This is a genomic window from Nocardioides sp., assembly GCF_036493135.1.
Classification (GTDB): Bacteria; Actinomycetota; Actinomycetes; order Propionibacteriales; family Nocardioidaceae; genus Nocardioides.
Genome location: NZ_DASXQG010000047.1, coordinates 56,857 through 108,084 on the forward strand (window position 1 = coordinate 56,857; position 51,228 = coordinate 108,084).

Below are 51,228 nucleotides of genomic sequence, written 5' to 3' on the forward strand. Positions count from 1 at the left end.
CCTCGTCCCGCTCGCCATCTACCTCGTCTCCCGTGCGGTGGACGCAGTGCTGCTGCTCCTGACCGGCCGCGCGCAGTTCGACCCCTCCGGCCTGCCCGTCGCCTCGGGCCGCCCGCCGCTCGAGACCGGGCGGTCGTACGGCGATCTCGTCACCAACTGGGACGGCCAGTGGTACCGCTTCATCGTCGAGCACGGATACCCGTCGCACCTACCCACCGTCGACGGCGTCGTGCAGGTCAACCAGTGGGCGTTCTACCCGCTCTACCCCACCCTGGTGAAGCTTGTGTCCTGGACCGGGCTGCCGTTCGGCACGGCCGCGTCCTTGGTGAGCATGGCGTTCGGCGCCGCGGCCATGTGCCTGGTGTACCGGATGCTCTCGCCCACGCTGGGCGGCTTCGGTACCGCTCTCAGTGTGCTCGCGCTCTGCGTCGGTCCGGCGGCGCTCGTCTGGCAGATCGCGTACACCGAGAGCCTCGCGCTCTTCCTCGTCGTGGGCGCGCTCTGGGCTCTACGGTCCCGTCGCTACGGCTTGTTCCTCCTGGCGGCGGTCGCGCTGGCGTTCGCGCGTCCGATCGTCCTGCCGTTGGCGGCGGTCGCAGCAATTCACTGGTACGCGCGCTGGCGCGTCCGTCGCTCGGTCGACTTCCCCCGTCGGGACAGGATCGCGTCCGGGGTTGTGATCGTGGTGACGGCGGCGACGTTCCTGGCCTGGCCGCTCGTCGCCGCGGTGGTCACGGGGCGTCGTGACGCCTACTTCGTGACCCAGAACGCGTGGTACCGACATGACTCCGGTGGCTGGCAGACCTGGCTCGGGGCCATGGTGCACGGCTCCACCCCGGCACTGCGGGTCGTGATCCCGATGTTCGTGCTGGCCCTGCTCGCCGCGCTTCTCAGGCCCGCTGCCGCACGCTGGGGGAGCGAGCTCCGCTGCTGGTCGTTCCTCTACGTCCTGTTCCTGCTCGGCTCGACGCGCCCCACGACCAGCATCTTCCGGTACGGCGTCCTCAGCGTGATCCCGTGGTGGCCGTTCCCCGAGGTCGGGGATCGTGTCACCTCGCGTCGGGGCAGGTTGACCTTGTTCGCACTGGTCTTCGTCATTGGTGTTCTCGTCCAGGCGGTGTGGATGCGCTGGTACTTCGTGATCGGGCCAGCAGCGAAAGACCACCCCTGATCCCGGATTCTTGAGACGTGCGACGCGGTTTCCATCACGATTTGCTCTCATGAGCTCGCCTCCGGGTTTCCGTCTGGGGCGCCGTCCCGAGCTCGACGGCCTGCGCGGGGTGGCCATCATCCTCGTGCTCACCTCACACGTGGTCGCCTACGAGACGGGCGCCCGCCTCGACGCCCTCGGTGCCGCGGGCGTGGAGGTCTTCTTCGCCCTGTCCGGCTTCCTGATCACGGCGCTGCTGCTCGAGGAGCGCGCCGAGGGTCGCGTGCGGTTGTCCCGCTTCTATGAACGTCGCGCCCGCCGCCTGCTGCCCGCGCTCGCCCTGATCCTCGGTGCTCTCCTGGCGCTGCGCGCCGTCATGGCGACGAACATCACCCCTACGATCCAGCCGACGCTTTTCTACTACGCGAACTGGTCGATGATCTCCGGCCGAGACCTTGGATCGCTGGATCCGACCTGGTCGCTCGCTGTCGAGGAACAGTTCTACCTCGTCTGGCCCCTCGTGCTCCTGCTCGCTCTGCGATGGCGACGCGGCCCCGTCGTGGTCGCCTCAGTGGTGATCATCGCCTCGACCGCGCTCCGCTTCGCACTCGCCGATCCGGTCCGAGTGCACGCCGGTTCGGACACCCAGGCCGGACCTCTGGTCATCGGTGCCCTGCTCGCGATCCTCGCGCCGTGTCTCCGGCCTCTGCGGCTCCCGCGCCCGGACTTGTCCTCGTGTCCCTGTTCGTCTGGGCCGCGACGCCCTCTGACTACCTCGCCTTCCGCGTGGTGCCGACCGTCGTGCCACTGCTGACCGTGGTGGCGATCTGGTGCGCGTGCTCCCAAAGAGGGGGAGCGCTGGCCTGGTCCCCGTTGCGCTACGTGGGTCGCCGCTCCTATGCGCTCTACCTGTGGCACACACCCCTGCTCTGGCTCGTGGCCCTGGCGAGTGGCAAGAGCGTCACCTCTGCCGCGTGCGCCCTGGTGCTCACCTTCGCCGTCGCCGAGGCCTCCTGGCGGCTCGTCGAGCGCCGGTTCCAGGCTCGTGGGGGTCGGCGAGTGACGAGCCAGACCCATCCCGAGCCGGTGTCTGTGCCCACCGTCGCGCGGGACTAGCCTTCCGGCCGTGACGTTCCCGCACCTGGAGCTGGCCGCAGATCCGCACGACCGGGTGGGGGAGCGACGTACCGACGAGGCGTGGCTGGCCGAGGCCTGGGCCGCACCCGAGACGCGGGTGCTCGTGGTGGCGGGCAGCCGGGTGAGGCCGGTCGACGACACCGTCCCGTGGGTGCCCAGCACGCAGGCGCCCGGCGAGGGCACCCGGGTGCTGCTCGGGCAGCGCGACGGACGGGTGTGGTTCGCCCAGGTCGTCGACGCGTCGTACGCCGAGGGGGAGGGCTGGGTCGGCATCCGCGACCTGCTGCCGCACCTGTCCGGTGCCGGGGTCGAGCAGGCGCCTCTGGTGTTCCACGCGATCGGGCTGGCCGAGTGGCTGTTCGCCACGCGCTTCTGCCCCCGCTGCGGAGGCCGGCTGGAGCCGCGTCTGGCCGGGCACGAGCAGCAGTGCGTCGAGTGCCACCGGCGGCAGTTCCCGCGCACGGACCCGGCCGTGATCATGGCGATCACACACGGCGAGCCCGGCTCACCGGAAGAGGCGCTGCTGCTCGGCCGCCAGGACATCTGGCCGTCGGGTCGCTACTCGACCCTGGCCGGCTTCGTGGAGCCGGGCGAGTCGCTCGAGGACGCCGTACGACGTGAGGTCGCCGAGGAGACGGGCGTCGTCGTCGGAGAGGTGACCTACTTCGGCAACCAGCCGTGGCCGCTGCCGTCGAGCCTGATGCTCGGCTTCCGCGGCCGCGCGGCCTCACCCGACATCACCGTCGACGGCGTGGAGATGCAGGACGCCCGGTGGTTCACCCGGGCGGCGATGCGTGAGCAGACCGCGGCCGGGGAGCTGGTCCTGCCTGGCGGGGTCTCGATCAGCCGGTCGCTGGTCGAGGACTGGTACGGCGGTCCGCTGCCAGGGTCGTGGTGAGCGGCTCGCGCGCGAGCGTCGCTCAGTCCTCGCTCAGGCCCAGCTTCTCCTTGACCTGCATCAGCGACGGGTTCGTCTGCGCGGTGCCATCGGCGTACACCACCGTCGGCACGGTCTGGTTGCCGTGGTTGACCTTCTCGACGAGCGCGGCCGCCTCGGGGTGCTCCTCGATGTCGACGATGTCGTAGGCGATCCCCTCGCGGTCCATCTGACCCTTCAGACGGTGGCAGTAACCGCACCACGGCGTCGTGTACATGGTCACGGCATTGGTCACGGCATTCGTCACTGCGCTGGTCACCGAACTGGCCACCGACTCGGTCATCCGAGGACTGTCCCTTCTCACGTCTACTGTTGTGCCATCTTCAACCATCCCCGCTCAGGAGTTGTTCCCGCGTGAGCCCAGCACCACACCTCAGCGCCGACCTGCTGGGGGCGCTCGACCCGGAGCAGCGCGAGGTGGCCGAGGCGCTGCGGGGGCCGGTGCGGGTCCTGGCGGGTGCGGGCACCGGCAAGACGCGGGCGATCACCCACCGCATCGCCCATGGTGTGGCCGAGGGCATCTACGCCCCGACCGAGGTCCTCGCGGTCACGTTCACGACGCGGGCGGCCGGCGAGATGCGCGGCCGACTCCACCGGCTCGGCGCGCCGGGCGTTCAGGCCCGCACGTTCCACAGCGCCGCGCTCCGGCAGCTGCGGTGGTTCTGGCCCACGACGTACGGCGGCGACCTGCCGACCCTGACCGAGTCCAAGATCCCGCTCCTGGCCGGTGCCGCCCGGCGACTTCGGGTGCCGACCGACCAGGCACTGCTGCGCGACCTCGCGTCCGAGGTCGAGTGGGCCAAGGTCAGCAACGTCGGCCCGGACGACTACGCCCGCATCGCCGGCCGCCACGACCGCGCGGTCGCGAACCTCGACCACGAGACGGTCGGCCGGTTGTTCGCCGGCTACGAGGAGGTCAAACGTTCGCAGGCGCGGATGGACATGGAGGACGTCCTCCTCCTCACCGCCGGGATGCTCGCCGAGGAGGAGCGCGTGGCCGCGCAGGTCCGTGCGCAGTACAAATGGTTCGTCGTCGACGAGTTCCAGGACGTCTCGCCGATCCAGTCCGCGCTGCTCGACCTGTGGCTCGGCGGACGCGACGAGATCTGCGTGGTGGGCGACCCGGCCCAGACCATCTACTCCTTCGCCGGCGCCGACGCGTCGTACCTCCGCGACTTCCCGCGCAAGTTCCCCGGCACGACGTGTGTGGAGCTCTCCCGCAACTACCGCTCCTCGCCCGAGGTGGTGGAGACGGCCAACGCCGTCCTGGCCGGCTCCGCCTCGACCTCGGTGCGGCTGCGCGCCCAGCGTTCGAGCGGTCCCGCGGTGCGCTACCAGCCGGCCCCCGACGAGGTCGCCGAGGCAGACGCGGTCGCCGACGCCGTGGGCGCGCTGGTGCGTGACGGGGTGCCGGCGTCGCAGATCGCGGTGCTGTTCCGCATCAACGCCCAGTCCGAGGCGTTCGAGGAGGCGTTCGCCTCCCGCGGCCTGCCGTACGTCGTGCGTGGCGCCGCCCGGTTCTTCGACCGTGCCGAGGTGCGTCAGGCGGTGACCCTGCTACGCGGCGCCGTGCGCAACGACGACGGTGACTCGTCGGTGCTCGACCTGGTCCGGGGCGCGCTCGCCGGCATGGGATGGACGGCCGAGGCACCCACCACGCGCGGCCAGACCCGCGACCGCTGGGAGTCGCTCCAGGCGCTGATGACCATGGCCGAGGAGGCGGGGGAGACCTCCGCGAGCGACTTCGTGGCCGATCTCGACCGACGCGCGGCCGAGCAGCACGCGCCGGCGGCCGGCGGTGTCACCCTCGCGACGCTGCACGCGGCCAAGGGCCTCGAGTGGGACGCGGTGTTCCTCGCCGGGATGCACGACGGCGCGATGCCGCTGACCCACGCGACGTCCGAGGCGGAGATCGAGGAGGAGCGTCGCCTGCTCTACGTCGGGATGACCCGTGCCCGCGAGCACCTGGTCCTGTCCTGGGCGGCGGCCCGCACGCCGGGTGGCCGGGGCAACCGCCAGCCCTCCCGATTCCTCGACGGGCTGCTGCCGGCCTCGGCGCGCGCCCGGAGCGCGAAGCCCAAGGCTCGGCGCGCGGTGCACTGCCGTGAGTGCGGTCGGCCGCTGTCGACCGCAGCGGAGAAGAAGCGCGCACGCTGCGCCGACTGCCCCGCGTCGTACGACGAGGAGCTGTTCGAGAAGCTGCGCGTCTGGCGCAAGGAGCGCGCCGACGAAGAGAGCGTGCCGGCGTTCGTGGTGTTCACCGACGCCACGCTGCAGCTGATCGCCGAGCTGCGACCGACGTCTTCCGCGGACCTGCTGCGCATCAGTGGCGTGGGCCCGGCCAAGCTCGAGCGATACGGAGCGGCCCTGCTCGCGGTCGTCGGTTGAACTTCTTCAAACTTTTTCGCGAAATGCCCACTAAATCGTTTGCCGCTTACCACGCCCCCCCGGTAGCGTTCTGCAGGCAACGAAACCAACAGCGCATCACGACCTGTGGCAAGGTCGGCGCCCGACACTCGAAGGAGGTGGCCCGGATGATCAAGATCAACCGCACGATCACGGCTCAGAGCCCGGCGTTCGGCGTGTCCGCGTATGGCCAGACCTCCCTCGAGGCTGCGGCCATTTCGCCGTTCGGCGACGTTCAGGTGTCGACGTGCGCCCGCGTTCGCCACATCGGTGACATGGGCCTCGCCACCACCACCGGCTTCCCGGGTACCTCCGCCTGGAGACCACCATCCTGTTGACCAGTCAGCAGCGATCGGCAGCCTCCAGGCCGCGGAACCCGAACCGGGATCCGCGGCCTTTCTGATTTTCAAACGAAGACTTCCCACTCGAAGCGATCAGGTCACACAAGGAGGTGAAAGACATGACCATCACTGTTCTCGACCGCCGGTACGGGGTCGCCGATGCGCTGCTGCCTGCGACGCTCGGTGAGCTCCACGACACGGCCGACACGGTGCCCGACGAGCTGCTGCCCTGCCGAGTCAATGACTCGGACCTGTGGTTCGCCGAGTCGCCGGCCGACGTCGAGTTCGCCAAGGCGTTGTGCCAGGACTGCCCGGTGCGGGATCTCTGCCTCACCGGAGCCCTGGAGCGGCGTGAGCCCTGGGGCGTCTGGGGCGGAGAGCTGTTCCTCCAAGGAGTAGTGATCCCCCGCAAGCGTCCGCGAGGGCGTCCACGCAAGAACGAGCAGGCCGCCTGACCTCAACAGTCACGTGACCGGCCTCGCATGACGGCCCTGTCTATTCATCCATCCATCACTGGAAAGCACTTCCTTGAACCACACAAACCAGAACGGAAACAAGCCCATGATGAACAACTTGATGCACGAAGACCTCGCGCGCGCGCAGATGTCCGCGCGCCTGGGAGAGGCGCAGCAGCTCCGTCGTGGCCGCCAGCAGGCGGCGGCACGGCGGCTGAGCCGCAAGGCCGAGCAGGCCGCGCGGCAGGCGCGTCTGGCCCTGGCCCGCGCCAACTGAGGAACACCGCCTCGACCTGATCGCGAGTGTTCCGGGAGCCCGGTACGACACAGTCGTACCGGGCTCCCGCGCGTCTGTTGGAGGGTGTCGCGCACGTCCGGTTCCGGCCCGGAGGTCTACGTCGCTGGCGGTCGCGTCGGCCGCGTGGTGCAGTTCTCGGTCGCCCGACCACGGCGGCCGCCGCGCATACGCACGCTCCCACGACCTCCGGCCGGCTCCGGCCGCGCGGGGCGGGGTTAGGTTGATCAACGTGAAGACCTGCGACATGTGCGGGAAGCAGGCCGGCGGGGCCGAGACTCTGACCTGGGTGACCTCGGTCGAGAACGGCCGCAAGAAGACCTACTGCGACACCTGTTCGCGCGAACACCTGCGGGCCATCGAGAGCAAGCTCGACAGCGAGTGGTGGTGAGCCCGCAGAGGTTCCCTAGCCCCAGGCGCAGCCGCAGTGCGGGTGGCGCAGCCAGTCACGTCGCGTGACCTCGAGGTCGTCGGTCACGGTGAGTGTCGCCGACCGGAGGGCGGGGTCGCGGCCGTCGAGCCGGCGTACGACGTCGCGCGCGGCCCAGGCGATCCCGATCTGCACCAGGCACGGATCCGGATCTCTCGTCGGTGCGGTCGGCAGCTCCTCGAGCTGATGCAGCACCGTTGCCCGACGCGGGTCCAGGTCGCCGAGGTGTGCGTCGATGCAGCGGAGGCAGGCGGTCCGGCCGGGCTCGACGAACGGGCCGATCCGCACGGAGCGGGCGAGCACGGTCAGCCAGAGGTGGCAGACGTCGTCGCGGACCAAAGCGTCCGAGACCCGGCGCCGTGGTTCGCCGACGGTGACCACCAGGCGGGTGCTCGCGTCCGGTGAGTTCACGAGTCCCGCGGCGGCGCAGGTGCGGACCACTCGGTCCTCGAGCGTGGCGTCGACCGCCAAGGTCACCGGCGCGGGTGAGCGCGCGGCTCGGCGGGACGCAGCGTCGACGATCCAACCGCCGGCCACGAGCTCGTCGACGAGACCGCGCATCGCCTCGGGCGGGCGGCGGTCGAGATGGGTGAGCGCGTCGTGCAGGCCCGGCCGGTCGGGCAGGACCAGCCGGTGTGGCGGGTCGAGCCCGACCTGAAGATGCCGGTCGTCACGGCGTACGACATGGAGCCCGTCGCGCAGCACGGGCCGGGAGAGATCCGTCCACGACGCCATGCCCCGACGCTGGCACAAGCCGCGATCCGAGGTCCGCGCTCATCCACAGCCGCCGTGCGGAGACGGCCCGTGCGGACAGACGGACGGCGCCACCCGGAGGTGGCGCCGTCCGTTGAGGTCTGTGCGGTGTCTCAGGCCTTGCCGAGAATCCGGTTGAGGTTCGTGCCGCACACGGGGCAGACGGCCTTCGCCATGCGAGTGCCCTTGTCGTTGACACGGACCTCGCCGCTTGCCTCGCGCTTGGCCTTGCACTTCACGCAGTAGAACTCGCCGCTCCAGGTCTCCGCCATGACGGCCTCCTTGCTTGTTCTCATTACGGTCGTCGCGACGGGGGAGTCAGGGGAAGCCCGCCGGGACCGGGCCACGCGGGCACCCGGTCGTCGCCGACCCTACGGCACCGGAGCCACCGCGTGCAGTCGGCGCACCGGTGAGCGTGGAAGAGCCTGGTTTCACGCTCAGGGCCCGCGATCGCCCGCCGACGACCTCCAGGAGGACCTCAGCGCCTGCACGAGGGCGGCGCGAACCGAGGTTCACGGGGCGCTGAGGCCCTCCTGTCGGGGGTCCGTGGGGACGTGCCCGGCTCGGCCCGAGAGGCCCGAGAGGTGGCTAGACGGAGGCCCGGGACCGAACGTCGCTTGCCTTCCCCTTGCGAACGCCGTCCGGAGTCCCGGGACCCCGTCTGCGGGCCACGCTAGGAGTGCGCCGAGGACAGGGTCAACGCATCGGGCAGGGTTCGCGCGGTTGCCTGTGGACAAGCCTGTGGACAACGCCGGTGCAGCCTGTGGAGAACCCCCTTGTGGGGTGGGGACCGGCTGGGGAGGGCCTGTGGAACCCCGCCGACCGGGGTGCGCTTCGCGGCGGCTGACCAGCAAGAATGTCGCGCACCGGGTGTGGAGGGAAAATCCCTTGCCTGGGGACAGCGGCGCTGACCACGAGCGGCACCGGCGCAAGACAGCGGAAAGGAGCCCGATGAGCACGGACGGGGAGACGGCGCCGGACCACCCCTACGAGCAGGGACCGGTGGCTGCGCTGCGACGCGTCGCGTTCTTGATGGAGCGGGGGCGCGAGGAGACCCGCCGGGTGCAGGCGTTCCGCAACGCCGCCGCCACCATCTTGCCGTTGCCCGCAGACGAGGTCGCCGAGCGCGTCGAGGCGGGCACGCTCACCGAGCTCCCAGGGATCGGCCCCAGCACCGCATCGGTCATCGAGGCCGCCGTCCGCGGGGAGCAGCCGGAGCGGCTCGCCAGGCTCGAGGCGGCGTACGCCGGGCCGCTCACCCAGGGCGGACGGACGCTCCGGGCCGCGCTGCGCGGCGACCTGCACTCCCACTCCGACTGGTCCGACGGCGGATCGCCGATCGAGGAGATGGCCTTCACCGCGATCGAGCTCGGCCACGAGTACCTCGTGCTCACCGACCACTCGCCCCGCCTGACCGTCGCCAACGGTCTCAGCGTCGCCCGCCTGACCAAGCAGCTCGGCGTCGTCGACGCGGTCAACGAGCACCTCGCCGGCGCGGGCTTCACGCTGCTGAAGGGGATCGAGGTCGACATCCTCGACGACGGCGGGCTCGACCAGACCGACGAGATGCTGGCGAAGCTGGACCTCCGGGTCGCCAGCGTCCACTCCAAGCTGCGTCAGGACGCCGCCGGCATGACGGCGCGGATGATGGGCGCGATCCGCAACCCCCGCACCAACGTGCTCGGGCACTGCACGGGCCGGATGGTGATGGGCAACCGCGGCACCCGGCCCAGCAGCGAGTTCGATGCGAAGGCGGTGTTCGGGGCCTGCGCCGAGCACGACGTCGCGGTGGAGATCAACTCCCGCCCCGAGCGCCGCGACCCCCCGACGAAGCTGATCGAGCTCGCCCGCGACCTCGGCTGCCTGTTCTCGATCGACTCCGACAGCCATGCGCCCGGTCAGCTGGACTTCCTCGACTACGGCTGCGAGCGCGCCGAGGCGGCCGGCATCGAGCCAGAACGAATCGTCAACACCTGGCCGCGCGACCGCCTCCTGGCCTGGGCCGCGAAGGACCGATAGCTCGCAGTTCGTGACACCCCGCGCAGGCCCGATGAGGTGCCAGAGGCTGCGAGGTATCCGTCCGGTGCGGCTCCCGTCGGGTGACGGGGGAGACCGTTACCGTTTCCGCCATGACGAACGGCAGTGGGGAGCCGCAGACCCAGGTGGAGGTACGCCGTTCGAAGCGGCGCCGCCGGACCGTGTCGGCGTACCGCGAGGGCGACCGGATCGTCGTGCTGATCCCGGCCTCCCTGACCCGCCGCCAGGAAGCCGAGTGGGTCGAGACGATGGTGGCGCGGGTCGAGAAGGCCGAGGCCCGGCGCCGGCCCAGCGACGACGAGCTGTTGCGGCGGGCCACCGGGCTCAGCCAGACCTGGCTTCGCGGGCGTGCCCTGCCGGCCACGGTCCGCTGGGTCGACAACCAGCGCAGTCGCTGGGGCTCGTGCACGCCGGTCGACCGCTCGATCCGGCTCTCCCGTCGGCTGCAGGACATGCCCGACTGGGTCGTCGACTACGTGCTGGTCCACGAGCTGGCCCACCTGATCGAGGCCGGTCACAACGACCGCTTCTGGGCGTGGGTGGACCGCTATCCCCACGCGGAGCGCGCGAAGGCCTGGCTCGACGGCTACTCCGCGGGTGCCAGGCTCGCGGGCGGCGGCGACTGAAGCCGGGTTCTCGCGAGCCGGATCAGCTCGTGCATCTCCGGCTCGAGGTCCGGCAGCCCCGCCAGCGGCCACCAGCGCACCTCGAGCGACTCGTCGCCGGCCCGTGCGTCGACACCGGGCGGCGCGACCGCGGCATACCGGACGTCCAGATGGTCGGCGCGCCCGTGCCCCCGGCAGAACTCCACCTCGTGCACGTCGAGGTGGACCGGCTCCGGATGGACGCGCAGCCCCGCGAGGCCGGACTCCTCGGGCGCCTCGCGGGCCGCGGTGGCGACGAGCGAGCCGTCGTCGGGCTCGCAGTGGCCACCGAAGTGGAACCACCGTCGAGCCTTACCGTGCAGGTTCAGCAGTACGGCGTCCAGCCCGGGGGACAGGACGAGCGTGCCAGCCGTCACGTGGCCCGGTGAGCACGTACGCCGCAGCCCGTCGGGATGCTCCTCGAGGTGGGCGACGAACCGGTCACGAAGCGTGGCCTGGGCCGGCGAGGGCGGGGTCCACGAGCGGAGCGCGGCGAGCGCTGCTGCGTGGGCGCTCACTCCTCGCGCGGACCCTCGGACGTGCCGTCCGCCCCGCCCATGCCGCGGTCGAGGAGGTTGCGCAGCTCGGCGTCGAAGTCGTCCTCGCTGAGCTGCTCGGGCACGTCGGAGCCCTCGCGGAAGCCGAGCGGGTCGTCGAGGTCCGCGTCGGTCGGCAGCAGGTGGGGACTCATCCAGACACCGTCTCGGGCCTCGGCACCCTGACGCGTGCGCAGCGATCCCCACAGCGTCGAGGCGTCGCGGAGCCGCCGCGGTCGCAGCTCCAGCCCGACCAGCGAGGCGAACGTCTCCTCGGCCGGACCCCCGGCGGCGCGGCGACGGCGTACGGCCTCCTGGAGCTTGGTGGCGGTGGGCATCCGCTCGGCCGTCGCCTCGCCGACCACCTCGTCGACCCAGCCCTCGACCAGCGCCAGCGCGATCTCGAGCCGCTTCAGCGCGGCGTCCTGCCGGGGTGAGCGGGGGATGTCGAACAGCCCGCCCTCCATCAGTTCCTGCATCTTCTCCATGTTGCTCGGGTCGACGCCGCGCAGGCGCTCCTCCATGGTCTCCTGGATGCGGTCGGTGTTGATCTCGATGCCCTGGGCGTAGTCGGTGACGGCGCCGATCACGTGGTCGCGCAGCCACGGCACCGCGGCGAAGAGCCGCTGGTGGGCCGCCTCGCGGAGGGCGAGGTAGAGCAGCACGTCGCTCTCGGGTACGTCGAGCCCCTCGGCGAAGCGTGCGATGTTGGCCGGCACGAGTGCCGCCTTGCCGGGAGCTCCCAACGGGACCCCGATGTCGGATGCGGAGACCACCTCGCCGGCCATCGCGCCCAGACCCGAGCCCACCTGGGTCGCGAGCATGGCGCCGACGGCCTTGCCGAGCATCGCCAGGATCGGACCGCCCATGCTCGCCGCCTCGGCCGGGAGGGCGTTGCCGAGGGCGCCGACCGACGACGCGGCGATCGGCTCGACGAGGATCTTCCAGACATCGGTCGTGCCGACGACCCACTCCGCCCGGCTCCAGGCGGCGGTCGAGGTGACGCCCGAGGGGAAGTTCGTGGTCTCGTCGAGCCAGTGGTCGGCCAGCCGGACGGCGTCGGCGATCTCGTCGCGCTGTTTCTGCGACGGGGTCGGGTCGGGCTGCTGGGCGACGGACTTGCGGGCGGTGTCGGTCGCGAGCTCCCAGTTCAGCGGCCCGTCGTAGGGCTGCATCATCGACTGGAGCTGGCTGAAGAGCTGGCCGATGTCGGGCGTTCCGCCGGCGAAGAACTGCTCGAACGGCGTGCCCCGGAACGGGTTCTGGTCGTCGGGCGGCGGTTGCTCGGTCATGCTCCAACGGTACGCCGTTGACGGTGAGGGTCACCCCGCTGACGACCGGTGGCTAGGGTCACCATGTGCCCACCCCCGATCCCAACGTCATGCGTCTCGTCGACCTGCGCGAGACACCGCTGGACGTCGCCGAGGTGGTCGCGGCACTCGACGACCTGGCCTCGGGCGGGCTCACGCTCTTCGTCGGCCGGGTCCGCGACCACGACCACGGGCTCGACGTACGCGGGCTGGAGTACGCCGCACACCCGACCGCGCTCGACGCGCTCCGTCGGGTCTGCGCCGACGTCGCCGAGCAGTACGACGTGCGCGCGGTCGCCGCGGTCCATCGGGTCGGCCGGCTCTCGATCGGCGACATCGCGGTGATCGTCGCGACCGCGTCGGCCCACCGCGGCACGGCGTTCGACGCCTCGCGGGCGCTGATCGACACGCTCAAGTCCGAGGTGCCGATCTGGAAGCACCAACAGTTCGGCGACGGCACCGAGGAGTGGGTCGGCACGCCCTAGGGGCCGCGGGTCGGGCGCGCCTCGCGTGCGGGTGCATGCCCGGTGCCTACCCTGGAGCGCGTGGAGATCCTGTGGTGGCTCGCCCCGCCGGTGGTAGCGACGGTGCTGGCGATGCTCTGGGTCTCGTGGCTGAGTCGTGAAGGTCGCGGCGAGGTGGACCGGGAAGTCGCCGTACGCCGCCTCGGCGACGCGATGGCCAGGCCGACCAGGGTCTCATCGCGTCCCACCCCGCCCCGTGCGCCCGTTCCCGGTGAGCGCAGCACCGGCGTCGCCGTCCGACCGTCACGCCGCTCCGCGGGTCCCACCCGTCACGCCTCCTGACTTCCGTCGGGTGAGAGGCTTTCCCGCATGACGCAGCGCACCCTGGCCGCTCTGCTGGCCGTGCCGCTGTTCGTAGCGCTCGGGATCTACACCGCCGTCACCCCCCTTCCGTTCGTCACCTACTCACCCGGCCCGACCATCAACGTCCTCGGCGACAACGACGGGAAACCGATCATCGAGGTCCAGGGACACCCCACCTACCGCGACGACGGCGAGCTGCGGATGACCACGGTCTCGGTGACGCAGCGCAACGCCAGGCTCGACCTCCTCACGCTCCTCCGCACGTGGTTCTCCCGGGACAGGGCGATCTACCCCTACGCGATCCAGTACGGCGGAGGCGGGTCGCAGCAGCAGGACACCCAGGAGGGGCAGGTCGAGATGATCGGCTCCCAGGACTCCGCGATCGCGGCCGCGTTGCGGCAGCTCGGCTATCAGGTGAACCCGGTGCTCGAGATCCTCAGCGTCACGCCCACGATGCCCGCCGACGGCAAGCTCGAGGTACGCGACGTCATCAAACGGTTCAACGGCACCAAGGTGACCGCCGCGACCGACCTGGGCAAGCTGATCCACGACGTCCCGGCCGGGGACACGGTCCCGATGACGGTGGAGCGCAAGGGCAAGCCGGTCACGGTGCGGATCACGCCGACCACCAAGGACGGAACCCGGCTGATCGGGGTCACCCTCGGCATCGGCTACACGTTCCCGTTCAAGGTCTCGGTGCACATCAGCGACTCGATCGGCGGTCCGAGCGCCGGCCTGATGTTCGCGCTCTCGATCTACGACACCCTCACGCCGGGATCCCTGACGTCCGGGGGAGCGGTCGCGGGCACCGGCACGATCAGTGCCGCCGGTGGCCGGGTGGGCGAGATCGGCGGCATCCAGCAGAAGATCGTCGGAGCCAGGCAGGACGGCGCGCAGCTCTTCCTGGTGCCTCCGGCCAACTGCCCCGACGCCCTCACCAGCGACCACGGGTCGATGCGCCTGGCCAAGGCGGCCACCCTCAAGGACGCGATCGCCGAGGTGACCGCGTGGGGCAAGAACCACGATGCAGCGCTGCCCCAGTGCACCGCGTCCGACAAGGCGAAGCATTGAGCCCCGACACGAGCCCCGACACGAGCCCGGACCCGAGCCCGGATGAGGGCCTCGCGCATGCCGTGCTCGAGATCGAGCGGCACGCGGCGGAGGCCGGCTGGGACCAGCCGGCTCGGCTCTTCGCCCTGGTCGAGACCGCGGGGCTGGTAGCACGCGAACCGCACCTGGCCGACAACCTCGGCGACGCCCCGCTCACGCCGATCGAGCAGGAGGGACTCGCCCCCGAGCGCCCTCTCGAGGAGCAGCTGACCGCCATCACCTGGCCTGAGACGGTCCACGGCTGCGCCGCCCTGGTCGAGCGGGTGGTGCTGCCGCCCGACGTCGAGGCGCAGGTGCCCGATCAATCCGGCCTGGCTGCGGCGTACGCCTCGGAGCACCCGGATCGGCAGGAGGTGCGGATCGTGGCCGCCGCGACGCGCACAGGCGCGTCGTACTGTGCCCTTCGGCTGCGCGCGCACGATGAGGACGAGTCGGTGCTGACCGGACCCGACCTTGTGCCGGGCCTGTTGACTCTGGTGCAAGCCACCCTGGACGACCACCCCGACAACCGCCCCGTCCGCCCCGACCGCCCCGAGGAGCCCCAGCGATGAGTGACGCCTTGGAGGAGGAGTTCGACGACTTCCCTCCGCGACGGTCGCGCCGGGCGCGGATCCTGTTGTTCTCGCTGCTCGGCCTGATCATCGCGTTCTTCCTGGTCACGCTGTTCGCCTCGATCTACACCGACCGGCTCTGGTACGGCTCGGTGGGCTACGCCAACGTCTACGACAAGATGCTGTGGACCCGGATCGGGCTGTTCTTCGGGTTCGGGCTCCTGATGGCGCTCAGCGTCGCGGCGAACATGGTCATCGCCTACCGGGCGCGACCGTTCCACCGCCCCGACTCCCCGGAGCAGACCGGGCTCGATCGCTATCGCGACGCCGTCGCCCCGATCCGCACCCTGCTCCTGGTCTCGGTGGCCGGCGTGATCGGGCTGTTCGGAGGGGTCGCGGCCAACGGCAAGTGGCGCGGGTTCCTGCTCTGGGCCAACCGCGAGTCGTTCCACACCGCCGACCCCTACTTCCACAAGGACGTCGGCTTCTACGTCTTCACGCTGCCCTGGCTGCACTTCGTGGTCGGGTTCGTGATCGCGGTGCTGGTGCTGTCGGCGCTCACCGCGATCGTCGTCCACTACCTGTACGGCGGCATCCGGCTCCAGGCCACCAACGACCGGATGTCGACCACGGCGACGATCCAGCTGTCGATCCTCGGGGGGCTGGCGTTGCTGGCCAAAGCCGTCGGCTACTACCTCGACCGCTTCGATCTGGTGACCGGGTCGGGATCGGTGGCGACCGGCATGGGCTACACCGACCAGCACACCCTGCTGCCGGCGCGGAACATCCTGATCGGGGTGGCGCTGATCTGCGCCCTGCTGTTCTTCGTGACCGCCTGGCGGCGCATCTGGCTGCTGCCCGGGGTCGGCATCTCCCTGCTCGTGGTGACCTCGATCCTGCTCGGGCTGATCTGGCCGGCGTTCGTCCAGCACTTCCAGGTCGATCCCAACCGGCAGGACAAGGAGGCGTCGTACATCAGCTCGAACATCGACGCGACGCGCAGGGCCTACGACCTGAGCTCGATCAAGCAGGTCAAGCAGAAGGCCGCACCGGCGACCCCGGCCAGCGTGCAGACCCTGATCGACCAGACGACATCGGTGCCGGTGGTCGACCCGTCGTTGATCGCCGGTGCGTTCCAGCAGACCCAGGCGGTCTACGGCTACTACGGCGTGGGGCCGGTGCTCGATGTCGATCACTACCCGATCGACAACGTCGACCGTGCCGTGGTGATCGGCGCCCGCGAGCTCGACCAGGGTGGCATCAACAGCACCGACCAGAACTGGTCCAACCTGCACACCATCTACACCCACGGCAGCGGGGTCATCGCGGCGTTCGGCAACCAACGACCGCCGGACAACTCCGCGGAGAGCCAGCAGATCCAGTGGGCGCAGGGGCAGGACCCCGGACAGGACTCGCTGGAGAAGGCGACCGGCCCCTTCGAGAACGGGATCTACTTCGGCGAAGGCAGCCCCAGCTACTCGATCGTCGGCAAGGCCCCCGGTGCGCAGGACAGCGAGATCGACCTCAACTCGAACGGCGCGCAGGACCGCACGACGTACGACGGTGGGGGCGGGGTGGGCGTCGGCGGCTTCTTCCACAAGCTGATGTACGCGATCAAGTTCGGCGACGCGAACTTCCTGCTGTCGTCGCGGGTCGGGCCCGACAGCCGGGTGCTGTACTACCGCAACCCGACCCAGCGGGTCGAGAAGGTCGCGCCGTGGCTGACCCTGGACGGCGACGTCTACCCGGTGGTGGAGGGCGGGCACATCCTGTGGGTGCTCGACGGCTACACGACCACCGACCAGTACCCGCAGTCCGAGCGCGACTCGTTCTCGGACATGACCAGCGACGTGGTCAACAGGTCGCCCGGCGTTCGGACTCTGCCGACCGACCAGATCAACTACATCCGTAACGCCGTCAAGGCGACCGTCGACGCCTACACCGGCAAGGTCACGCTCTACGCCTGGGACGACACCGACCCGATCCTGCAGGCGTGGCGGAGCGCGTTCCCCGGCACGGTGCTCGACCGGGACCAGATCCCGAGCGACCTGCTGCCGCACCTTCGCTACCCCGAGGACATGTTCAAGGTGCAGCGCTTCCAGTACGCCCGCTACCACGTGACCGATGCCAACGACTTCTTCAACGCCAACCTCCAATGGCAGGTCTCGCCCGACGCCGTCGCCAAGGAACAGAACCAGGCGCCGATCCGGATGTTCACGCCCGACCCGGCGACCGGGGACGAGACCTGGTCCCTGACGTCGAGCTACGTGCCGAACAACAAGACCAACCTGGCCGGTTTCGTCACCGCCGCCTCCGACCCGACGACGGCGGACTACGGGACGATCACCGTCGAGGAGCCGCTCAGCGACAACCTGCCGGGCCCCGCTCAGGCCTACAGCCAGCTGGTCTCCGACCCTCAGATCACCCGCAAGACCCAGTCGTTCCGGCTGGGCGACGCGACGCCGCAGTACGGCAACGTGGTGTCGGTGCCGCTCGGGTCCGGCCTGATGTACGTCGTACCGGTGTACGCGACCCGGCAACAGACCTCGTCGTCGTCGTACCTCACGCTGCGGTACGTGATGGTGTCCTACGGCACGAGGGTCGGGATCGGGGACACCCTCGTCGACGCCATCACCGACATGACCGGCACCACCCCACCGCCCGACACCGGCAACGGCAACGGCAACAACGGTGGCCCCCACCATCAGGTCAAGGGCGCGATGGCCAAGGCCCACGCGCTCCTCGAGAGGGCGCAGGCCGACTTCGCCGCCGCCGACCAGGCGCTCGCCGAGGGCAAGGGTGCCGAGTGGGTGCGCCTCAGCCACCGGGCACGCGTCGAGGTCGCCAAGGCCCTGAACCTGCTGAAGTAATGACTCCCGCCCCGATTTGAACGGCCCCATCGCCCTCCCGTAGAGTGCGAGTCGACGACGCGGGGTGGAGCAGTTCGGTAGCTCGCTGGGCTCATAACCCAGAGGTCGCGGGTTCAAATCCCGCCCCCGCTACCAGTGAAGGTGCAGGTCAAAGCACAGTTCTCGGGTTACCACGGGCCCGGTTCTGGCTCGTTGTCAGCAGAATGTCTGCCGACATCGCGCCGCAGGCCTGCCTTCGAGGAGACGCCTTGGCCCCGTGATTGAGCGGTCGATGCCGGCCCGGTGACCTCTTTGTCATCGACCCAGAGGTCACAGCAGCCGCTCGTGCCTCTCGAGCCATTCTGCAGTTGGGGAACCTTCACGGTGGGTAGCAGCCGAGAGCCAGTGGCAAAGCGCTGCACCTTGCCCGTGCTGGCGGCGATTCGTAACCCCTGAGATCCAAGCGTGTTCATGCACACTCCCGCGGTTGGTCCTCCAGCAGGACTCCGCGGCGACGCTATCGCCGCTACGACGACGTTCACTACAAATGGATGGTCCCGCGGAGCGGGCCAGTGGCGGATGGGGTTGCGGTATGCGCGTCAGACCGGCGAGACGGGGCGGCCTCCAGAGGTGGGAGTGCCTGGCGACGTCTCCGGCTATACCCCTGTGGGGTATATTTGAGCCATGGCCAGCCACGCCCGCGAACAGCACACACAGGCCACGCGCACGGTGAAGGACCCGGTGTGCGGGATGGACGTCGACCCAGCCACTACCGAACACTTGACCGTCCGCGAGGGCCAGGCGCTCTACTTCTGCTCCGCCGGGTGTCGGTCCACCTTCGAGTCCGAGCCCGACCGCTACGCCGCGAGTGCGGACAGCGACCACGCCTCGCAGGGTCACCAGCCCGTCGGCGGCCAGGCTGTCCCGGACGGCGAGGTCGCTGAGTGGACGTGCCCGATGCACCCCGAGATCCGGCGGGCCGGGCCCGGCACCTGCCCCATCTGCGGGATGGCCCTTGAACCCGTCATGGTCACAGCCGACACCGGCCCGTCCGAAGAGCTGCGGGACATGACAGCCCGCTTCTGGGTCAGCGTCGCCCTTTCCATCCCCGTCGTCATCCTCAGCATGGGCCGCGACCTCATCGCACCCCTGCACGACGCCGTGTCCGAGTCAGCATCGACCTGGCTCCAGCTCGCACTGGCGACCCCGGTGGTCTTGTGGGCCGGCTGGCCGTTCTTCGTCCGCGGCTGGACGTCGGTGAAAACCCGCAACCTCAACATGTTCACGCTTATCGCGATGGGCACCGGGGTCGCCTGGCTGTTCAGCGTCATCGCCACCGTCGCGCCCGGCATCTTCCCCGAAGCGTTCCGCATGGACGGCGTCGTCGACGTGTACTTCGAAGCCGCCGCCGTCATCACCACCCTCGTGCTCCTCGGTCAGGTCCTCGAGCTCCGTGCCCGCGAACAGACCTCAGGCGCCCTCAAGGCGCTCCTCGACCTATCCCCGAAGACCGCCCGCCGAGTCCGTCCGGACGGGACCGACGAAGAAGTGGCCCTCGACCAGATCCAGATCGACGACCTGCTGCGCGTACGACCCGGCGAGAAGGTCCCCGTCGACGGCACCGTGGAAGAAGGCAGATCGTCCGTCGATGAGTCCCTGGTCACAGGTGAATCGATGCCCGTCACGAAGAATCCGGGCGATGCCGCCATCGGGGGCACCATCAACATCACCGGTGGGTTCGTCATGCGTGCCGAACGAGTCGGCCGCGACACGACGCTGGCCCGCATCGTCGCCATGGTTGCCCAAGCGCAACGCTCCCGCGCCCCCATCCAGCGCACCGTCGATCGGGTCGCTGCCGTGTTCGTGCCCGCCGTCATCGGTATCGCCGCGCTCGCGTTCATCATCTGGGCCCTCGTCGGCCCCGACCCGCGGCTCGCACACGCCCTTGTCGTGGCCGTCAGCGTCCTCATCATCGCCTGCCCGTGTGCCCTGGGCCTCGCCACACCAATGTCCATCATGGTCGGCGTCGGACGCGGAGCCCAGATGGGGGTCCTCATCAAGAACGCCGCCGTCCTGGAGCAAATGGAAAGGGTCGACACCGTCGTCCTCGACAAGACCGGCACCCTCACCGAAGGCAAGCCAGCCATCACCGCCATCGTCGCCGCCGAAGGCACCAACCTTGACGAGCACGACATCCTGCGGTTCGCAGCCGGCGTCGAACGCGCCTCCGAACACCCCCTGGCTCACGCCATCGTGACCGCTGCCCAAGACCGCGACATCCCCATCCCCGACGTCACCGACTTCGACTCACCCGTCGGCCGCGGCGTCCAAGGCGTCGTCGAGGGCCACACCGTCCTCCTCGGCAACTCCGACTTCCTCACCAGCAACAACATCGACACCACCGCCCTCACCGGCCAAGCAGACCGGCTCCGCGCAGACGGCGCGACCGTCATTCTCATGGCCGTCGACGCACAAGCCGCCGGCCTCCTCGCCATCGCCGACCCCGTCAAGGACACCACCCCCGCCGCACTCCAGCAGCTACGCGACGAAGGCATCACCGTCGTCATGCTCACCGGCGACAACCGGCTCACCGCCGAAGCCGTGGGCCGCGACCTCGGCATCGACCACGTCGAAGCCGAGGTGCTCCCCGACCACAAGGCCGACGTCGTCACCCGCCTGCGAAACGAGGGACGCGTCGTGGCGATGGTCGGCGACGGTGTCAACGACGCGCCAGCGCTGGCCGCCGCGGATGTCGGCATCGCCATGGGCACCGGCACCGACGTCGCCATGGAGTCCGCCGGCGTCACCCTCCTTCGCGGCGACCTCAACGGCATCGCCGACGCCCGTGGTCTCTCCCGCGCGGTCATGGCCAACACCCGACGAGGGCTCTGGCTCGCCTTCGGGTACAACACAGCCGGCATCCCCCTCGCAGCCGGCGTCCTCTACCCCGCCCTCGGTTGGCTCCTGTCGCCCATGGTCGCCGCCGCAGCCATGGCCCTGTCGTCGGTCAGCGTCATCGCCAACGCGCTGCAACTGCGGTCGAAGAAACTCTGACAAACCTGCGGGAACCCCACCAGGGTCTGCTGCACGGATAGGTGACACCTGATCCGCGTCGATGTGTGTCGGCGTTGCGAGGATGTGCACCGTGCCGAAACCGTTCCCCAGGAGTTCCGTGAGGACGTGATCCGGGTCTACCGGGACTCAGACGTCTCGATGGCTCAGGTCGCGAAGGACTTCGGGATATCTGCGTCGTGTCTGAAGCGTTGGCTGACCATCGACGAACGCAACTCGTCACGGGCTTCGAGCGGGTTCCGGCCCAGCAGCGAGTCCGACGCGCTGCGTGAGGCGAACAAGCGGATCAAGCTGCTCGAGCAGGAGAACGAGGTCCTGCCCCGCGCGGCCGCCTACCTGTCGCAGGCGCATCTGCCGGGAAAATGAGGTACCCGCTCGTCCGCGAGCTGGCCGCCGACGGGATCCCCGTCACGGTGACGTGTCGGGTGCTGAAAGATCGCCCGCCAGCCCTACTACCGCTGGCTCGCGGAACCCGTCACCGACCCCGAGCTGACCGCGGCCTACCGCGCCAACGCGCTGTTCGTCGCCCACCGCGACGACCCCGAGTTCGGCTACCGGTTCCTGGTCGACGAGGCCCGGATCGCGGGTGAGCCGATGGCCGAGCGGACCGCCTGGAAGCTCTGCTCGCAGCTGGGCTGGTCGGCGTTCGGGAAGAGGCGCGGCCGGGAAGGCAAACTGCCCGGGCCGCCGGTCCACGACGACCTGGTCGAAGACGACTTCACCGCCGATGCCCCGAACCGGCTGTGGCTGGCCGACATCACCGAGCACCGGACGAGTGAGGGGAAGCTCTACTTCTGCGATCAAGGACGTCTACTCCAACCGCATCGTCGGCTACTCCATCGACTCACGGATGAAGTCACGCCTGGCCGTGGCTGCGCTCGGCAACGCGGCCGTTCGGCGTCACGCCGATGGTGCCGAGGTCGCCGGCTGCGTGCTGCACAGCGACCGCGGGTCGCAGTTCGGGTCCAGGAAGTTCGTCCACGCCCTCAACCGCCACACCATGGTCGGATCGATGGGCAAGGTCGGCGCCGCGGGTGACAACGCAGCCATGGAGTCGTTCTTCTCGTTGCTGCAGAAGAACGTCCTCGACCGACGTACCTGGGCCACTCGCGAGGAGCTGCGGATCGCGATCGTGACCTGGATCAAACGGATCTACCACCGACGCCGACGGCAGGCCGCTCTCGGACACTTGACCCCGGTCGAATACGAGTTGGTCATGAGCCCGACCGCCGCCCAGGCGGCGTAACCCGAACTGTCACCCGTTCGTGCAGCAGACCCATGACCGGATGGCCGCAGCGCGCACGCTATCTGCGGCAGATGCGCGTGCCTGGAGGATGACCTGAGCCGAAAGGCCTGCCGACTCTCGGTTCAGTCCGGTTCGCAGACGTAGAGTTGGAGCGCCGCATCTGCGGTGAGTGGCCCACGGGACCAGTCGCCGAAGCCTTCACCAACCCCCAGACCTCCGAGCGAGAGCAGCACCGGCAACTCCTGGGGGAAGATGCTCCTGGTCTCAAGCGGCGCGACAACGAAGTCGGCCTCGGAATCGGTCGAGAAATACCACCTCCCGCGAGTCACTTGCGCGGCCGCGTCGTAGGTCTCCGCGACATCGACGTGCACTACGCCACGATGGGGATCCACGAACGACAACGCGCCGCGCCTGCTTCGAACGCCGTCGGCCTGGGCAAGCGTGCGCACGCTCGGGTTGAACACGTCGAAGATGAGCCGTGCTCCGGGCGCCAGGTGCCTTCGCACCGACCGGAAGCAGTCCACCAAGTCCTCAGCCTCATGCAGATGGAGCAATGTGGCCGCGATGAACACGAAAGTCGAATGTTCGGCCCAGGTCGAACTCGCGCATGTCGCCCTGCACCCACTCCACCTCCACGCCGCGCTCGTCCGCCTTGCGCTGAGCCTCGGCAAGTATGTCCGGCGAGAGCTCCAGGCCCATGCACGGATGCCGGTCGGACGCGATCGGGATCAGCTTGTGTCCGGTGCCACACCCGAGTTCCAAGACACACCCGCCTTGCCGATCGGCCTCGGCCCTGTAGAAGTCGACGGCCTGCTCGCCTCCGGGGAACAACCGGTCGTACAACCTCGCATCCGAGTAGAACTGCTCGCTCATGAGGCGCACCCTCCTTGCGGGATCCTCGGCAACCTGCCTAGTTGGCCGACAAGCGCATGAGCCATTGTCGCGATGAGGCCGAGATCACTCCACTGCGTTATCGACGCGACCGCACATCGGCAGATCCGCGCACGACCAGGCGCCATGAGGAGACGGCCGCAACGGGGCGCCGATGGTGCTGAGTGGTGTAAAGCGGACGCCGCTTGGCTGGCATGGTGCAGTGCTAGCGGCGTCGCCGGCGCATCCGCCGTCGACGAGGTCCCGGTTCCCAAGTGCCGAGGGCAGCTTGACTTCATAGGGGACCTGATTGTTTCCCTGACATGTCGCGGATGACGGTTCGCCGGGACTCACGGTGAACGTGATGACGATCTCGTCGTCCCTGACTTCGATGGTGGGGGCGTTGACACCGCCAGTCACACCGCCGTTGCAGCCGAGGCGGGTCACATGGGCGGTGAAGTTGGTGGTGTCAGCGTTGAGGCCCTGGCCGGTTGCCAGATCCCAGGTGGCGGCAGCATCGCGGTTGGACGCACCGCAGCCGCTGGCGAGGACGGCTGTCACGAGGACAGTCGTGCAGATCGCCACCGCCGCGGACGACGGAAACCTGTGCACGGGTCTCGGACGGCGCGGGCGGGGACGACGTTCCATACCCACCCTGACTCAACTCGATCGCCGCTGGGGTGCAGACGCCAAGCCGCTCATCGGCAGAGTCGCGCACGCTGTCAGCGGCATGAGCGGAACGCAATGCCGCCAGTGCCGGACAGCGGCACGAGAGTGCGTTTCCCTTCGGGTGTGCGCGGGGGCCAGGAAATGCGTGACCAATCGACCGGGCGCTCCGCCGATCAATTGAGCATCACCCCAAACCTGGGTGTGAGCGTTACACCCGGAAGGGGATGAATCCCTGCTCCCCGATCTGGGGGACGAAACCCCGGGCGTTCGGGCGAATCGTGGGTCGGGAGAGACCCGGGTTGACCGGGCCATTAGGGCCTCATTGAGAGGAACCGAGAGGTAGTCCCATGAACACACGTGTGCGTCTTCTCGCCCTGGTACTGGCGCTGACTGCAGCGTTGCTGAGCGTCCCGTCCGCCGTCGCGACAGGAGGCCACGACACCGGTAGAGCAGCGGGGCACCAGCGGTTCCTGGCCTTGAGCAACAACGCAGTCAAGCCCGGTGGCCCGGTGCTGGGATTCGGCCCGATCCACGCCAAGGGCACCGACAAGGAGATCAACGGCCACACCGACCGGTTCGTCTTCCCCAAGGGATCGGTGAAGATCCGGCACAAGCGGGTGGCCGGCACCCACCACTTCGACAAGCGCACCTGCTACGGCACCTTCGCCGAGCAAGGCACCTGGACGGCAGTCGGTGGTACCGGCAGGTACAGCCAGGTGTCCGGCAGCGGCAAGTACCGGCTGCACGCAGAATTCATCGGGTGCAACCAGAACAAGCCGCCCAAGGTGTTCCAGCTCCAGATCCACGCGGGCGGACACCTGTCGTACTAGGCGAGGTCCGTCCCGAGCCGGACGTTTCCGGGGATGGACAACGCCCGCCGGTTCTGCACCGGCGGGCGTTGCGTCGTTTCCGTCCCCTAAGCCGTCGAGTGACGTGGACATGACGATGCCCCGGCTCTCGGCCCGCCGGGGCATCGCCTCATCGAAGGCCCCGCACTGGCCCCCCGTTTGTCCGGTCAAGGCCGCCAGGCGGGCTGTTCGCACCGCCGCTCCCCCAGTGCGACGGTACAAAGTTCGTACCCGGCAGCTCGCCCGCCATTCCAAAGCTCAGGGCACGTCCAGCCAGGGGCCGGCAACTTGGGGGAGGTTGCTTCGCGCGGGCCTCGACGGGACGGCCCACCCGTTGCGTGTGAACGCTTGGGCACTGACGACGCTAGGAAGTGCTTAAGGCGACGTTCGGTCTGGTGAGCACGTAGACACCCAGGCCCAGGCTTATGAGCAGCATCATGTCAACTCCGGTGGCCTCACCGCCCCCGATCGATGTCACGACTGGTGCAACCATGACGCTGGGTTGCTTCAGCAACGGCGTGGATATCTCCTCAGGAACTGGTCTGGTGGCCCGTGGTGGTTGCACGGCTACCGAGCGCGCGCCGGCTGCCGGCTTAACCGGCGAGGCGCCCGAAGGTGCTGCGGTGGAAGACCAGTGGCTGGCCGACGGAGTGCTGCACGGCGTGCAGCTGGAGCAGCACGATCACGTGGTCGCCGGCCTCGACCTCGCGGTAGATCGTGCAGTCGAACCGCGCCAGACCCTCGTCGAGGGTGAGGGCCCCGTCGTCCGAGGCCGTAACACCGAGATGGTCGAACCGTTCGTCGACCGGCCCGGCGAGCTGGCGGCACACCTCGCCGTGGTGCTCGGCCAGGATCGTCACCCCGAGATGGGGGCTGCGACGCAGGTCGGGCCACGTCTTCGACGACCGGGCCACCGAGATCGAGACCAGCGGCGGGTCGAGGCTCACCGATGTGAACGACGAGGCGGCCAGGCCGATCGGTCGGCCGTCGACGTTCGCCGCCAGCGCGACCACGCCGCTGGGGAAGATGCCGAAGGCGTCCCGCAGCCGTCGGGGATCGAGGTCCTGGTTGGTCTCCAGCCCGGTCTGGATCGACGTCACGCCACGGCCCCCTCGCGCGCCTCGAGCAGGCTGCGGACGACGGGCCGCGTCGCGGCCAGCCACCCGTCGTACGCCGCGGGGTCCTGGAAGCGGTTGTCGACGACGTACAGACCACGACCCGGCACGGTCCCGCCGATCTCGGTGAGCACCGGTCGCAGGGTGAGCTCCGGTGCCAGAGAGTGCGCGGGGCTCGCGCCGAGCATCAGCGGTACGGCGATCCCGCGCAGCCCGCGGCCGGCCTCGAAGCGGTCGAGGAAGAGCTTGAGCAGGCCGGTGTAGGCGCCCTTGTACGTCGGCGACCCGAACACCACGAGGTCGGTGTGGCCCACCCGGGCGACCAGGCCGGCGACCTCGGGCGACGACCAGTCGAGCAACTCGGCGCCCAGGGTCGCGAGGTCGACCACCAGCTCGGGATCGTGCCCGGAGAGCTCCCGGGTGAGGTGGATCGTCGCGGCGAGGGTGCGGCTGTTCGGCTTCGGGTTGCCGACAACGACCGCCGTCCTGGTGGGCTTCATGTGGTCTGCCTCTCGTTGGTTTCTCAGCGTGGTTCCTTGAGTCTCCATGAAAGTCTAGTAACTTGAGTGACTAAATCCAGTTGCGACACGAGAGGCACAGAACACATGGGCCGTCAGCTCCGACTCAACGCCTTCCTGCACGACACCGGCCACCACGAGGCGTCGTGGCGTCACCCCCAGTCATCGGTCGAGCAGATCGGCGAGGTCACCTGGTGGCAGAACGTCACCCGCAAGGCCGAGGACGCCAAGCTCGACGCGGTCTTCCTCGCCGACGGACCGGCCTGGTGGGGCACCGGCCATCGTCCCAGCAACCAGTTCGAGCCGATCACGCTCCTGACCGCGCTGGCCACGGCCACGAAGCGGATCGGCCTGATCGCCACCGCGTCGACGACGTTCTACGAGCCGTACAACCTGGCCCGTCTCTTCGCCTCGCTCGACCAGATCTCCGGCGGCCGCGCAGGCTGGAACATCGTCACGACGTTCAGCACCGACGCCGCCCACAACTTCGGCCTGTCCGACGTGCCGGAAAATGAGGAGCGGTACGCGCGGGCGCAGGAGTTCGTCGACGTCGTCGACAGGCTCTGGGACAGCTGGGAGGACGACGCGGTGATCGCGGACCGGACGTCCGGAGTCCACACGATCGAGGATAAGGTCCACCGGATCGACCACCACGGGCGGTTCCTCCAGGTGCGCGGTCCGTTCAGCGCGCCGCGGTCACCGCAGGGGCGTCCGCTGCACATCCAGGCCGGGTCCTCCGACCACGGCCGCGCTTTCGCCGCGCGCAACGCCGAGGCGATCTTCACCGCTCACCAGATGCTCGAGGACGCCCAGGCGTTCTACGCTGACATCAAGTCCCAGTCCCGCGGCTTCGGGCGCAACCCCGACGAGGTGCTGATCCTCCCGGGCATCAGCCCGTTCATCGGCGACACCGACGCCGAGGCCGAGGAGAAGTTCCACTACTTCAACTCCCTCACCGTCCCCGAGTACGGCCTCAACCAGCTCGAGAAGTTCGCCGGCGTCTCGCTGCGTCACCTCGAGCTCGACGAGCGGGTGCCGACCGAGATCTTCGGTGGCGCGGGCAGCGTGCTCGACAACGACCGCAGCCGCAAGCAGGTGGTCGCGAACATCGTCGAGCGCGACCACCCGACCCTGCGTCAGCTCCTGCACCGGCTCGCCGGCGGACGCGGCCACCACGTCGTCCACGGCACCCCGGTACAGATCGCAGACACCATGCAGCGCTGGTTCGAGAACGGCGCGGCGGACGGCTTCAACGTGATGCCGCCTCTCTACCCGCAGCTCCTCGACGACTTCACCGCCAAGGTCGTGCCGATCCTCCAGGAGCGCGGACTCTTCCGGCATGAGTACGCGGGCACCACGCTCCGCGACCACTACGGCCTGTCCCGCCCCGAGAGCCAGTACGTCGCGGAGCAGCCGGCCGCGGTCGCCTCTGCCTGACCCACCTACCGCCAGTCCAAACGACACATCGGGAGCCACTCATGCACGTCCTCCTCACCCCTGCCCGGCATCGGTTGACCGCCGGGCTCGTCGCGGTGCTCGCCGTCGGCGTACTCGCGGCCTGCGGGTCGGCGTCCGCCCGCGAGAACTCCGCTGGCGAGGTCACCACGATCCGCTACCAGACCTACGCCGGCAACGTCGACCCGCTCCAGCTCGCCGACGCCCTCGGTTACCTCGACGGCCTGACCCTGAAGAAGGTCGGCGACGTCACCGGCGGTCCGCAGAGCGTCCAGGCGCTGACCAGCCACCAGATCGACATCAGCTCGTCGTGCTTCTTCGGGTCGATCGCGCAGCTGGTCGCCACCGGCGCGCCGATCAAGGCCGTGGCGTCGACATACGGCTCGAACGACACGATCAGCTCGGGGATCGTGACGCTCGCGGGGTCGTCGATCAAGGACGCGGCCGACCTGGTCGGCAAGAAGGTCGCGGTGAACACGCTCGGCGCCAACGCAGAGGCCGTGATCGACACCTGGCTGCAGAAGAGCGGCCTGTCCGACGACGAGATCAAGCAGGTCACGCTCGTCCCGCTGCCGCCGCTGAACACGGTGCAGGCGCTGGAGAAGCACCAGGTCGACGCGGCGGACATCGGCAGCGGTCAGATCAAGGCGACCGAGTCGACCGGCGTGAAGCTGCAGACCCTCGTCAGGGACACCGACGTCGTCGGTCCCTACAACGGCGGCGGCGTGGTGATGACCGACGACTTCCTGAAGCAGAACCCGCAGACCTCCGAGCAGCTCGTCACCGGCGTGGCCAAGGCGGTGCGCTACATCGAGTCGCACGGCCGCGACCAGGTCCTGAAGATCTATGACGCGTGGCTGGAGGACAACGGCTACTCCGACGACGTGGAGGCCGTCGACCAGAACTGGGGCGGCAGCACCGGCGTTGCCTCGGCGAAGACCGCCGCGATCTCTGACAGCGACATCTCGCTGTGGCTGGACTGGCTGGCCGGTCGCGGCGACGTCGACCTGTCGAAGATCTCGCCGAGCGACGTCTACACCAACGACTACAACGACCTCGCGAAGAAGGGCTGACCGATGAGTGCACGGATCGATCTCGAGGACGTCGGCCAGGTGTTCCAGGTGAGGGACGACGCCGACAGGAGCCGGCGCGAGTTCGTCGCTCTCGAGAGCGTCGACCTGGCCATCGAGGCCGGGGAGTTCGTCACCCTGGTCGGGCCGTCGGGCTGCGGCAAGTCGACGATCCTCGACTTGGTCAGCGGCCTCGCGGAGCCGACGTACGGCACGGTGAGCATCAACGGTCGCCGGATCACCGGGCCGGGCCACGACCGGAGCATCGTCTTCCAGCAGTACACGCTGCTGCCGTGGCGCACCGCCCAGGGCAACGTCGAGCTCGCGCTCGAGGCCAAGGGCGGGATGTCGAAGACCGAGCGGGCCCGCACCGCCCTGGAGTACCTGCGGCTGGTCGGGCTCGAGGAGTTCGCCCAGCGGCTGCCAGGTGAGCTGTCCGGCGGGATGATGCAGCGGGTAGCGATCGCACGCAGCCTGTCCTGCAAGCCCGAGGTGCTGCTGATGGACGAACCGTTCGGCGCACTGGACGCGCAGACCCGCGAGCGGCTCCAGGAGGAGCTGCTGGGGATCTGGAAGCGGACGGGCACGACGGTCCTCTTCATCACCCACGACATCGACGAGGCCATCTTCCTGGGTCAGCGGGTTGCCGTGATGAGCGCCCACCCGGGCCGGATCCGAGAGGTGGTCGACATCCACCTCGACCGCTCCAGCGCCGACCAGGAGGAGGACCCCCGTGGCACGCAGGCGTTCGCCCGCTACCGCCACCGGGTCTGGACCCTGCTGCGCGAGAGGCCTGCCCGCCCCCGGCACGAGGAGGTGGCTTCGGTTGCCTAGCACCCTGCTCGACGAGCGCACCGAGTCCGGGCTCAACCCGCGCCAGCGGCAGTGGGCGCGCGCGACCAGCTTGCCGTCGTACGTCACCCGGACGAAGCGGCTCGGCCGCGGATTCCTCGGCATCGCGGCCCTCGGGCTGATCTGGGAGTACGTGCCGCGCCTCGGCCTGGTCGACAGCTACTTCCTGCCGCCGCTGCACGTCGTACTCCAGGCGTGGTGGGAGATGGCGAGGGATGGCACTCTTTGGACGCACCTGCAGGCCAGCCTGGTGCGCTCGGCCAGCGGCTTCGCCATCGCCACCGTGGTCGCGATCCCCTTGGGGGCCGCGATCGCGTGGTACCGGCCGGTGCGCGAGATCCTCACCCCGCCCCTGGAGGCCTTCCGCAACACCGCAGCGCTGGCTTTGCTGCCGGCGTTCACCCTGATCCTCGGGATCGGCGAGACCTCGAAGATCGCGATCGTCACCTACGCCTGCTTCTTCCCGATCCTGCTCAGCACGATCAGCGGCGTCGCGACGGTCGACCCGCAGCTGCTGCGCTCGGCGAAGGTGCTCGGCCTCAGCCCGGTGGCGACGTTCCGCAAGGTGGTCTTCCCGGCCGCCGTCCCGACGATCTTCACCGGTATCCGGATCTCCGGCGCCGCGGCGATCCTCGTGCTGATCGCGGCCGAGCTCGTCGGCGCCACCGAGGGTCTCGGCTTCCTCATCAACTACTCGCAGATGAACTTCCTGATCCCCAAGATGTACGCCGCCATCCTCACCACCACCCTCCTCGGCCTGGCCGTGAACTACGCCCTGGTCGCCCTCGAGCGCCGCTTCTCCCGCTGGCGCACCTGACCACCACCCCCACGGAAGGAACACACCATGTTGAAGATCGAAGACCGCACCACCCTCCAGGTCACCAAGGTCGGCGGCCACATCGGCGCCGTCGCCGAGGGACTGAAGATCGGAGCCGACCTCGACCCGTCGCAGGTCCGGGACTTCCGCAACGCCCTGCTGCAGCACAAGGTCGTCTTCCTGCACGGTCAGGGCCACGCTACCGACGCCGACCAGTACCACTTCGCCGCCCAGCTCGGCGAGGTCACCTCACCCCACCGGACGGTCAAGGGCGACGGCAAGGCCGTGCTCCCGATCGACTCCGAGCAGGGCAAGGCGAACTCCTGGCACACCGACGTCACCTTCGTCGACAGGATCCCCGCGATCAGCGTGCTGCGGGCGGTGACCCTCCCGCCGTACGGCGGCACCACGGTCTGGGCGAACACGGTCCGCGCCTATGAGACACTGCACCCCGCCCCGAAGTCGCTGGTCAGTGGCCTCCGCGCGATCCACAGCAACCAGTACGACTACGCCGGCGAGCACCCCCAGCGCGGCGGGATCGACGTACGCGAGGAGCGGTACCGCCAGGAGTTCGCCCACCTGCTGTTCCTCATCGAGCACCCGCTGGTCCGCATCCACCCCGAGACCAACGAGCCCTCACTGCTGCTGGGCCACTTCGTCCGCTCGATCACCGGCCTGTCCAGCCAGGACTCCCAGGACCTCTTCGCCCTCCTTCAGCGCCACATCACCCGCTTGGAGAACACCGTTCGCTGGTCCTGGCAGCCCGGTGACATCGCTGTCTGGGACAACCGAGCCACCCAGCACTACGCCATCGCCGACTACGACGACCACCCGCGCCTGATGAACCGCATCACCGTCGCCGGCGACGTCCCCGTCGACATCGCCGGCGAGACCAGCCGCGTCATCCAGGGCGACGCCAGCGGCTACTCGACACTCGCGGAGACAGACGCCGCCTGAGTCGCCCCCCACGAGCAGCGCCCGGGCGACCTACCGACCGGGTGTTTCTCGTGTCCGGTCAGAAGCATCTGGTCGGAGCAAAGGGCGCTCAAGACTGGTTTCGTCGCCATCGGCCCCCGCCCGACGCCACCCGCGTACCCGTGGCGGGCCCAGTTGGCCCCGTCCGAGGGTCGCGGATGGTGAGGCCGATCCCGCGCACCATTTGCCAGTGCCGCGCTGTGGCCCGGGCAGTGGGCCGCGGCCGTCGCTGACGGAGGTGTACGGCTGCCTGCTGATCGGTCGATCCTGGACTCGACCACGATCACCTAGTCAGAGACTGTCGGACCACTTGGTTCGGGTTGGCTGATAGTCGTGAGGAGAGAGCGTGACCAGACCCGATCGCGTATTGGTCATCATTGATCCCGATCATCACCGTGGCCCGGTGGACCGCCGCCTGTTCGGGTGCCTCGTGGAGCACATGGGCCGCTGTGTGTACACCGGGATCTTCGAGCCGGGGCATCCGGCCGCCGACGCGGACGGGTTCCGGACCGATGTCGCGGAGCTCGTCGGCGAGCTGGGTGTCACGCTGGTCCGGTACCCTGGGGGAAACTTCGTCTCCGGCTACGACTGGACCGACGGCATCGGTCCGCGTGAACGTCGACCTCGCCGCCTGGATCTGGCCTGGCGGTCGGTCGAGACCAACCAGGTCGGCACCGACGACTTCCTGGCCTGGACCACGCGGCTGGGGCTCGAGCCGATGCTCGCAGTGAACCTCGGCACCAAAGGAGTGCAGCAGGCGGCCGCGCTCGTGGAGTACTGCAACGTACCCGGGGGGACGCAGTGGTCCGACCTTCGCCGCGGCAACGGTGCGCCAGATCCTCATGGCGTCCGGCTGTGGTGCCTGGGCAACGAGATGGACGGGCCCTGGCAGCAGGGCCACCTGCCGGCCGACCGGTACGCCGACCTCGCCGTCGAGGCCGCTCAGGCGATGCGACGGGTCGACCCCACCGTTGAGCTGGTGGCGTGCGGCAGCTCCTCCCATCAGATGCCGACGTTCGGTTCCTGGGAGGCGACGGTTCTCGAAGGAGCCGGTGACCACGTGGACTACCTGTCCATGCACGCCTACTACGAGGAGCACGACGGGGATCGGGACAGCTTTCTGGCATCCGGGGCGGCCATGGACTCCTACATCGACGGCGTGGTCGCCACCATCGATGCCGTCGCGGCCAGGCGGCGCCGAAAGCGCCGGATCCATATCGCCTTCGATGAGTGGAACGTGTGGTACCAGAGCCACTTCCCAGGCGTGGAGAACCTGCCCGTGGACGTTTCGGGGCCGCGGATCGAGGACGTGTACTCCACGGTCGACGCGGTGGTCGTCGGCGACCTGCTCTCAACGCTGGTCAACCACGCGGACCGGGTGAAGATCGCCTGCCTCGCGCAGCTGGTGAACGTGATCGCACCGATCATGACCGAGCCGGGCGGTGCGGCTTGGCGCCAACCTACCTTCCACCCCTTCGCGGAGGTGGCGGCTAGCGCCCGAGGCAACAGCCTGGTCGCCAGGACGGCCGGGCCTGAACTCGCCACCCGGCGGCACGGCTATGTGCCGGCGGTGAACGTCGCGGCCACCCACGACCCCATGTCTGGAGAGGTGGCGGTGTTCCTCACCAACCGATACCCCCAGGAGATGACCGTGGACCTTCTACACTCGGGCTTCGAGAACTGGACCCTCCGCTCGGTCGACCACCTGCCATCCGACGACCGCGGCCCGCGCGAGCGCAAGACCGCCGCCACGGTTCGGCTCACCCCGCTAGCACGCCACCGCTCGCGGTCCGGAAGCACCGAACTGGACCTCCCGCCACGAAGCTGGACACAGCTTCGCGCCAGCGTCCGAACCCCGTGAACGGTGACCCAAGGGACCCGGCCACGACGCTGATGGCGCCCTTCCACCAGTCACCCTGGTCCTCAGGCGGTCTCACCGATACCGGCGAGTGAGCGCCCCAGCCGCCTAGGCGTGTCTCCCTATTGTCGTAGCCAGATCTTCACCGGTCGGAGGACGCGCCTCCTCGGTAGAGGATGGCGAGCTTGTCGTAGCGGGTGGCCAGTCCGCACCACTGCTTGTGGTCGTTGACGGAACGTTCGATGGCGTTGCGGTCCTTGTACGGCGCTTCGTCTGGCTGGTGGAGCGGAGACCGTCGAACGGGCGGGCCTCGCGGGGCTCGACGCCCAAGGCCGCGCGGCCTACCGCCGCCGACTGGCCGAGATCGACGCGGGGCTCGGCAGAGCCGACGCCTGGGGTGACGGCATGCTGGGTGAAGAAGTTGACTACCGACCGTGGGGCGCTTCAAGGCACCCTCGCAACTCGGTGCGGTCATGCGATGCGGGCGATCGGCGGCTCCGAGAGGTGGTGGACCAGCATCCACCTCCGTCCTTGGATGGTGACGGGTCTGATGGCTGCCTGCCTCGAGCCCGCTTGAAGTACGGCACGATTGGGTACGAGTAGTGCTGTGAGCGCATCGGCGTGGTTCATGATCGTCGTGTTCGTGTTGTTCGGGATCGGACTTACGGTCGCCGCGGTGGCGGGGGCTCGCCGGGACCGCGGGGTCGAGGCCGATGTGCAGCGGGAAGCGCGGCGCCGGCTGCGTCTGCGTTCGCGCCGGAGGCGGCTCAAAGGTTCGTGAGGGATTTCCGGCGCACGCTCACCGGGACGATGCGGTGCTGGACACATCTGGTGGGGTCCGTCGTCGCCCAAACGGGCGGCCGGGTCGGGTCGGGTCCTGTTGGAAGACTCTCTGGACCGTCCCTGGCAGCCTTATGGCACGTCCGCCGATCGTCTGGCCGGCGGCCTGCGAAGACGAACCGGCCAGGTGCCTGATCGCGTACGGGAAGACGCCACGGGCTGCACGTCATGCCAGCTCGTCGCGGAAGCCCTCGCGCCAGGAGGGATAGCGAAGGACCCAGCCGAGCTCCCGCTTGGCCTTGGCGTTGTAGAAGCCACGGCCCTGGGTCATCATGCCCACGACCATGTCGCCTGCTAGCACACGGGCCAGCCACACCGGCATCCGCCGGGGCGGCTTGGCCCCCGCGCATTCCGCGCGAGATAGGGGAGCCACTCGCTGAACGGGGCTGGCTCGTCATCGCAGATGTTGAACACGCCACGAGCCCGCTGCTCGACCGCCAGCACGGTGGCGCTGGCCGCGCCGTCGACGTGGATCAGAGACGAATATCCGCGGCCACCCCCGACCAGCGGCACCAGACGCCGGCGGACGAGCTTGACCTGCTCCGCGTCGGCTTCCGCACCGTACAGGGCGCCGTAGCGCAGGGCCGCTCCGCCGGCCGTGACCACCGCGTCCTCGAGATGTGTGAGCGCTTTGGTGCCTTCGACGACCTCCAACGGTTCGTCCTCGGTCTTGATCCATCCGCCCTCGCGGATCCCGTTGAAGATGCCGGCGCTCTGCGAGACCACGTGAGAGACTCCGATCGCGTGGGCCGCGGCCAGCAGATGATCGATCCCTTCGCTGCGCAGCCGGTTGGTGACGGCGAAGAACTGTTCGGTTCTCCTCGGGTTCAGTTTGCCGGCGTGCGCTTCAGACAGGCCCGTCATCTGGTTCACGATGGAGTCCGGCTGCGCCGCGGCCACCACGTCGTGGACCATGGCGGCGTCCAGGCCGTTCATCACCACGCACTCGACGTTCGGGTTCGTGATCAGCCCCAACCGCTCCTTGCTGGTCGTGGTCGCGGTGACCTGGTGTCCTCGCGCCACCAGCTGCCGCACCAGACGCCGACCGATGACCCCGGTCCCGCCTGCGACGAACACTCGCATCCCGCTCAACTCCTCTCCGCACGTGGCGCGGATTTGCGCCCTATTGCAGTGCATGGATCGCCTAGGGACCTGCGACCTAATTCCGCCCGAGCGCGCACCGCGTGGGTGACGGTCAACTGCCCGACTACAGCGGCAGTGCGCTGGCGTCCGCGGTGTCGCGCCACTGCCCGAAGCTGGGCCCGATGATCTGGGCGTCGACGCCTGGGAGCGGGGCACCGCCGCCGGGGGAGGGGCAGACCCGATCGGTCGCGCCCTCTGCATGCCATAGGCGCACCATGCCGACACTTGCGTCTCTGAGATGGCCCACCACCAAGACCACGAGGTCCACGTCGACCGTGGGGACTTTGCCACCTCGATAGCCGCCATCGTGACGACGACCGACCGGAGCGTGATGAACTGCTCGCGTCCAGGTGCCATGGGGTGCGGCCTTCGTCGTAGACATCGGGTACGTGGAGCCCCCATCTCATCTCCTGGCCCCTTCCGCTTGGTTCAGCCGACGCGGGGGTTTCGTGCTGGCGGCTGGGTCATAGTCGTGCGGCTGCGAGCCTGGTGACAGGTCCGCGACGGGGCCGGAGCCAGATTCCGGACGCGGGGCAAGATCACGCGGGCCGCCGCAGACGTAAACCACTGAGCTGCTCGAGCCCGGCCAGGGCCACACCTCCCGGCATGACGGGCTACGTCGCCAACACCAAGCATCGTCGCCTCTCGCGCGGAGCGTTGAGCACGCTCCGGTGCGGACCACCCGACGATCCGCGGCCGTGGTCCGGCTGAGTGCCGGTGCACGGGTCCATGGTTGGCATGATCCGGCACTTTCCGCGAGGTTCAGCCGTTGACGAGGCGCTTTCGGCTGATCGGCGGACCGAGATCGGCGGCGCCGGTGGGCCTGGCTCTCCTGGATCGCCAGGCCCGGTCGGGTCGGGTTCCGGGGTTGGTGCGGGGTCAGGTTGGGGGATCGGATCCGGTGGCAGGTCGGGGTCAGGGACGGCCGGATCATCGGGCTCCGGACCGGGCACGATCGGCCCGGGTTCCACCGGTGGCGCAGTGGGTGTTGCGTCACGCATCGTGATACCTCCCGAGGTTGTGCCACAAGCGTAATCACCCATCTTCGGCTGACAATCCGTCTCCCCGAGCGGCGGGCCCGTCGACGAATCCGGAACCCGACACTAGGTGAGGCCGGCGCGGACCCGGACTGCCGACGGCCGGTCCCTCCGGTTCGAGGTCGGCGCTGAACGAGGCCCGCGAGCCGGATCACCCGCCCGATCTAGGAGGTGTCGCCGCGTCAGGGCCTCCGCGTGCTCGAGTGCGCGTCCTACCGCGGGGTGTAGACGCCGCTTGGAGGCGCCCTGGAGCCGACTCCGCATGCGTCACGAGCCGGCCGAGAGGGATTCTCGGTTTGGGACCTGGCGGGATCCGGGTCGTGGCTTGCTCTATGAGCCGTGCGCCGTGAGCCGTGAGCCGTGAGCCGTGAGCCGTGAGCCGTGAGCCGTGAGCCGTGAGCCGTGAGCCGTGAGCCGGAGTGGGGTGGCCTCGGGCGCCGTCCATCACCTGCGCGACCATCAACTGCGCGACGCCGGGCAGGGCTGTCCTCCGGCGTCGGGTCGGGGTGGTTGACGGAACAAGCGGTTGCAGGGCGGGGGTTCTACCGTGGGTACTGCCATCTACGGAGATCTACAGAGGCCATGACAGCCCCACTTGAAAGGACGATGGCTTGTTGACGAACACCGACATCACGACGCTGGTGGCCGTCCACGATCTGGACGAGGCCAGCGACTTCTACGAGTCGAAGCTGCATTTGGCGAGGTTTCGAGAGGGACCGGGCTGGATCCAGTACCGAACCGGTAGGAGCGACCTCATCATCTACGCATCGGAGGAATCCGGGACTAACAGGGCAACGACCGCAGCCTGGACCGTCGATGATGTGGCGAGCACCATCGAAGAGCTCAAGTCATCGGGTGTGAGCACGTTCCAGCGGTACGACGGCCTTCCCGGCGCGACCCGCGATGGCGACATTCACCAGGCCGGGCTGGTGAAGATGGCGTGGTTCAAGGACCCCAGCGGCAACATCTTCGAGGTCAACGGACGCTGAGAGCCACAAACAACCCGGTTGATGCCCCCGCCGACGGGCTCTTGCGCTCGGGTCGCCGGGGTCGGCCATCCTCTCGACAGTGCCGGCGCTCGTGTCCATCGCCAGGTGATGTCGATCTCGAGGTCCTCGAATCAGAAGCGGGCATCAATGCCCATCCGACCTTCGACGGCACGGCGCGCAGCTCGTAATGGCCCGGCTCGTGGTGAAGGAATGCTTCGGCCATCGGCGCGTGGAATAGACGATCCGCCGGCGGAGCGTGTGAGGCAGGTCCGCGTTGGCGGAACGGGTCAGGCAGCGGCAACGGGTCAGCCCAAATCCCGGTCACCGGAATCGCTGGCACCCAATACCCGCGTCATATCCGCGTCCTCTTCGAAGGGTGAACGTGGACATAGTTCTCGTCCAGGGCCCCTGTCTCGGGACGCGTGATCGATGTGGCCAGAGCCTCGGGTTGGTCTTCGAACCTCGCGGCGTTAGGTTCCGACCCCGAGGGCGACGAGCAAGACCAGCACGATGGTGGCGACCGCGAAGACGCCGTGGGTGGCGACCACGGCAAGGGGAATATGCTGCTCGGCCAGCGCGGTTTCGCTGCCCATCGGAGTCGCAGCGGCCGGTACGGCCTCTTGCTCGGCGTTGTGAGTGCCCCGGCTAGCGGTCGGAGCGCGCCGGTCCCGGAGCCACCGGAGGATGAGCAGATCGCCGATGACGGCGACGATGACCAGGTCCGCGAACGCCACCCAGGTCAGGGTGTCGTTGTCGGTGGCCAGGTAGATGATCCACACCACCAGGCCCGCTGCGGCGAGCAGGAAGTGACCGAAGACGACTGGTGGTGGAAAGTTGCTGGCCGATCCCGCCGCTGGTCGGGCGCCTCCGGCGCGGGCCCAGGTGGTGAGCATGTAGACGCCGACGCCCGCGGTCATCACCCAGGTGATCAGTGCTGCCCATTCCATGTTCATGTTCCCTTCGAAGTGCGTGAGCGACCAACAGCCAGGCCTTTTGACCGGTCGCGCGGCCCGGTCGGCTCGAAGCCCTCGGCCTGCACGGATTCGGTGGCCACGCGGACGCCGTACCGGTAGGCGAGCCGCCCGCCCAGGGTGCCCGAGACCACGAGCAGCGCCAGACACACGAGGGACACCAGCAGCGGCCCTGCCGGGACGGGACCTGGCGACTGGCCGACCCGCCAGGCGAAACTGGCCGTGAACCCGGCCGTGACCACCAGGTTCAGCGACATGTGTTGCACGGCGGTGCGGTGAGCCGGAGTCCGAGACGGGATGAGCAGGAAGTCGAGGAACCCCACGCACGCCGCGGCAACGGCGCCGATTACCCCGGTCGCGAGCAGCCAGCGCGCGCCGACTGCCAACACGTCCGCGGGCCCGCCCAGGTGGGAGGCCACGTCGAAGACCACGCTGGCGACCCACGAGCCGATCGGCAGCGTGACCAGGATCGGGTGGAGAGGATGGGCGTACGGTCCGGCGAGCACCGCCGAGATCGGTTCCTTGGCGCGCGAGTCGGGGAGCCCCATGAGCTTCCCGTCAGTCATATGGCCGCTCCATCTCGGTCTTGTCGATGTTGACGTTGATGTTGATCTGCGGTGTCGGGAGTCGACCCCGCCATGGCGGACGGATGGTTGCGTACCCCTCGAAGGGTGCTCCCATGCACGCGCCGCGAAAGGCATGCGGCGCGAAGGGTTGTCCCGATGTTCCCGGCAGTCAGAGCGACGTGGCCGTGCGATCGCCGTCGTGGACGTTCCGGTCAGGGATGCTCCAGTCCGCGGCCTGCTCCCGACCGCGGCGCGTCGGTCGACATCGCGGGACCGGCCGATCCCGCGAGCCGGCTGTGTCTGGGGCGGGATCCCATTGATCGACATGGTGTGATCGACCCGGTCGAACGATGAAGCCCGCCCGGGACTGGACTCCCGGGCCCGGTGGATCCTTCGCCGGGTGAACCCTCGTCGGCGCCGACGCGTATTTGGGGGTGAAGAATGTTGACCGGATACATCAATCGCCCTCGGGCAGGAGAGGCGTCGGTGGTCAGGTTGCTGACCAAGGGTTGGGTCATCGCTGGAGTACTCGTGGTTGCCGCAGTCGTCATCGTTTTGGTGGTCGTCTACGGCGGTGGTAGCGGAGGCGGTAGTGGCGGTCCGGGATACTGACACACCCTTGGCGACACCTACGCCGATCGGCTCGGAGCAGAACCCAGACGGTGAGCAGGCTCGGACAGAACGCAGATGCCGCCGGACCGATGCCGCCACTGATGCGGCCGGACCGATGCGGCCGGACCGATGCGGTGGAGGGAGCGGGCCGTAGTCCCGGGCACCGGCGCACGCCCGCGCCCCGCGACAACCCGAACCGGGCGGTTTGGCTCGCCCGCCGGGGGTGAGGCCCACGGATGGAGTTCACTCCGTCGCCGGACGCGGCGGCCGGATCGCGTCCGGGCCACACCACCCGTGAATGGGCACCGGGGCGTGATGTTGCTGTGAGCGAGCACGCGGGGGATCGACCAAGTGGGTTCGCGACCACCAGGTCGCCACATGCGTATGCGCGGGCAGCAGCCAATACTCCTGGCCTCGCGGACGAACCTGGCCATACGCCACCGCCATCGGGCGATCTGACGTGCCTGGCCCCCTCCGCGACCAGCGTGCTCCCGCGTCCGTGCTCCCGCGTCCGTGCTGGCCGGCCCGTCACCGTAGGGTGCTGGCCAAGGCGGCCCTTGGCGGCCGGTATCGCGGTCTTCGACCCCGGGTGTGCCGAGGTTGGAGTGACCCCTCCCGGAAGGGGTACGAATCCGAAAGGGCATTGTCAGCCGAGGAGGTCCGATGGCCAGCAACCTCACCCAGAAGCTCATCGACGCCCACCTGGTCGATGGCTCGGGCGCGCCCGGGGAGGAGGTCGGGCTGCGGATCGACCAGACCCTGACCCAGGACGCGACCGGGACCATGGTGATGCTCGAGCTGGAGGCCATGGGCCTGGACCGGGCGCGCACCGAGGTCTCGGTGCAGTACGTCGACCACAACCTGCTGCAGTCGGGCAGCCGCAACGCCGAGGACCACGAGTTCCTGCGCTCGGCCTGCCGACGTTTCGGGCTGTGGTACTCCAAGCCGGGCAACGGGGTCTCCCACCCGACCCACATGCAGCGCTTCGGGATCCCGGGAAAGACGATGGTGGGCAGCGACAGCCACACCCCCGCCGCCGGGGCGCTCGGGATGCTGGCGATCGGCCTCGGCGGGATCGAGGTGGCCCGGGCGATCGCCGGCGAACCCGTCTACGTGAGGATGCCCGAGGTGTGGGGGGTGCGCCTGACCAACCGGCTGCGACCGTGGACCAGCGCGAAGGACGTGGTCCTGGAGATGCTCCGACGCCACGGCGTCAAGGGCGGCCTGAACCGGGTGATCGAGTACTACGGTCCCGGCGTTGAGACCCTCTCCGCGATGGACCGGCATGTGGTCGCCAACATGGGCGCCGAGCTCGGCGCGACCAGCACCGTGTTCCCCTCCGACGACCGGGTGCGCGAGTTCCTGCGCTCGGAGCAGCGTGAGGACGACTACGTCGAGCTGAGGGCCGACGACGGTGCCGACTACGACGTGCACGAGGCGATCGACCTGGCCGCGGTCGAGCCGCTGATCGCCACGCCTAGCTCGCCGGGCAACGTCGTGCCGGTCGCCGAGGTGGCCGGCACCGAGATCGAGCAGGTCGTGATCGGATCCTCGGCCAACCCTGGGCTGCGCGACTTCGCCATCGCGGCCGCGATCGTGAAGGGACGACAGACCGACCCGGCGGTGTCCTTCGACGTCAACCCCACCTCGCGGCAGATCCTGCAGGACCTGACCCGGTTGGGCGCGACCTTCGACATGGTCGCCGCCGGTGCGAGGCTGCACCAGTCGGGCTGCCTGGGCTGCATCGGCATGGGCCAGTCGCCGACCACCAACGGCAACAGCCTGCGTACGATGCCACGGAACTTCCCCGGCAGATCGGGCACCCCCGACGACCACGTCTACCTCTGCTCTCCCGAGACCGCGGCGGCGTCGGCTCTGACCGGGGTGATCACCGATCCGCGCACCTTAGGCGACCGATTCGATCTGGAGTACCCAACGCTAGACCTGCCCGCGGAGTCGAGCGTGAACACGACCATGCTCGAGCCACCGTTGCCCTCGAAGGATGCGGCCCGCGTCGAGCTCGTGAAAGGGTCGAACATCGGCGATCTTCCCGACCTCGACCCGTTCCCCGACCAGGTCGCGGCACCGGTCCTGGTCATCGTGGGCGACGACATCTCCACCGACACCATCATGCCGGCCGGAGCCGAGGCGCTGCCCTACCGCAGCAACATCCCCAAGCTCGCCGAGTTCGCCTTCCGCGATGTGGACCCCGACTACCCGGCCACGGGTCTCCACAGCCGCGATACCGGACACGTGATCCTCGGCGGATCGAACTACGGCCAAGGATCGTCCCGCGAACACGCCGCGCTCGCACCTCGCTACCTCGGCCTGCGCATGGTCCTGGCCCGGTCCTACGCTCGGATCCACTGGCAGAACCTGGTGAACTTCGGGATCCTGCCGCTCGAACTCGTCAACGATGACCACGGGGCGGTCGAGGTCGGCGACGTGCTCACCCTCTCCGGGATCCACCGCGCCCTCCGCGCGGGTCGCGAGCACCCGATGACCGTGCGCAACACCACCCGGAGCACGGAGTACACCGTGCGGCACCGGCTCTCGCCACGTCAGATCGACGTCCTTCTCGCTGGCGGGCTGATTCCCTGGCTACGAGACCACTGATGGCGTCTACAGCGCCCGACCAGTCCGACTCGAGGACCCCTCCGGGAACCAGCCCCGCGTCCCGGGCCGATCACTCACCGCTGGGTGCGGAGTATGTATCGCAGAGACTCCCTCCGATCGTCTGACCGCCGGCACCCGAGCGGTTGGGAGAGTGATCGGGAGTGTGTGTGGGACGACGTGGGAAGACAGGGCTGGGGCCGATCGTGTTCGGCGGTACGGCGCGCAGGTGAGCATCTCCCTGGGGACTGCAGCCGCAGGATGTCTCCGACGCGATGTGGCCATCGTTGAGCTCGAGTCGTAGCATGTTTGGAGCCTCCCAGACCCCGAGGCCCATGCCCCGGCGCCGAGAGGCCCATGCGCCCCGCTGGGACACCCCCGATTCCCAGCGGGGCGCGCCAATGCTGAGACGTTGGCCCGGCAGTTCCGAGGGAGTGTTGGTCGGAGACGACCCACCTCTTCAAAGGCACCTCAGCGGATCAATCCGTGCACCGATCACCGGGCGGACCCCTCAGGGCGCCCGTCGGGCCTGGAGCCGGCTGCAGGTCGCCATTGGGTGTCCGAACCGGCCGGGTGGACTCGTCGCGAGGTCTAGGCAGCGCCGCCTCACGCCCTCTCTCCCGGGTTGACGGCGACGCGATGAGATCGGCTTAGCGTCGCTGTAGAACTCGCGTCCGGGGCGGTTGATCGGACGTCCGAGCATGGCTCTGCCCCCGATCGCTGACCTGGCCGCCGGTCACGGCCTGGGGCAGGACCACTGGGATAGGGGCACAAGTGACAGCAGCGTATGTGCATCTGCTCGATCTCGCGCATGCCCAGGTGAGGTAGCGGGTACCCAAGAACCGACCGGGTTGGAATCGCGTCCCCGCTCTCGAAGGAGTTGACGCCAACCATGAGGTTCAGTTTGCGCAGCCTGTTGGCCTGGTTCAAGGTGGCGATCGCACGCGCCGACCCGCTCGGTCGCAGCGGCCCTATCGACCGCGCCCTGCAACAGCCCCGACGAGACACGCCCGAGCGCACACCACGACCCGAGCCGCGACGCCCCCGCACCGAGATGGCGGGACCGAACCTTTCACCGGCAAAGCACGACGCGCGGCCGAGCCGCTGATGATCCCCGAGGAGTGACGCCCTCGGCTTCCCTCAACCGGATCGTTCACACTCCAAAGCGCGGCCCGAGCGGGAAGCCGAGGCGCCAGCCGCGCACGGTTGGCTCACGAGCCGCCCGCCGTGTCTAGTGGTGCCAGCCGGGAGTTCCGTGGCCCGTCGGAATGGTGCCGGGATGTCGCCGGGCAGACTGGCCCCGTTTCGCACGTGGGGGTCCCGGGAGTCGCCGGCATCTACGGCGTATGGCGCGTAAACTCTCGACCTGCTGCTGGTGCGGAACATCAGGGTGGACAACCGCGTCGTTGCGGCCGGCTGCCCCGCTCACGACGAGTGGTTGCTCGGCCATGGATCGACCTGGAATCTGCCGTGGTCCTCGACCACCAACACTGCCTCGCCCTTTCCGATCGGGTCGACGACCTGCCCGGTGAGGCCGAGAACCGCGGCCTCGTTGGTCGGGCTGTGGCCAATCACGAGGGCCCGACCGCCCTCGGGGAGCGCGTCGAACACGGCCCGCAGGGCGCCGCTGAGCAGCAATGTCTCCTTCTCGACCAGATCCGGGTCGACTTCCCGCATCGTCTCTACCGTTGCGCCCCGACCTGCCGCCCCCGCGGCGGCGCGCCAACGATCCTCGACCGAGGACCGCAGCCCGGGTACGGCGGTGGCCGGAACATCCTCCTGCTCTGCGGCGCGCTGCAGGATCTGGAGCATCTGGGTGGCGCGGTGCGCGCCGGTCGAACCGAAGAACACATAGGGCGGGTTGAGTCGTTCGCGGCCGATGGACTCGGCTTTCGCGATCCCCTCCGGGGTGAGGGAGTCACCGTCGTTGTCGGTGTGCCGGAACAGCTCGACGTAACGCATGCCACCGGCATACTCCCTCCGGCTCCCGCCGACAAGGCCCCGCAGGGCGCCGACGCCACGGTCGTGGATCCAACCCTCACAGACCAGAAGGGGAGACCAGCAGAGGAGACCAGAGGGAGTGACTCGGTTCGACCGCGGCGTCTCCGCCCTCAGGTGTAAGCATTTCGGCGGCGCGAACCCAAGATGGCCCGCCGCGTCCCGGGCGGCGCACAGGTTCTTCCGCTGGCCGAACCCGAGATGGCGGGCCCACCCGGTGGCCATCGTTCGGGCACGCAGGCGCGATCGAGACCTCAACGAGGCCGGGGAGCGCTCCTGCAAGCCGCGCCCCGGAATTGGGCGACTGCTCAAACCCGCCAATAGCCGTGGTTGAGAGATCGCTCAAGATGGTGCAGCCGGCTCGTTCGGCGGGCGGGACTTCTCCATGCTGAAGTGCTGCCAGTCCGGGTCTTCACGTGAACGCGTCATACACCGCGAATCGGCCAGACGTATTCAGCCTCGTCCCATCCGGTCGTGATCTTTCCAGCTCCTGACCTCACCAACGGTCCGCGAGCAAACCGGCCCTGATGTCGCGACAGGCACGGTCGGCATCTGACGTGCGCGCAACGGGTACCGATCTGGGATGCGGATCCCGTGCACGGTGGCTGCCGGGGGCAGCCCGGGACGTCTCGCAGTGCCGGTTCGACTCCCGAACGAGAGCGGAAGGCGCACCCCTGACGTTCCATGCGCGGACTGCCGCCCTGGGGACCCACCGCTGATTACTCCTGGCGAACGCGCCGCGACAATGAATCCGTAACAATGAAGCCATGCCCGTGGTGCGAAAGATAGGCGTCGAGGAGGAGCTCCTGCTGGTCGATCCGAACACCGGTGAGCTGGCCAACGCTGCGGGGCGGGTATTGCACGAGTACCGGACCGACCGCCACGACGAGCCGCCTCCGAACGCTGCAACGGATCTCGAGGGGGAGCTGCTACGCCATATGCTCGAAACACACACCGATCCGACCAGTGACCTGGCCGAGGTCGGTGCTCAGTTGCGGCAGGCGCGGCGTACGGCCATCGCCGCCTCAGAGAGTGCCGGCTTCGCCGTGGCCGCCGTCGGCACTGCCCCGCTCGGGTCGGCGGATCCCGCGGTGAGTACCAATCCGCGCTACGAGCGCATCGTGGGCGAGTTTGGGAACACCGGCCGCGGCGCGGGCACGCTCGGGATGCACGTGCACGTCGATATCGCCGACGACGAGGAGGGCGTCCGGGTCATCGATGGGCTACGGCCCTGGCTTCCAGTCCTCACCGCGCTGTCCGCGAACTCGCCGTATGCCTCCGGCCGGGACACCGGTTACGCGTCGTGGCGGCAGCAGGTGTGGACCCGATGGCCGACCGCCGGGCCCGCCGAGCCGTTCGGCTCCGCGGCGGAGTACCTCCGGGTCACCCAGGCGCTGATCGACCTCGGCGCCGCCCTCGACCCCGGCATGATCTACTACGAGGCCCGGCTCTCGGCGACCTATCCGACCGTCGAGGTCCGCGTGGCCGACACTTGCACCGATATAGACGACGCCCTCGTGGTCGTAGCGCTGGCGCGGGCACTCGTAACCACCTGCGCCGCCGCTGACCCGCCGGCCCCGGTGTGGCGCAGCGACCTGCTGCGGGCCGCGTGGTGGCGCGCGGCCAGGTACGGGCTCGCCGGCGACCTCGTCCATCCAGTCACCGCCACACGTGTCGCGGCGTCGGAGGCAGTACAGGCCCTACTCGAGACGGTCGCCTACGCACTTCAGGACGCCGGCGACGTCGACTTCGTCGACCAGGGAATAGCACGCCTCTCATCGACCGGCACCGGAGCGCGGCGCCAAAGAGCCACCTACGAGCGCACCGGCGATCTCCCAGGCGTCGTGACCGAACTCGTCGCCAGGACACTCGAAACCACACGCTGACCCACAAACCCCACCCCACGCCCATCCACGAACAAAGCCACCAGCCTGGTGGCCGCGGGATTCCTGCCGACATCGAGGTGACGGGATACGAGCCAACGACGCGGTATGCGTTTCGAGTTGTCGCCGGACCAGTGCGCCCGGTCCGGGAGGCCCGGCGCCTGGCAGAGGCCGAGCGCACGACGGATTCGCTCTCACTGTCCGCACACCTGACAGGGGTGAAGAAGTTGTTGATGTCGCGTGCACGTCCAACGTTCGATGGACGGCGAAATGCAAGCCCTCGATGGAGCCAACGGAGTCATCGAGGGCTCGTGACGGCCAGCGCTCCTCCTGCGGGCCGGTTGTCGACCTCGATGAGCTCACGCGGTAGCGAGCAGCCGATCGGGCCCACCAAACCTCCGCCGGGGTCATCGAATCGACGAGCATCGCGGCGAGCGCATCCGGTCGCCGCGCGGGCAGCGTGACCGCAACCTCCCTCGAGGAGCGCTCGTAGATCTTCGGGCTTCGACCCCGGGTGCCTTCCGCCCCCGTAGCCCGCACAGAAGTGCGCCGGGCGCGGCGGTGGCCAGGACAGCGGTGTCGCATGCCGTTGACGTCGCCACCGAGCGGGTCGATCGCTCAGGGTGGGTTTAGCCCCGTAGCTCGACGCAGCACTCGCCCTCGCGAGGTGCCAGAAGCGCGCTCACGTTGTCTGCGCCGAGTCCGGCGAGGAAGCTCGCGAGGAATCGCTGGTTCATGTGGCACACCAGCTCCGGTGCCTCGGCGGCCATCGGACGGTATGGGCAGTTGTGCAACCTCAACGTCGTCGGTGTATCGGGTGCCGGTTCGTAGCCCCAGTCGCGCAGCGTGGACTCACTGAGCGCCAGGGCACGCTCCGCACCGAGGCGCCCTTCCCGCACGTGCGCGCGTGTGTCAGAGCCGAGCTCGCGGCCTCGCCGATCGGCAACGCGCATCGCAAGCCTCTGACGCGGTCTCGTCGGGTCTACCTGCGTGCTCGTTCCTTGGCGTGATTGTGCCGTTCGGCGAGGATCCCGCAGGCGAAGGCGACGTCGGAGGAGGTGGCATGCTTGCCGGCCAGGTCGTGCAGCACCGCAGCCACCATGCGGTGGTCTTGGGTCGTGCCGAGTACGTCTTGACGTTGCTCATGCGCCTTCGCGGTCCTCTTGGCCTTCTTGCCCATGATCGGTCTGGCGAGCTCGGCGGCGTAGCGGGTGCGCTTGGCGGCCTTCCGAGCGCGATGTAAGGCTTCGTCGATGGCGTCGTCGGCGGTTGACTCCGCATCGGCGAGTCTCTTGTCGGACTTCTTCCTCGCCCGTTTGACCAACGTCCACACGCAGTCGGCGGCATCGGGGTCGTCGGCGGTTGCGCGGGTCCAGTGCGCTTCGCGACGCCAGTCGGCGAGCTCGCGAAGCAGATAGCCGTAGCGCTGACCGTCCAGGACGTCCAACAGATGCTTCCAGGCATGCTCCCGGGCGTCCTCAAGACTGCCGATCAGCCCGGCGGCCGCCGCGTGTGAGATCGAGGTCTCAGGGGCGGAGTCGAGGTCTTGCTCGAGAAGGCGCCGGGCGACATCGAGGTCGCGAACTGTACCGAGTGCCTGGGCATACCACTTCAGCTCCGCGTCCAGGTGTGCGGTGCGGGTCTCGTCGAACAGGATCGAGAAGATCCTGAGGGTGCTCCGGCAGCGGCGCACCGCGACCCTTGTCTTGTGCACCGCATTTTCCCCACACCTCATTCGTAGATCGCCCCACGCCAACCGCTCATACTGTGTCTGAAGGTAGTCGTCGATCACGCCGGCGATCCCGGTCCACCGGTGGGTCAGCGGCGCGCCGACAGCGCGGGCGTACTTCGAGCCGCCCGTTGACGGTGAGGCTCCGGCTTCGGTGAGCTGGCCCACCAAGCGCTGCATCGCGTCGAGGGAGCCAGCCGGCCCGAGCTCGATCTCGATCTCACGCCAACGGACCGTCTCGCCCGTCGACCCCACGGTGGCGCAGACCCGGTCATCGGCCACCTCGGCAACCAGTCCCCCCTCGGACGTGTACAGCCGGTGTGCCTCACGCACCGTCTTCAGGATCGCCTGCTGGCGAAGGGGTTGGTCCAGCCGCAAGCCGCGTGCCACCGACGTGAGCTCCGGGGGCGGCTTCGTGGAGCCGCCATCCGCATGGAGCTCCAGCTTCCCCTCCGGATGCGGCACCTTCAGGTGCCAGCCGTCATCGCTCCCGCCTCTCCTGCGCCGCAGGGTCACGCCGCGAGCCTGGAGCAACCCGTCATCGGTGTCGAAGTAGGTCGCGTGCAACTGGTGGGTCTCGAGGCGGGCCCCCGCCAGCGGCGGAAGGGAGAATTCAGGGCGCACGTCGAACTTCTTCTCACGCTCCACATACGAGTCAGCCACCCACTCGACGTACCCGGGACGGCTGCCGCACATGCCGCCGAATGCCGGCGGCGGAGGAAGAAACCGACCAGATCTCCAAGGAGGTGGTCACCCCCGAGCTGGCCCGCCATAGTCCGACTCGACCCGCCGCGAAGCCGCACTCGATTGCCGGCGGTTACCACGCGGAGGAACGTCATCGCCAATTCTGCGAGGGTGGGGGCCCGACCCGGGGCCGCCTCCCCATGAGCTGCATCCGGGTCGGTCGCCGATCCCCAGGGGAGCCGCGGTGTACCGATCCCAGCTGTCGAGATCGCGCGCACCATCTCCACGACGTCGTGTCCCGAGTCATCTGTCTCCCTGGCGGCATGCCGCAGCGTTGCGCCAGTCACGAGGATGAGGGTCACACCTGCCTCGAGAAACCGCAGACGCGGCGGTCGGACGTGGCCGTTTCGCAGCGGCATCGAAGGACTGCTCGTCGCCGACTTCCTGGAGCGCGAGCAGGTCGGGTGCGGCCGTGCGATTCACATCCGCGAGTTCGGCCAGCTTCGCGTCATAGACGGCCTGGTCTGCCGGTTGCGGAGCGAGGATTCCGCGTGTTCCAAGTCATCACCGTCAACACAACACGTACATCCCATCCCCGAGGATGACCCTTCATTCATCAGGAGACCGAACAGCGAACCACGGACACAGGGACACAGGCGTCGAGGCCGCTGCCGACGGACGTGGTCCGCAAGCGGCGGTGTGACGCAACTAGTCGGAGATCGCGGACCGGAACCGCTTGACCAAGCCGCCGTGACGATCACGTCGGCGCTACGGGACTTCGGATCCGGAGCTCCGGTCGGCGCAGCGGCCCTCAGCTGGGCTCGCCGGTGCTCGACACGTGCTGCTCGGCCTTCTCCGGCTTGACGAACACCCGGTCTACCACCACCGCCTGGACGGCCTCCTCGGGGCGCTGGACGGTCAGGTCGGTTCCGTTCTCGCTGTGCTCGACCGGAATCATGGCGTAGCCGATGTTCTTGTCCAGCCGTGGCGAGTAGCAGGCCGAGGTGACCTGGCCGATCGTCGTACCGCCGCGCAGCACCGGAAAGAAGTCTGGCATCGAACCGTCGCTGTAGGCGCCGAGTCTTTCGCCCCCGATCTCGACGCCGACCAGTTTGCGACCCACGCCATGGTCTCTGATCGTGCGCAGCGCTTGCCTGCCGATGAAGTCCTGGTCCTGGTCGAGCTCGACCATCCACCGGTAGCCGTAGCCCACCTCGTAGGGGTTCTCGCTGATCGTCATGTCGCACCCGTGGGCCAGGATGCCGGCTTCGATCCGGCGGATGTGACAGGGCCCCGTGGGGGAAAGGTCGTGCGGCCGGCCGGCCTCCAGGACGGTGTCCCACAGGCGCAGCCCGTCCCGGGAAGCGTTCAACAGGTACAGCTCGTATCCCAGCTCTCCGGAGTAGCCAGTGCGTGAGATCACCAGCTGCATGCCGTCGAGTTCACGCCGCGCGAGGCGATAGTAGCCGAGCTCGAGAATGTGTGGACCGAACAGGTCGGTCATCACCTGCCTGGACTTGGGTCCCTGAATCTGGATCGGCCCCACGTCCGGCTCGGTGATCTCCACCTCGAGCCCCGACTGGTATGCCACCCCCTTCGCCCACAGCAGTACATCGGTGTCGGCCAGCGAGAGCCAGAAGTGGTTCTCCCCCAGTCGCAGCAGGACCGGGTCGTTGATGATGCCACCCTCTGCTGAGGTGATGAAGGCGTACTTGCACTGGCCCACCTCGCACCTGGCCAGATTGCGCGGGGTGAGCAGGTTGGTGAAGGCGAACGCATCCGGTCCGGTGATCTCGACCTGCCGCTCGGCCCCACCGACATCCCACAAGGTGACGCCCTCCAGGAGTTGCCAGTACTCCGCGAACGGGTCCCCGTAGTGCCGAGGGTGGTAGTGGTGGTTATAGACGCTGTACAGCGCGACACCGTGGCGACGCGAGCCGTAGTAGAACGGCGACTTCTTGACCCGCGTGTAGAGCAAGATGCCTGGGTTGGGGTTGACCTGGCTCACGGGTCACTCCTTCCAACATGTTCCAGAGTGGACGAGATCGAAGAGCCGTCCTCCTCCAGGGTGCCACCACCTCACCACTGCGCAGTACGGGTAAGCCCACCGAGTACATGCCGCGGAGCGCCGCTGGGGCGGTGTGAGCGGCTTGCTTCGCGGCTTGACGCGCACTCGTACCGACTGGACGGTCCCTCGATAACCCCCGTTTCCGGGCGTAGATTCAGACCGTTCTCGGAGAGGCGAGCCGTCCCTCGGCGCTCGCGGTGCTCGTGGGGCGGCTCTGCATCGCAAAAGAGGCCGCCATGTCGCTACTGGACCAGCGCGATGTTCTGCTGGCCGGTCATCTGAGCCGCCGTGACCGCAAGCGGCTGCGCCGCACGCTCCGTGACCAGGACCGGATCAGCGCCAAGCTCGTCGAGTTGCACCGCATCGTTGCGCTGCTCGCCGAGGCTACGCATCACATAGACAAGGGATGGATGCAGCACGGCTGGTTCGCCTACGTCCACCCGTCAGGGGAGCGACGTATCGTCACCGGCTACTCCCCACGAATCACACGCAGGCTCTCTCCCGAGCAAGTGGTGTCCACCTGCCTGGTGGGGGCGATCGTGCACGCCGGCGGTGGCCCATCGGAAGCCCGCAGTCAGCTCGTTCAGAGAACCATCGATCTGACCTGGCATGCCTCGTTCCGCGGAACGCACGAGCCAGTCCGCTGGTGCCCCTCGCCGGTCGAGCGAGCAGGGCACCTGATGGACCTCGTCCGCTGGAATGATCACCCCGGACGCACATCTCACGAGGTGGCTGCATTGCTGGACCGAACACGTCTCCTGGCACAGGCCGAAGCGGAACGGGCCAGGGCCGCCACCACGCCGCCTGACAGGCACCGAGGTCACCAGACCGACAGACGAATCCGTTCGCACGCCGCCCGCATGCGGCGGTAGGGGATGGCCGCACGCGGCGGTAGGGGATGGCTGCACGCGGCGGTAGGGGATGGCCGCACGCGGCGGTAGGGGATGGCCGCACGCGGCGGT

At 68.9% G+C, this 51,228-nt stretch carries 47 protein-coding genes, 1 tRNA gene and 1 pseudogene (1 of these 49 only partly in view); 31 read left to right on the forward strand and 18 right to left on the reverse strand.

The features are described from left to right. The 4 genes in view from VGJ24_RS08240 to nudC are tightly spaced (at most 49 nt apart) and all read left to right on the forward strand, a layout consistent with a single transcriptional unit that may run on beyond the window. On the forward strand, positions 1 to 1,171 hold the 3' portion of the coding sequence (locus VGJ24_RS08240) for a hypothetical protein (RefSeq protein WP_331500045.1). It extends 92 nt beyond the left edge of the window; 1,171 of the gene's 1,263 nt are visible here — the last part of the coding sequence; the start codon falls outside the window, past its left edge; its stop codon occupies positions 1,169 to 1,171. A gap of 49 nt (positions 1,172 to 1,220) precedes the next feature. Further along, positions 1,221 to 1,964, forward strand: coding sequence for an acyltransferase (locus VGJ24_RS08245; RefSeq protein WP_331500046.1), 744 nt, complete (start codon positions 1,221 to 1,223; stop codon positions 1,962 to 1,964). After that, positions 1,886 to 2,266, forward strand: a complete 381-nt coding sequence (locus VGJ24_RS08250; protein ID WP_331500047.1) for a hypothetical protein — start codon at positions 1,886 to 1,888, stop codon at positions 2,264 to 2,266. Before VGJ24_RS08245 ends, VGJ24_RS08250 begins: the two co-directional genes overlap by 79 nt. A 10-nt stretch (positions 2,267 to 2,276) precedes the next feature. Continuing rightward, positions 2,277 to 3,185 (forward strand): NAD(+) diphosphatase, encoded by a 909-nt coding sequence (gene nudC, locus VGJ24_RS08255; RefSeq protein ID WP_331500048.1) that lies wholly within the window; start codon positions 2,277 to 2,279, stop codon positions 3,183 to 3,185. A 22-nt stretch (positions 3,186 to 3,207) separates the two neighbouring features. On the opposite strand, the gene VGJ24_RS08260 is transcribed toward nudC, so the two are convergent. Further along, a complete protein-coding gene (locus tag VGJ24_RS08260) occupies positions 3,208 to 3,507 on the reverse strand; it encodes a mycoredoxin (protein ID WP_331500049.1) in 300 nt (99 codons plus the stop codon). A 71-nt stretch (positions 3,508 to 3,578) separates the two neighbouring features. On the opposite strand from VGJ24_RS08260, the gene VGJ24_RS08265 reads away from it, so the two are divergent. From VGJ24_RS08265 to VGJ24_RS08285, 5 genes are all read left to right on the forward strand, one after another. Continuing rightward, complete coding sequence (locus VGJ24_RS08265) at positions 3,579 to 5,612, forward strand: UvrD-helicase domain-containing protein (RefSeq protein ID WP_331500050.1); 2,034 nt, start codon at positions 3,579 to 3,581, stop codon at positions 5,610 to 5,612. A gap of 146 nt (positions 5,613 to 5,758) precedes the next feature. Beyond that, entirely contained in the window at positions 5,759 to 5,968 is a 210-nt protein-coding gene (locus VGJ24_RS08270; RefSeq protein ID WP_331500051.1) for a hypothetical protein, read from the forward strand. Positions 5,969 to 6,090: 122 nt separating this feature from the next. Then, on the forward strand, positions 6,091 to 6,426 hold the full coding sequence (locus tag VGJ24_RS08275) for a WhiB family transcriptional regulator (RefSeq protein WP_331500052.1): 336 nt from the start codon (positions 6,091 to 6,093) through the stop codon (positions 6,424 to 6,426). Positions 6,427 to 6,547: 121 nt separating this feature from the next. Beyond that, the gene (locus VGJ24_RS08280; RefSeq protein WP_331500053.1) at positions 6,548 to 6,703 is read left to right on the forward strand and encodes a hypothetical protein; all 156 of its coding nucleotides are present in this window, start codon (positions 6,548 to 6,550) and stop codon (positions 6,701 to 6,703) included. Positions 6,704 to 6,953: 250 nt separating this feature from the next. Next, positions 6,954 to 7,112 carry a hypothetical protein gene (locus VGJ24_RS08285; protein WP_331500054.1) on the forward strand — a complete coding sequence of 53 codons (159 nt, stop codon included), beginning with the start codon at positions 6,954 to 6,956 and terminating at the stop codon, positions 7,110 to 7,112. A gap of 15 nt (positions 7,113 to 7,127) precedes the next feature. Here VGJ24_RS08285 and VGJ24_RS08290 read toward each other — a convergent pair whose 3' ends face one another. Together VGJ24_RS08290 and VGJ24_RS08295 are read right to left on the reverse strand one after the other, a co-directional pair. Beyond that, positions 7,128 to 7,886 (reverse strand): TOMM precursor leader peptide-binding protein, encoded by a 759-nt coding sequence (locus tag VGJ24_RS08290; protein ID WP_331500055.1) that lies wholly within the window; start codon positions 7,884 to 7,886, stop codon positions 7,128 to 7,130. Between the two features lie 131 nt (positions 7,887 to 8,017). After that, entirely contained in the window at positions 8,018 to 8,176 is a 159-nt protein-coding gene (locus VGJ24_RS08295; protein WP_331500056.1) for a DUF5679 domain-containing protein, read from the reverse strand. Between the two features lie 679 nt (positions 8,177 to 8,855). Here VGJ24_RS08295 and VGJ24_RS08300 point away from each other — a divergent pair. Continuing rightward, complete coding sequence (locus VGJ24_RS08300) at positions 8,856 to 9,923, forward strand: PHP domain-containing protein (RefSeq protein WP_331500057.1); 1,068 nt, start codon at positions 8,856 to 8,858, stop codon at positions 9,921 to 9,923. A 110-nt stretch (positions 9,924 to 10,033) separates the two neighbouring features. After that, the gene (locus tag VGJ24_RS08305; protein ID WP_331500058.1) at positions 10,034 to 10,567 is read left to right on the forward strand and encodes a M48 family metallopeptidase; all 534 of its coding nucleotides are present in this window, start codon (positions 10,034 to 10,036) and stop codon (positions 10,565 to 10,567) included. Here the strand turns inward: VGJ24_RS08305 and VGJ24_RS08310 are convergent. Further along, positions 10,528 to 11,103, reverse strand: a complete 576-nt coding sequence (locus VGJ24_RS08310) for an NUDIX hydrolase (RefSeq protein ID WP_331500059.1) — start codon at positions 11,101 to 11,103, stop codon at positions 10,528 to 10,530. The two genes, VGJ24_RS08305 and VGJ24_RS08310, sit on opposite strands and share 40 nt — an antisense overlap. Then, complete coding sequence (locus VGJ24_RS08315) at positions 11,100 to 12,413, reverse strand: zinc-dependent metalloprotease (RefSeq protein WP_331500060.1); 1,314 nt, start codon at positions 12,411 to 12,413, stop codon at positions 11,100 to 11,102. Before VGJ24_RS08315 ends, VGJ24_RS08310 begins: the two co-directional genes overlap by 4 nt. Positions 12,414 to 12,478: 65 nt before the next feature. On the opposite strand from VGJ24_RS08315, the gene VGJ24_RS08320 reads away from it, so the two are divergent. The 8 genes and pseudogenes from VGJ24_RS08320 (at position 12,479) to VGJ24_RS08355 (ending at position 22,086) form a co-directional block, all read left to right on the forward strand. Then, complete coding sequence (locus VGJ24_RS08320) at positions 12,479 to 12,916, forward strand: molybdenum cofactor biosynthesis protein MoaE (protein ID WP_331500061.1); 438 nt, start codon at positions 12,479 to 12,481, stop codon at positions 12,914 to 12,916. A 60-nt stretch (positions 12,917 to 12,976) separates the two neighbouring features. After that, entirely contained in the window at positions 12,977 to 13,237 is a 261-nt protein-coding gene (locus tag VGJ24_RS08325; protein WP_331500062.1) for a hypothetical protein, read from the forward strand. A 27-nt stretch (positions 13,238 to 13,264) separates the two neighbouring features. After that, the gene (locus VGJ24_RS08330; RefSeq protein ID WP_331500063.1) at positions 13,265 to 14,329 is read left to right on the forward strand and encodes a YlbL family protein; all 1,065 of its coding nucleotides are present in this window, start codon (positions 13,265 to 13,267) and stop codon (positions 14,327 to 14,329) included. Further along, positions 14,326 to 14,919: a PPA1309 family protein gene (locus VGJ24_RS08335; protein ID WP_331500064.1), complete on the forward strand. Its 594-nt coding sequence runs from the start codon at positions 14,326 to 14,328 to the stop codon at positions 14,917 to 14,919. The genes VGJ24_RS08330 and VGJ24_RS08335 overlap by 4 nt, the downstream gene beginning before the upstream one ends. After that, positions 14,916 to 17,789, forward strand: coding sequence for a UPF0182 family protein (locus VGJ24_RS08340; protein ID WP_331500065.1), 2,874 nt, complete (start codon positions 14,916 to 14,918; stop codon positions 17,787 to 17,789). The genes VGJ24_RS08335 and VGJ24_RS08340 overlap by 4 nt, the downstream gene beginning before the upstream one ends. Positions 17,790 to 17,847: 58 nt before the next feature. Beyond that, positions 17,848 to 17,924 (forward strand) — tRNA-Met (locus VGJ24_RS08345). 528 nt (positions 17,925 to 18,452) lie between these two features. Further along, the gene (locus VGJ24_RS08350; RefSeq protein ID WP_331500066.1) at positions 18,453 to 20,822 is read left to right on the forward strand and encodes a heavy metal translocating P-type ATPase; all 2,370 of its coding nucleotides are present in this window, start codon (positions 18,453 to 18,455) and stop codon (positions 20,820 to 20,822) included. Between the two features lie 91 nt (positions 20,823 to 20,913). Next, positions 20,914 to 22,086: pseudogene (locus VGJ24_RS08355) on the forward strand (IS3 family transposase). 122 nt (positions 22,087 to 22,208) lie between these two features. Here VGJ24_RS08355 and VGJ24_RS08360 read toward each other — a convergent pair. From VGJ24_RS08360 to VGJ24_RS08370, 3 genes are all read right to left on the reverse strand, one after another. Continuing rightward, on the reverse strand, positions 22,209 to 22,658 hold the full coding sequence (locus VGJ24_RS08360) for a hypothetical protein (RefSeq protein ID WP_331500067.1): 450 nt from the start codon (positions 22,656 to 22,658) through the stop codon (positions 22,209 to 22,211). After that, positions 22,624 to 22,959: a class I SAM-dependent methyltransferase gene (locus VGJ24_RS08365; protein ID WP_331500068.1), complete on the reverse strand. Its 336-nt coding sequence runs from the start codon at positions 22,957 to 22,959 to the stop codon at positions 22,624 to 22,626. Before VGJ24_RS08365 ends, VGJ24_RS08360 begins: the two co-directional genes overlap by 35 nt. A gap of 84 nt (positions 22,960 to 23,043) precedes the next feature. After that, positions 23,044 to 23,517 carry a hypothetical protein gene (locus VGJ24_RS08370; protein ID WP_331500070.1) on the reverse strand — a complete coding sequence of 158 codons (474 nt, stop codon included), beginning with the start codon at positions 23,515 to 23,517 and terminating at the stop codon, positions 23,044 to 23,046. A gap of 455 nt (positions 23,518 to 23,972) precedes the next feature. Here VGJ24_RS08370 and VGJ24_RS08375 point away from each other — a divergent pair, with 455 nt between their 5' ends. Continuing rightward, positions 23,973 to 24,455 (forward strand): hypothetical protein, encoded by a 483-nt coding sequence (locus VGJ24_RS08375; protein ID WP_331500072.1) that lies wholly within the window; start codon positions 23,973 to 23,975, stop codon positions 24,453 to 24,455. Between the two features lie 611 nt (positions 24,456 to 25,066). On the opposite strand, the gene VGJ24_RS08380 is transcribed toward VGJ24_RS08375, so the two are convergent. Together VGJ24_RS08380 and VGJ24_RS08385 are read right to left on the reverse strand one after the other, a co-directional pair. Beyond that, positions 25,067 to 25,573: a flavin reductase family protein gene (locus VGJ24_RS08380; RefSeq protein ID WP_331500073.1), complete on the reverse strand. Its 507-nt coding sequence runs from the start codon at positions 25,571 to 25,573 to the stop codon at positions 25,067 to 25,069. Continuing rightward, positions 25,570 to 26,088, reverse strand: a complete 519-nt coding sequence (locus tag VGJ24_RS08385; RefSeq protein ID WP_331500074.1) for an NAD(P)H-dependent oxidoreductase — start codon at positions 26,086 to 26,088, stop codon at positions 25,570 to 25,572. The genes VGJ24_RS08380 and VGJ24_RS08385 overlap by 4 nt, the downstream gene beginning before the upstream one ends. A gap of 105 nt (positions 26,089 to 26,193) precedes the next feature. On the opposite strand from VGJ24_RS08385, the gene VGJ24_RS08390 reads away from it, so the two are divergent. The 7 genes from VGJ24_RS08390 (at position 26,194) to VGJ24_RS08420 (ending at position 33,914) form a co-directional block, all read left to right on the forward strand. Then, a complete protein-coding gene (locus VGJ24_RS08390; protein WP_331500075.1) occupies positions 26,194 to 27,543 on the forward strand; it encodes an LLM class flavin-dependent oxidoreductase in 1,350 nt (449 codons plus the stop codon). A 41-nt stretch (positions 27,544 to 27,584) separates the two neighbouring features. After that, entirely contained in the window at positions 27,585 to 28,634 is a 1,050-nt protein-coding gene (locus tag VGJ24_RS08395) for an ABC transporter substrate-binding protein (protein ID WP_331500076.1), read from the forward strand. Positions 28,635 to 28,637: 3 nt separating this feature from the next. Next, positions 28,638 to 29,465, forward strand: a complete 828-nt coding sequence (locus VGJ24_RS08400; RefSeq protein ID WP_331500077.1) for an ABC transporter ATP-binding protein — start codon at positions 28,638 to 28,640, stop codon at positions 29,463 to 29,465. Then, positions 29,458 to 30,300 (forward strand): ABC transporter permease, encoded by an 843-nt coding sequence (locus VGJ24_RS08405; RefSeq protein WP_331500078.1) that lies wholly within the window; start codon positions 29,458 to 29,460, stop codon positions 30,298 to 30,300. Before VGJ24_RS08400 ends, VGJ24_RS08405 begins: the two co-directional genes overlap by 8 nt. Before the next feature lie 27 nt (positions 30,301 to 30,327). Next, positions 30,328 to 31,257: a TauD/TfdA family dioxygenase gene (locus tag VGJ24_RS08410; RefSeq protein WP_331500079.1), complete on the forward strand. Its 930-nt coding sequence runs from the start codon at positions 30,328 to 30,330 to the stop codon at positions 31,255 to 31,257. Positions 31,258 to 31,678: 421 nt separating this feature from the next. Continuing rightward, positions 31,679 to 33,136, forward strand: coding sequence for an alpha-N-arabinofuranosidase (locus tag VGJ24_RS08415; RefSeq protein ID WP_331500080.1), 1,458 nt, complete (start codon positions 31,679 to 31,681; stop codon positions 33,134 to 33,136). Between the two features lie 604 nt (positions 33,137 to 33,740). Further along, positions 33,741 to 33,914 (forward strand): hypothetical protein, encoded by a 174-nt coding sequence (locus tag VGJ24_RS08420; RefSeq protein ID WP_331500081.1) that lies wholly within the window; start codon positions 33,741 to 33,743, stop codon positions 33,912 to 33,914. Between the two features lie 353 nt (positions 33,915 to 34,267). On the opposite strand, the gene VGJ24_RS08425 is transcribed toward VGJ24_RS08420, so the two are convergent. Continuing rightward, positions 34,268 to 35,110 (reverse strand): NAD(P)-dependent oxidoreductase, encoded by an 843-nt coding sequence (locus VGJ24_RS08425; protein ID WP_331500082.1) that lies wholly within the window; start codon positions 35,108 to 35,110, stop codon positions 34,268 to 34,270. Between the two features lie 70 nt (positions 35,111 to 35,180). Then, a complete protein-coding gene (locus VGJ24_RS08430) occupies positions 35,181 to 35,333 on the reverse strand; it encodes a hypothetical protein (protein WP_331500083.1) in 153 nt (50 codons plus the stop codon). Positions 35,334 to 36,767: 1,434 nt separating this feature from the next. On the opposite strand from VGJ24_RS08430, the gene VGJ24_RS08435 reads away from it, so the two are divergent. Continuing rightward, a complete protein-coding gene (locus VGJ24_RS08435; RefSeq protein ID WP_331500084.1) occupies positions 36,768 to 37,142 on the forward strand; it encodes a VOC family protein in 375 nt (124 codons plus the stop codon). 470 nt (positions 37,143 to 37,612) lie between these two features. On the opposite strand, the gene VGJ24_RS08440 is transcribed toward VGJ24_RS08435, so the two are convergent. Then, positions 37,613 to 38,089: a hypothetical protein gene (locus VGJ24_RS08440; protein WP_331500085.1), complete on the reverse strand. Its 477-nt coding sequence runs from the start codon at positions 38,087 to 38,089 to the stop codon at positions 37,613 to 37,615. Positions 38,090 to 38,091: 2 nt separating this feature from the next. After that, positions 38,092 to 38,679, reverse strand: coding sequence for a DUF2231 domain-containing protein (locus VGJ24_RS08445; protein ID WP_331500086.1), 588 nt, complete (start codon positions 38,677 to 38,679; stop codon positions 38,092 to 38,094). Between the two features lie 1,275 nt (positions 38,680 to 39,954). Here VGJ24_RS08445 and VGJ24_RS08450 point away from each other — a divergent pair. Continuing rightward, the gene (locus tag VGJ24_RS08450) at positions 39,955 to 41,907 is read left to right on the forward strand and encodes an aconitate hydratase (RefSeq protein ID WP_331500087.1); all 1,953 of its coding nucleotides are present in this window, start codon (positions 39,955 to 39,957) and stop codon (positions 41,905 to 41,907) included. Between the two features lie 1,422 nt (positions 41,908 to 43,329). On the opposite strand, the gene VGJ24_RS08455 is transcribed toward VGJ24_RS08450, so the two are convergent. After that, positions 43,330 to 43,866, reverse strand: a complete 537-nt coding sequence (locus tag VGJ24_RS08455; RefSeq protein WP_331500088.1) for a hypothetical protein — start codon at positions 43,864 to 43,866, stop codon at positions 43,330 to 43,332. Between the two features lie 803 nt (positions 43,867 to 44,669). On the opposite strand from VGJ24_RS08455, the gene VGJ24_RS08460 reads away from it, so the two are divergent. Then, positions 44,670 to 45,788, forward strand: a complete 1,119-nt coding sequence (locus tag VGJ24_RS08460) for a glutamate--cysteine ligase (RefSeq protein WP_331500089.1) — start codon at positions 44,670 to 44,672, stop codon at positions 45,786 to 45,788. A gap of 626 nt (positions 45,789 to 46,414) precedes the next feature. Here VGJ24_RS08460 and VGJ24_RS08465 read toward each other — a convergent pair. The 3 genes from VGJ24_RS08465 to VGJ24_RS08475 all read right to left on the reverse strand — a co-directional run bounded on the left by VGJ24_RS08465 (position 46,415) and on the right by VGJ24_RS08475 (position 50,206). After that, complete coding sequence (locus VGJ24_RS08465) at positions 46,415 to 46,684, reverse strand: hypothetical protein (RefSeq protein ID WP_331500090.1); 270 nt, start codon at positions 46,682 to 46,684, stop codon at positions 46,415 to 46,417. Between the two features lie 83 nt (positions 46,685 to 46,767). Continuing rightward, the gene (locus tag VGJ24_RS08470) at positions 46,768 to 48,162 is read right to left on the reverse strand and encodes a CYTH and CHAD domain-containing protein (protein ID WP_331500091.1); all 1,395 of its coding nucleotides are present in this window, start codon (positions 48,160 to 48,162) and stop codon (positions 46,768 to 46,770) included. A gap of 847 nt (positions 48,163 to 49,009) precedes the next feature. Then, the gene (locus VGJ24_RS08475) at positions 49,010 to 50,206 is read right to left on the reverse strand and encodes a glycine cleavage T C-terminal barrel domain-containing protein (RefSeq protein ID WP_331500092.1); all 1,197 of its coding nucleotides are present in this window, start codon (positions 50,204 to 50,206) and stop codon (positions 49,010 to 49,012) included. A 296-nt stretch (positions 50,207 to 50,502) separates the two neighbouring features. Between VGJ24_RS08475 and VGJ24_RS08480 the strand changes: the two genes are divergently transcribed. After that, complete coding sequence (locus VGJ24_RS08480) at positions 50,503 to 51,138, forward strand: DUF6197 family protein (RefSeq protein WP_331500093.1); 636 nt, start codon at positions 50,503 to 50,505, stop codon at positions 51,136 to 51,138. Positions 51,139 to 51,228: the final 90 nt, after the last annotated feature.

Coding starts and splice junctions, on each gene's coding strand:
- VGJ24_RS08315 (WP_331500060.1), bottom strand. CDS start 12,413: ATGACCGAGCAACCGCCGCCCGACGACCAGAACCCGTTCCGGGGCACG.
- VGJ24_RS08480 (WP_331500093.1), top strand. CDS start 50,503: ATGTCGCTACTGGACCAGCGCGATGTTCTGCTGGCCGGTCATCTGAGC.
- VGJ24_RS08305 (WP_331500058.1), top strand. CDS start 10,034: ATGACGAACGGCAGTGGGGAGCCGCAGACCCAGGTGGAGGTACGCCGT.
- VGJ24_RS08425 (WP_331500082.1), bottom strand. CDS start 35,110: ATGCACTGCAATAGGGCGCAAATCCGCGCCACGTGCGGAGAGGAGTTG.
- VGJ24_RS08390 (WP_331500075.1), top strand. CDS start 26,194: ATGGGCCGTCAGCTCCGACTCAACGCCTTCCTGCACGACACCGGCCAC.
- VGJ24_RS08280 (WP_331500053.1), top strand. CDS start 6,548: ATGCACGAAGACCTCGCGCGCGCGCAGATGTCCGCGCGCCTGGGAGAG.
- VGJ24_RS08350 (WP_331500066.1), top strand. CDS start 18,453: ATGGCCAGCCACGCCCGCGAACAGCACACACAGGCCACGCGCACGGTG.
- VGJ24_RS08275 (WP_331500052.1), top strand. CDS start 6,091: ATGACCATCACTGTTCTCGACCGCCGGTACGGGGTCGCCGATGCGCTG.
- VGJ24_RS08340 (WP_331500065.1), top strand. CDS start 14,916: ATGAGTGACGCCTTGGAGGAGGAGTTCGACGACTTCCCTCCGCGACGG.
- VGJ24_RS08450 (WP_331500087.1), top strand. CDS start 39,955: ATGGCCAGCAACCTCACCCAGAAGCTCATCGACGCCCACCTGGTCGAT.
- VGJ24_RS08455 (WP_331500088.1), bottom strand. CDS start 43,866: ATGCGTTACGTCGAGCTGTTCCGGCACACCGACAACGACGGTGACTCC.
- VGJ24_RS08365 (WP_331500068.1), bottom strand. CDS start 22,959: ATGAGCGAGCAGTTCTACTCGGATGCGAGGTTGTACGACCGGTTGTTC.
- VGJ24_RS08440 (WP_331500085.1), bottom strand. CDS start 38,089: ATGGAATGGGCAGCACTGATCACCTGGGTGATGACCGCGGGCGTCGGC.
- VGJ24_RS08245 (WP_331500046.1), top strand. CDS start 1,221: ATGAGCTCGCCTCCGGGTTTCCGTCTGGGGCGCCGTCCCGAGCTCGAC.
- VGJ24_RS08400 (WP_331500077.1), top strand. CDS start 28,638: ATGAGTGCACGGATCGATCTCGAGGACGTCGGCCAGGTGTTCCAGGTG.
- VGJ24_RS08430 (WP_331500083.1), bottom strand. CDS start 35,333: ATGGTGCGCCTATGGCATGCAGAGGGCGCGACCGATCGGGTCTGCCCC.
- VGJ24_RS08330 (WP_331500063.1), top strand. CDS start 13,265: ATGACGCAGCGCACCCTGGCCGCTCTGCTGGCCGTGCCGCTGTTCGTA.
- VGJ24_RS08460 (WP_331500089.1), top strand. CDS start 44,670: ATGCCCGTGGTGCGAAAGATAGGCGTCGAGGAGGAGCTCCTGCTGGTC.
- VGJ24_RS08375 (WP_331500072.1), top strand. CDS start 23,973: ATGAACACACGTGTGCGTCTTCTCGCCCTGGTACTGGCGCTGACTGCA.
- VGJ24_RS08260 (WP_331500049.1), bottom strand. CDS start 3,507: ATGACCGAGTCGGTGGCCAGTTCGGTGACCAGCGCAGTGACGAATGCC.
- VGJ24_RS08270 (WP_331500051.1), top strand. CDS start 5,759: ATGATCAAGATCAACCGCACGATCACGGCTCAGAGCCCGGCGTTCGGC.
- VGJ24_RS08290 (WP_331500055.1), bottom strand. CDS start 7,886: ATGGCGTCGTGGACGGATCTCTCCCGGCCCGTGCTGCGCGACGGGCTC.
- VGJ24_RS08445 (WP_331500086.1), bottom strand. CDS start 38,679: ATGACTGACGGGAAGCTCATGGGGCTCCCCGACTCGCGCGCCAAGGAA.
- VGJ24_RS08300 (WP_331500057.1), top strand. CDS start 8,856: ATGAGCACGGACGGGGAGACGGCGCCGGACCACCCCTACGAGCAGGGA.
- VGJ24_RS08385 (WP_331500074.1), bottom strand. CDS start 26,088: ATGAAGCCCACCAGGACGGCGGTCGTTGTCGGCAACCCGAAGCCGAAC.
- VGJ24_RS08395 (WP_331500076.1), top strand. CDS start 27,585: ATGCACGTCCTCCTCACCCCTGCCCGGCATCGGTTGACCGCCGGGCTC.
- VGJ24_RS08410 (WP_331500079.1), top strand. CDS start 30,328: ATGTTGAAGATCGAAGACCGCACCACCCTCCAGGTCACCAAGGTCGGC.
- VGJ24_RS08295 (WP_331500056.1), bottom strand. CDS start 8,176: ATGGCGGAGACCTGGAGCGGCGAGTTCTACTGCGTGAAGTGCAAGGCC.